This is a genomic window from Solibacillus silvestris, from assembly GCF_051967575.1.
In the GTDB taxonomy this organism is placed as follows: Bacteria; Bacillota; Bacilli; order Bacillales_A; family Planococcaceae; genus Solibacillus; species Solibacillus silvestris_B.
In genome coordinates this window covers 1-57,671 of the sequence record NZ_JBQCJW010000020.1, presented here as the reverse complement: position 1 = coordinate 57,671, position 57,671 = coordinate 1, and the positions used below count along the sequence as shown (strand labels likewise).

The 57,671-nt window shown below is 40.9% G+C and carries 44 protein-coding genes, 1 pseudogene and 2 riboswitches (1 of these 47 running past the window's edge); of the genes and pseudogenes, 7 read left to right on the top strand and 38 right to left on the bottom strand.

Going from position 1 to position 57,671, the window contains the following annotated elements:
* From ACTHOQ_RS12790 to ACTHOQ_RS12725, 14 genes are all read right to left on the bottom strand, one after another.
* Positions 1-3,013 carry the 5' portion of a DUF8202 domain-containing protein gene (locus tag ACTHOQ_RS12790; protein WP_440496534.1) on the bottom strand. It extends 1,097 nt beyond the left edge of the window, so only the first 3,013 of its 4,110 coding nucleotides appear in the window; it begins with the start codon at positions 3,011-3,013; the stop codon falls past the left edge of the window.
* A 386-nt stretch (positions 3,014-3,399) separates the two neighbouring features.
* Positions 3,400-4,734, bottom strand: coding sequence for an NCS2 family permease (locus tag ACTHOQ_RS12785; protein ID WP_440496533.1), 1,335 nt, complete (start codon positions 4,732-4,734; stop codon positions 3,400-3,402).
* Between the two features lie 138 nt (positions 4,735-4,872).
* A riboswitch (purine riboswitch) is annotated at positions 4,873-4,974 on the bottom strand.
* Between the two features lie 212 nt (positions 4,975-5,186).
* Entirely contained in the window at positions 5,187-6,026 is an 840-nt protein-coding gene (locus ACTHOQ_RS12780) for a DUF2382 domain-containing protein (protein WP_440496532.1), read from the bottom strand.
* Between the two features lie 347 nt (positions 6,027-6,373).
* The gene (locus ACTHOQ_RS12775) at positions 6,374-8,233 is read right to left on the bottom strand and encodes an ATP-binding response regulator (protein ID WP_440496531.1); all 1,860 of its coding nucleotides are present in this window, start codon (positions 8,231-8,233) and stop codon (positions 6,374-6,376) included.
* Complete coding sequence (locus tag ACTHOQ_RS12770) at positions 8,220-9,506, bottom strand: 7TM diverse intracellular signaling domain-containing protein (RefSeq protein ID WP_440496530.1); 1,287 nt, start codon at positions 9,504-9,506, stop codon at positions 8,220-8,222. The genes ACTHOQ_RS12775 and ACTHOQ_RS12770 overlap by 14 nt, the downstream gene beginning before the upstream one ends.
* A 315-nt stretch (positions 9,507-9,821) precedes the next feature.
* On the bottom strand, positions 9,822-11,372 hold the full coding sequence (gene guaA, locus ACTHOQ_RS12765; protein WP_440496529.1) for a glutamine-hydrolyzing GMP synthase: 1,551 nt from the start codon (positions 11,370-11,372) through the stop codon (positions 9,822-9,824).
* Positions 11,373-11,873: 501 nt separating this feature from the next.
* Entirely contained in the window at positions 11,874-13,184 is a 1,311-nt protein-coding gene (gene guaA, locus ACTHOQ_RS12760; protein WP_440496538.1) for a glutamine-hydrolyzing GMP synthase, read from the bottom strand.
* A 143-nt stretch (positions 13,185-13,327) separates the two neighbouring features.
* Positions 13,328-14,344 (bottom strand): S-layer homology domain-containing protein, encoded by a 1,017-nt coding sequence (locus ACTHOQ_RS12755; protein ID WP_440496528.1) that lies wholly within the window; start codon positions 14,342-14,344, stop codon positions 13,328-13,330.
* Between the two features lie 329 nt (positions 14,345-14,673).
* On the bottom strand, positions 14,674-16,824 hold the full coding sequence (locus ACTHOQ_RS12750) for a transglutaminase TgpA family protein (protein ID WP_440496527.1): 2,151 nt from the start codon (positions 16,822-16,824) through the stop codon (positions 14,674-14,676).
* The gene (locus tag ACTHOQ_RS12745; protein WP_440496526.1) at positions 16,821-18,005 is read right to left on the bottom strand and encodes a DUF58 domain-containing protein; all 1,185 of its coding nucleotides are present in this window, start codon (positions 18,003-18,005) and stop codon (positions 16,821-16,823) included. The genes ACTHOQ_RS12750 and ACTHOQ_RS12745 overlap by 4 nt, the downstream gene beginning before the upstream one ends.
* Entirely contained in the window at positions 18,002-18,946 is a 945-nt protein-coding gene (locus ACTHOQ_RS12740) for an AAA family ATPase (protein WP_440496525.1), read from the bottom strand. Before ACTHOQ_RS12740 ends, ACTHOQ_RS12745 begins: the two co-directional genes overlap by 4 nt.
* A gap of 133 nt (positions 18,947-19,079) precedes the next feature.
* Positions 19,080-19,418: a hypothetical protein gene (locus ACTHOQ_RS12735; RefSeq protein WP_440496524.1), complete on the bottom strand. Its 339-nt coding sequence runs from the start codon at positions 19,416-19,418 to the stop codon at positions 19,080-19,082.
* Positions 19,419-20,053: 635 nt separating this feature from the next.
* The gene (gene nadE / locus ACTHOQ_RS12730) at positions 20,054-20,881 is read right to left on the bottom strand and encodes an NAD(+) synthase (RefSeq protein WP_440496523.1); all 828 of its coding nucleotides are present in this window, start codon (positions 20,879-20,881) and stop codon (positions 20,054-20,056) included.
* 12 nt (positions 20,882-20,893) lie between these two features.
* A complete protein-coding gene (locus ACTHOQ_RS12725; protein ID WP_440496522.1) occupies positions 20,894-22,363 on the bottom strand; it encodes a nicotinate phosphoribosyltransferase in 1,470 nt (489 codons plus the stop codon).
* A 320-nt stretch (positions 22,364-22,683) separates the two neighbouring features.
* On the opposite strand from ACTHOQ_RS12725, the gene ACTHOQ_RS12720 reads away from it, so the two are divergent.
* The 3 genes from ACTHOQ_RS12720 to ACTHOQ_RS12710 all read left to right on the top strand — a co-directional run bounded on the left by ACTHOQ_RS12720 (position 22,684) and on the right by ACTHOQ_RS12710 (position 25,214).
* Complete coding sequence (locus ACTHOQ_RS12720) at positions 22,684-23,409, top strand: ABC transporter ATP-binding protein (RefSeq protein WP_440496521.1); 726 nt, start codon at positions 22,684-22,686, stop codon at positions 23,407-23,409.
* On the top strand, positions 23,406-24,164 hold the full coding sequence (locus tag ACTHOQ_RS12715; protein ID WP_440496520.1) for an ABC transporter permease: 759 nt from the start codon (positions 23,406-23,408) through the stop codon (positions 24,162-24,164). The genes ACTHOQ_RS12720 and ACTHOQ_RS12715 overlap by 4 nt, the downstream gene beginning before the upstream one ends.
* 78 nt (positions 24,165-24,242) lie before the next feature.
* Positions 24,243-25,214: a proline dehydrogenase family protein gene (locus ACTHOQ_RS12710; RefSeq protein WP_440496519.1), complete on the top strand. Its 972-nt coding sequence runs from the start codon at positions 24,243-24,245 to the stop codon at positions 25,212-25,214.
* Positions 25,215-25,254: 40 nt separating this feature from the next.
* Here ACTHOQ_RS12710 and ACTHOQ_RS12705 read toward each other — a convergent pair whose 3' ends face one another.
* The 11 genes from ACTHOQ_RS12705 to ACTHOQ_RS12655 all read right to left on the bottom strand — a co-directional run bounded on the left by ACTHOQ_RS12705 (position 25,255) and on the right by ACTHOQ_RS12655 (position 40,293).
* Complete coding sequence (locus ACTHOQ_RS12705; RefSeq protein WP_440496518.1) at positions 25,255-25,860, bottom strand: response regulator; 606 nt, start codon at positions 25,858-25,860, stop codon at positions 25,255-25,257.
* Positions 25,857-26,993: a sensor histidine kinase gene (locus ACTHOQ_RS12700; RefSeq protein WP_440496517.1), complete on the bottom strand. Its 1,137-nt coding sequence runs from the start codon at positions 26,991-26,993 to the stop codon at positions 25,857-25,859. Before ACTHOQ_RS12700 ends, ACTHOQ_RS12705 begins: the two co-directional genes overlap by 4 nt.
* Positions 26,994-27,081: 88 nt before the next feature.
* Positions 27,082-28,113: a Delta(5) desaturase DesA gene (gene desA, locus ACTHOQ_RS12695; RefSeq protein ID WP_440496516.1), complete on the bottom strand. Its 1,032-nt coding sequence runs from the start codon at positions 28,111-28,113 to the stop codon at positions 27,082-27,084.
* Between the two features lie 130 nt (positions 28,114-28,243).
* Entirely contained in the window at positions 28,244-28,756 is a 513-nt protein-coding gene (locus ACTHOQ_RS12690) for a GNAT family N-acetyltransferase (RefSeq protein WP_440496515.1), read from the bottom strand.
* 134 nt (positions 28,757-28,890) lie between these two features.
* Positions 28,891-32,322 (bottom strand): methionine synthase, encoded by a 3,432-nt coding sequence (metH, locus tag ACTHOQ_RS12685; protein WP_440496514.1) that lies wholly within the window; start codon positions 32,320-32,322, stop codon positions 28,891-28,893.
* Positions 32,315-34,159: a bifunctional homocysteine S-methyltransferase/methylenetetrahydrofolate reductase gene (locus ACTHOQ_RS12680; protein ID WP_440496513.1), complete on the bottom strand. Its 1,845-nt coding sequence runs from the start codon at positions 34,157-34,159 to the stop codon at positions 32,315-32,317. Before ACTHOQ_RS12680 ends, metH begins: the two co-directional genes overlap by 8 nt.
* Before the next feature lie 103 nt (positions 34,160-34,262).
* Positions 34,263-34,360: riboswitch (SAM riboswitch) on the bottom strand.
* Positions 34,361-34,507: 147 nt separating this feature from the next.
* The gene (gene hemG, locus ACTHOQ_RS12675; RefSeq protein WP_440496512.1) at positions 34,508-35,893 is read right to left on the bottom strand and encodes a protoporphyrinogen oxidase; all 1,386 of its coding nucleotides are present in this window, start codon (positions 35,891-35,893) and stop codon (positions 34,508-34,510) included.
* A 362-nt stretch (positions 35,894-36,255) separates the two neighbouring features.
* Positions 36,256-37,551: a protoglobin domain-containing protein gene (locus ACTHOQ_RS12670; RefSeq protein ID WP_440496511.1), complete on the bottom strand. Its 1,296-nt coding sequence runs from the start codon at positions 37,549-37,551 to the stop codon at positions 36,256-36,258.
* Positions 37,552-37,935: 384 nt separating this feature from the next.
* A complete protein-coding gene (locus ACTHOQ_RS12665; protein ID WP_440496510.1) occupies positions 37,936-38,427 on the bottom strand; it encodes a chemotaxis protein in 492 nt (163 codons plus the stop codon).
* Positions 38,428-38,557: 130 nt separating this feature from the next.
* A complete protein-coding gene (locus tag ACTHOQ_RS12660) occupies positions 38,558-39,400 on the bottom strand; it encodes a tetratricopeptide repeat protein (protein ID WP_440496509.1) in 843 nt (280 codons plus the stop codon).
* A gap of 5 nt (positions 39,401-39,405) precedes the next feature.
* A complete protein-coding gene (locus tag ACTHOQ_RS12655) occupies positions 39,406-40,293 on the bottom strand; it encodes a LysR family transcriptional regulator (protein WP_440496508.1) in 888 nt (295 codons plus the stop codon).
* 196 nt (positions 40,294-40,489) lie between these two features.
* Here ACTHOQ_RS12655 and ACTHOQ_RS12650 point away from each other — a divergent pair, with 196 nt between their 5' ends.
* On the top strand, positions 40,490-41,236 hold the full coding sequence (locus ACTHOQ_RS12650) for an alpha/beta hydrolase (protein WP_440496507.1): 747 nt from the start codon (positions 40,490-40,492) through the stop codon (positions 41,234-41,236).
* A 299-nt stretch (positions 41,237-41,535) separates the two neighbouring features.
* Here the strand turns inward: ACTHOQ_RS12650 and ACTHOQ_RS12645 are convergent, their stop codons facing one another.
* The gene (locus ACTHOQ_RS12645) at positions 41,536-42,909 is read right to left on the bottom strand and encodes an S-layer homology domain-containing protein (protein ID WP_440496506.1); all 1,374 of its coding nucleotides are present in this window, start codon (positions 42,907-42,909) and stop codon (positions 41,536-41,538) included.
* Positions 42,910-43,126: 217 nt separating this feature from the next.
* Here ACTHOQ_RS12645 and ACTHOQ_RS12640 point away from each other — a divergent pair.
* Positions 43,127-43,399 (top strand): annotated as a pseudogene (locus tag ACTHOQ_RS12640) (glycosyltransferase family 2 protein); the annotation flags it as partial.
* A gap of 256 nt (positions 43,400-43,655) precedes the next feature.
* Here the strand turns inward: ACTHOQ_RS12640 and groL are convergent.
* Positions 43,656-45,287: a chaperonin GroEL gene (gene groL / locus ACTHOQ_RS12635; protein WP_440496505.1), complete on the bottom strand. Its 1,632-nt coding sequence runs from the start codon at positions 45,285-45,287 to the stop codon at positions 43,656-43,658.
* Between the two features lie 117 nt (positions 45,288-45,404).
* Positions 45,405-45,689 carry a co-chaperone GroES gene (gene groES / locus ACTHOQ_RS12630; protein ID WP_440496504.1) on the bottom strand — a complete coding sequence of 95 codons (285 nt, stop codon included), beginning with the start codon at positions 45,687-45,689 and terminating at the stop codon, positions 45,405-45,407.
* Between the two features lie 281 nt (positions 45,690-45,970).
* Between groES and ACTHOQ_RS12625 the strand changes: the two genes are divergently transcribed.
* A complete protein-coding gene (locus tag ACTHOQ_RS12625) occupies positions 45,971-46,699 on the top strand; it encodes a CPBP family intramembrane glutamic endopeptidase (protein WP_440496503.1) in 729 nt (242 codons plus the stop codon).
* A gap of 164 nt (positions 46,700-46,863) precedes the next feature.
* Here the strand turns inward: ACTHOQ_RS12625 and tatC are convergent, their stop codons facing one another.
* Genes tatC through ACTHOQ_RS12610 form a run of 3 tightly spaced genes read right to left on the bottom strand, consistent with a single transcriptional unit; the run spans position 46,864 to position 48,649 of the window.
* Complete coding sequence (gene tatC, locus ACTHOQ_RS12620; protein WP_440496502.1) at positions 46,864-47,688, bottom strand: twin-arginine translocase subunit TatC; 825 nt, start codon at positions 47,686-47,688, stop codon at positions 46,864-46,866.
* A gap of 17 nt (positions 47,689-47,705) precedes the next feature.
* Entirely contained in the window at positions 47,706-47,963 is a 258-nt protein-coding gene (gene tatA / locus ACTHOQ_RS12615; RefSeq protein ID WP_440496501.1) for a twin-arginine translocase TatA/TatE family subunit, read from the bottom strand.
* 53 nt (positions 47,964-48,016) lie between these two features.
* Positions 48,017-48,649 carry a redox-sensing transcriptional repressor Rex gene (locus ACTHOQ_RS12610; protein ID WP_440496500.1) on the bottom strand — a complete coding sequence of 211 codons (633 nt, stop codon included), beginning with the start codon at positions 48,647-48,649 and terminating at the stop codon, positions 48,017-48,019.
* Positions 48,650-49,016: 367 nt separating this feature from the next.
* Here ACTHOQ_RS12610 and ACTHOQ_RS12605 point away from each other — a divergent pair, with 367 nt between their 5' ends.
* Complete coding sequence (locus tag ACTHOQ_RS12605; RefSeq protein ID WP_440496499.1) at positions 49,017-50,957, top strand: ABC-F family ATP-binding cassette domain-containing protein; 1,941 nt, start codon at positions 49,017-49,019, stop codon at positions 50,955-50,957.
* 737 nt (positions 50,958-51,694) lie between these two features.
* Here ACTHOQ_RS12605 and tsaD read toward each other — a convergent pair.
* The 7 genes from tsaD to ACTHOQ_RS12570 form a co-directional block, all read right to left on the bottom strand.
* Positions 51,695-52,708 carry a tRNA (adenosine(37)-N6)-threonylcarbamoyltransferase complex transferase subunit TsaD gene (tsaD, locus tag ACTHOQ_RS12600; protein WP_440496498.1) on the bottom strand — a complete coding sequence of 338 codons (1,014 nt, stop codon included), beginning with the start codon at positions 52,706-52,708 and terminating at the stop codon, positions 51,695-51,697.
* Positions 52,708-53,151 (bottom strand): ribosomal protein S18-alanine N-acetyltransferase, encoded by a 444-nt coding sequence (gene rimI / locus ACTHOQ_RS12595; RefSeq protein ID WP_440496497.1) that lies wholly within the window; start codon positions 53,149-53,151, stop codon positions 52,708-52,710. Before rimI ends, tsaD begins: the two co-directional genes overlap by 1 nt.
* Positions 53,151-53,855 carry a tRNA (adenosine(37)-N6)-threonylcarbamoyltransferase complex dimerization subunit type 1 TsaB gene (gene tsaB / locus ACTHOQ_RS12590; RefSeq protein WP_440496496.1) on the bottom strand — a complete coding sequence of 235 codons (705 nt, stop codon included), beginning with the start codon at positions 53,853-53,855 and terminating at the stop codon, positions 53,151-53,153. Before tsaB ends, rimI begins: the two co-directional genes overlap by 1 nt.
* Entirely contained in the window at positions 53,852-54,304 is a 453-nt protein-coding gene (gene tsaE / locus ACTHOQ_RS12585) for a tRNA (adenosine(37)-N6)-threonylcarbamoyltransferase complex ATPase subunit type 1 TsaE (protein WP_440496495.1), read from the bottom strand. Before tsaE ends, tsaB begins: the two co-directional genes overlap by 4 nt.
* Before the next feature lie 154 nt (positions 54,305-54,458).
* Entirely contained in the window at positions 54,459-54,797 is a 339-nt protein-coding gene (locus ACTHOQ_RS12580; protein WP_440496494.1) for a hypothetical protein, read from the bottom strand.
* Positions 54,798-55,032: 235 nt separating this feature from the next.
* Positions 55,033-56,124 carry an NADH-dependent flavin oxidoreductase gene (locus ACTHOQ_RS12575; RefSeq protein ID WP_440496493.1) on the bottom strand — a complete coding sequence of 364 codons (1,092 nt, stop codon included), beginning with the start codon at positions 56,122-56,124 and terminating at the stop codon, positions 55,033-55,035.
* Positions 56,125-56,291: 167 nt separating this feature from the next.
* Complete coding sequence (locus ACTHOQ_RS12570; RefSeq protein ID WP_440496492.1) at positions 56,292-56,414, bottom strand: hypothetical protein; 123 nt, start codon at positions 56,412-56,414, stop codon at positions 56,292-56,294.
* Between the last annotated feature and the right edge of the window lie 1,257 nt (positions 56,415-57,671).

Below are 57,671 nucleotides of genomic sequence, written 5' to 3'. Positions count from 1 at the left end.
TCGGCACCTCCACATTTACTTGATCAACAATATCCTGTGCATCTGGAATAACAATTCGCGCAATCGTGTTGCCGATTTGCTTCGCTTTTTCTACAGCTTCAAATGCTTGCTCCGCAGTTAAATTGACAAAGTCCGTCACTTCACCGTTTGAATGCGATGTACGTTCAATTTCCACTGTCGTCTTTTCCAGAGGATTTTCGCCATCCACTTCCAAATCAACACGGATAATCGTTTTGTTGTTTTGCGGCTGCTCTGGTGCTGGTGCAGGCGTTGGTGTTGGAGCCGGTGCAGGTGTCCATGTACCGCCATCCGTATAGGCATCGCGGTATACAGTGATTGTATAGCGTTTCACAAATCCGTTTGCATCCGTCACTGTAACTTCAATTGCATTTGCCCCAACCTGCAATGGGATTTGCCCTAACGTACCAGGCTGTCCATTCACTGTTGTCGACACTGTGGCACCAGATTCTACAGGCAGCGCGCCAAATCCGATGACAGCTGTCGAGTTACCTACATACATAGTGTAATCCGTCACATCTGTTTGGAAGTTCGGGCTTAATGAACCGGTTGAAGGTATTAAGCTAATTAACCCTCTGCCTGGCAATACTACCAGTACAAGCGCATTTTGTGCCGCTGTCAATTCCGTCAAAGCTTGGTCCACTTCGGCTTGTGTCGCGTTTGGATTCGCTAGTACGTTTTGCGCTTGCTGTAATGCCGTATTATAGTTCAACCACGTATATGGTGTGTAATTGCCGGCGTTTAAATTCAAGTGCTCGTCCGCTTTATTTTGCAATGCTGTTTTGTTCACTGCTTGTGCTGTAGCAATTGTGAATGTATGTGTTTTAGTAGCAGTATTTGTGCCGTCTGTTGCAGTGGCAGTAATTGTGTACTCGCCATCCGGCAAATTCGCCGGTGGTGTAAATGACCATGTGCCATCTGTATTTACTGTAACCGAAGCAGAATCGGCCGTTGCGACTATATTACCGTTAGCATCTTTTAATTCAATTGAAACTGTCGATGGTGTCGTTGTTGAAGTTTCAACCGTTCCACTGATCGTCGGTCTCGAAAAGTTTGTCACTTCATCTGGCTTTGTAATAGTAAATGCATTTTCATAGGAAACTGGTGTTACAGTATCTACCTTCAACGATTTACTCACGGTTTCAGAGCTTTTCCCATCTTTTGTAGCTATAATTTCTATATCGTAGTCACCATCAGGAAGATCTGCATCCGGTGTAATGCTCCATTTCCCCTCACTATCTGCTGTTACTTGTAATGTAATATCACTAGAAATTTTCACAGTAACCGTTGCATGGGGAGTTGCTGTTCCTGAAAATTCCGGTCTAGCTGTCGTTACTGTATCGCCAGCTGGTTTTTCCACATTTAAAGCCAGCTGTTTATTGTCGATTGTTTTGTTGAAGTTTTCAACAGCTACCCCATTTGTTCCCTTCAAGTTCCCCTGATTAGCATCATAATCGACTGTAATTTCTTTATTAGATACATCTGTACTAGGAGGCAATGTGATAATGAGCTTTGTTTGATCGTTCGGGTCAACTGTAATTGCGTTTGCATCCAATGTGATTTCCTGACCATCGACTTTTACTGTGAAGCCGTCTCCGTCCGTTAAATCAACCGCTTTATTGAATGTTAAAGTAATTTGATTGCCTTCTGCAGCTGCTTGTTCAAGCTTGGCGTTCTGTATTTCCGGAACTGGTGCAGCAATCGTAAAATAAGCTCCATCAGCAAGCTGACCGCTATTCAGTGTGACTTTACCATCTATTAAGTCATAGAAAGAATCACTTTCATTAAATTGATCATCAGAACTTACAACTAAATACATTGGATATCCTGTTGCATTCTCTACTTTATCTACTGCTAATGTGATGTCCGTATCTTGCCAACTTGTTTTTTGAACTTTATAAACACGTTCAATACGCTTTAATTTTTCTTGATTTTTTTGAATTGGAGTGCTGAAATTAACCTCACCGCCGTTATCGCTAAATACGAAGAAGGATTTGTTATTTGCTATAACGTTTCGATTTTCAGCATTTGCTGCTTTAATTTCACTACCTAATGCAATTGTGATGTTAGCATTGAGGATTTGAGCTTTCGATTGCTTTTGGTTCAGCGCTCCATCTTCATCGCGCCCAATACCTGTAATTCGGTTACCGTATCCTCCATTCAACTCTTCGCTCCACATTTTTGTTGAACCGTCACTAGCAACATAATCCGTATCCAATGTCAGGCCATATTTCAATGCCAAGTAACTATTGACTTTCATTCTCTCATCATCATCTAACTTACGATTAAATAGGATTACCTCAGCAATCATTCCATTAAAACGGCTAGAATGACCTGCACCGATATAATATCGACTTCCAGATGTGCTAGTCTCAAAATTTGGTGTGTTCTCTATTGTTTCATGCAACTTCTTTCCATTCAACGAAAGTCTCCAATCGTTTTGCGCACTCCAAATATTTAACATTGCCCCATCTTTTAGATCATAATTTCCAACATCAATCTCTATGTTCCTATCTCTACCGAAATATGTTGTAATACTGTTATTTCTGCCGTAAATAGCTGTTGAGCCTTTTCCACCTAGTTCCCAAGGAAAACCACTATAGTTTTTACTCGCTTGTACAGAAAACACTTCACGCGCTAAATCATTTTTATTAAAATCAGCGAGCTCACGGGTATACATTACCTTTTCTGTTTGAATTCCACCGTTAAAATTCATCCCATTTGCATTATAAGAAATATCATTTTCTTTTTCCCAAGGTTTATTATCAGCTAAATCCGTTAGCGCAGTCACGTTATTTCCATCTATTTCCGCACTCCGCTCCACATCTACCCAAGAAATCAAGCCATTGCTTACTCCACCTGGTGCAAGTGTATTCGCTGCTGCTTTTACTTCTCTGGCCGGTGCTGCTGAAAGGCTGCTGGCAACGAGCATAAAGGAAAGCGCTGTCGGAAGTGCCTTTTGCCACCAGCTTTTTCGTTCTTTGTATGTTTCCATTTTTATCACTCCTAACTTTTCTATATTCAGTTATATTTAACGACCCTCCCCTTCATTTTCTCCCCCAGTCTCTTCCGACATTACTATAATTAGGCTAAACAAAATCTGAACAAAACCGATTTCCCGCTTCCCGCTCCGGAACTTTCATCGATTAATTTCATTTCGCAAAACATTTTGGATATATAAAAACTCCCGATAAAGTAAACAGAATTATCAACTGTCTGCCTTATCGGGAGCGAATTATAGTTTTATTAATGTGTTGCTGTTGCCAAATACAGCAAGAAGATGACACCGAACTCTCCCCCTTTAATATTCAGTCCGATTCAAAATTATATTTTCCTGCAAAATAAAAAAACCAGCCAACAATAGTTGACTGGTGAATGATTTTACATTGAACCGACAGTACCTAAATAAATCAGGAAGATCACTGCGAAAATATACATAATCGGGTTAACTTCTTTTGCTTTACCTTTTAACACCATTGTTAATGGATAGAATACGAAACCTACTGCAAGACCTGTTGCGATTGATGATGTTAACGGCATCATCAACATCGTGAAGAATGCTGGTACAGCTACTTCGAATTTATTCCACTCGATTTGTCCAAGCGAAGATACCATTAAAATACCTACCACGATTAATGCCGGTGCAGTAACTGCATTTGTTACAACACTTAATACTGGTGATAAGAATAGCGCCAATAAGAAACAGATACCTGTAATGATTGAAGCGAAACCTGTGCGTGCGCCTGCTCCAACCCCTGCCGAAGATTCTACATAAGATGTTACTGTTGATGTACCAAAAATCGAACCTGAAATAGAAGCGATTGAATCTGAGATTAACGCTTTACCTGCACGAGGTAATTTATTGTCTTTAACAAATCCTGCTTGGTTGGCAACAGCCATTAAAGTACCTGCGTTATCAAAGAAGTCTACGAATAAGAATGATAGAATAACCGATACCATTGTTAGTGAATAGAACTCAGGATCAGTGAATGCTGAGAATAATTTACCGAAAGTCGGTTCAACACTTGGTGGTGCCGAAACAATTTGGGATGGTAAATCAACTAACCCAATGAGCATACCTACAATTGCAGTAATTGCCATCGCAATAAATACGCCGGCTTTCATTCCACGAACTAAGAAAATTACTGTAAGGAGAATACCAAAAATCGCTAACAATACTTCAGCATCGTGTAAGTTACCTAAACCGACAACTGTCGCCTCACTCGCAATGATAATACCAGCATTTTTTAAACCGATAAACGAAACGAATAACCCGATACCAGCACCAACGGCAATTTTAAGTTCCATTGGGATGGCGTTGATTAATTTTTCACGTAATCCTGTAACCGTTAATAGTAAGAAGAATACACCTGATACAAATACTGCAGCCAAAGCGTGTTGCCAAGGGCTTCCGTTTGTTAAAACAACCGTGTAAGCAAAGAATGCGTTTAAGCCAAGACCTGGCGCTAAAGCTAAAGGATATCTTGCAACAATTCCCATGATGAAACACCCAATTGCTGCTGAAACAGCTGTTGCCACAAATACTGCACCATAATCCATGCGTAATGCATCTGGTAAACCTTCAATATCAGATAGCGTTAAAATGCTCGGGTTTACAACTAAAATGTAAGCCATCGCCAAGAATGTTGTAAAACCACCTAAAATTTCGCGGCGGTAATTTGTTCCCAATTTATCAAACTCGAAATACTTTTTCATCGTGAAATTTTCCTCCGTGTTGTCGTCTTCCAACTTGTTGAGTGCATCGATCCTTAAAAAGCGAAAAGACACGCAAAGCTTTACGCTGCATGTCTACGATTTAAGGCAAATAAGAACGATTACCCGTTGTAATGGAATCGAAGCTTATTTATAAATCGTAGTCGAATCATTTACGGTGATTCGGTAGAAACTCACGGGCCATATTCCCGGCATTATACGACGACATATTTAATTTACGATAGTAATATATCATTTCAAATTTTAAATTACAAGTCTATTTCCGAACATTTATTGTTATTTATATACTAAAGTTCGTAAAAATGTTCATAAATAATTCATCTTCATGTTTTCCGAGTTAAAATTTTCCTTTTATATCGTTTAGTCCCGCACATCAAAAAGAGAAAGCCTATACTAATATAGACTCCCCCTAATATTTCATAAAATCCTCATTATTAACGGTCCGTGCGATTCAATGGATCATCTAAATTGCGTAAATTGTTTGTTGTATCATGAATGTCCGCCTCTTCACGACGAACAGTGTCAGAAACCGTTTCCGTATCTGTCACTTTTCGTTTGCCGACAATGATTTCCTCCGTAACTACGTCCTTCTTTGTTACTTCCACTTGCTCCTCTGTCACAGGGATATGGATTTTGCCCTCTTCTTCATAGGCATGGGCCATACCATTGCTTACGGAACCGTTCAAATCACGTGTTACTTCCTCATTGACTGGGCGTCTTTCAACGTAAACTTCTTCACGCTCTACAGGTACTTCCACTGTTTGCTGTTCTTCCACTATATGTTTTCCGACTTGCACTTCACCTGTCTGCACACGTTTTTTATCAACATGCAGACGCTCTTCATGGAGCGCTAAACGCTCCTCGTCCGTTTTTTCATAATCACGGTCATAATTATTATTTACACCATAAATCTTTGCACCTTCATCAAAATAAGTTCCATAGTTTTTATCAACATACAGTAAATATTTACCCGCCTGTAAATCGTCGTAGTAACGGATCCGCTCTTCATCCGTTAAACCCATTTGCGTAAAATATTGATCTCGCACTAAATCCTCGCCCATCATAAACGCTTTAAATCGATCCCACCAAGACCCCTCTTTCGTATCATTTTCGTAAGATGTAGAGCCTCGGTACATGGAAAGCTGTTCATTGCGGTTTGAGACGATGTACATATCCTCCTCGCCATAACCTTGTGCACGTAGGCGATCCATTTCTGCCTGTAATTCCATTTCGTTATCATAAATACCATATAATTTGTTATCACGTGTTTCCATATTTCATTCCTCCAGTTTAATTAGTTAATTTTGGTCATACCAACTTTTCGCATGAGATTGGATATACTAGTAAATACCTGTTTCGTTTTAACGATAAACTGAAGAGAATTAAATTTAATAATTTGTAATGAAATTGAAAGAAAAAGAGGGTTTAATCTCATTATTTTAATACTAAGGAGTATGGGAATTTTGAGAGTGATGTCATATGCAGCAATCTCTCGAATGATTTCGGTATAAAAGAAAATAAAAACTCCCTTCCACCAAAGCACGTCGCTTATAATAAAAGGGAGTTGAATAGGTTTGCCGCTAAGTATGAAAGCGATTTCCCTGTCCGTAACTACCGGAAATCATTGTAAAGGGATATTGTTTGGCACAGTGAAGGTGATTGTTGTCCCGACATTGAGCGTGCTATTAATATGCAGACCTTTCCCGTAAGATTGCTTCAAACGCTGCTCGGTATTGATAAGCCCGATTCCCTTTTTTCGATCAGGCTGGATTGTGAATATTCGCTTAATCTGCTCCTCATCCATCCCTACACCATCATCGATAACAGAAATTTCCGTATAGTCGCCATTACTTTGGATCCGTATCATTATCGTCCCTCCGCTAATACGCTTTAATACTCCATGGTTGACTGCGTTTTCCACTAATGTTTGGATCGATAAAGGCGGAATCATGACATTTTCGGTTTTACCTATTTCCCATTCCACACGCAGCTTGTTTCCGAACCGCTCATTCTCAATGTATAAATAAGATTCAATTAATTCAAGTTCCGATTCCAGAGGGACGAGCTTGTCCACGTTTTTCATGTAAAAACTGCTTTGCAAATAAAGAGCGAATTTGTCAAGAAGCTTAGCCATTCTAGAAATATCTATTTCGCTTAATGAAACAATGGCATTCAGCGTATTTAATAAAAAATGCGGCCGAATCTGCGCTTGCAGCCATGCAGCTTCCATCCTTAACCGTTCATTGATTGATACTTGCAGATCAGTCAGGGCATGCACCCGTGCGTTTAATTCAACAGCATCAACCGGTTTTATAACATAATCGTTTGCCCCGGCCAAAAATCCAGTGTAAATATCTTCAGTATGGCCCCGAGCTGTTAAGAGCAAAATCGGAAGTTCGGATATGGAGAACTTTTCCCGTATCGAACGAGTCAATTCATACCCGGACATTTTGGGCATCATCACATCCGAAATGACCAGATCCCATTCATTCCCTTCAAGTTTCTCCAATGCTTCTTTCCCGCTCGTGACAACTTCCACCTCATATTTGTCCTCCGAAAGAATATTCGTCAGCACCCTTAAATTCACCGGATCATCATCCACTGCCAAAACTCTTGGCCTGTATGATGCAAACCTAGTAGTTTTAGCGGATGATTCTATCATTAGATTCATAGCACCCAGCATTTTTTTTAAAGGAGGTTCGCTTCCATTCATTAGCGGGGTCTTTATTGGTGCTGTTCTTTTTTCGGATGATTCTTCGGCTAGCGGAAGCGTAAATATAAATACCGACCCTTCGCCTAAAACAGAGTCCGCCCGCAATGTTCCGCCATGCAGTTCAACTAATTGCCGGCAAATGCTAAGCCCGAGACCGAGACCTCCGCCAATCGCGGTAATACTGGAATCTCCTTGTTTATATGGCTCGAAAATAGTCTGAAGTGTTTTTTCATCCATCCCCATTCCCGTATCCGCAATTTGAATATGCCCCATCCCATCCTTTATATAAGAAGCAACAGTAATGGTGCCTTCATCCGTATATTTCACTGCATTATGAAGAAGATTAAACAAAATTTGAATCAGCCGGCTTTTATCCGCAGCTACATGCGGGAAATCATCTGGAATATCAACTTCCATTTGGACGTCTTTATTTTCAATGAGAACTTTCAGCATGTCGATAACACCGATGGAAACAGCTTTGACATCTATATCCTCCAGTTGAAGGTGAATCCGGTGTTCCTTCAGACGCGTTATATCCAATAAATCCTCCAATGTCCGTGACATATGATGCCCAATTGTCAGCTGAAGGGTCAAATCGTCTTCGGTTTTTTCATCCAACTGCCTTTTCCTATTCCGTAAAATGGACTGTGTAATATTTATGATGCCGTGCAATGGATTCCGAAGCTCATGGGATGTATTGGCAAGAAATTCATCCTTTCGCTTAATCTCCTTTTGAAGCTGAATCGCAAGTTCCTCAATTCGAAGCATTCAAGGCTAGTAATTGCCTGTTTTGCTGCTCCGTCTTCTGGGTCCGCTCCGCAAAATCCTTGCTCATGAGGATGACATTAATCAGGACATAAACACCTACAGCCGGCAACATTAACGGCCATGACTGATACCAGTTTTTCCCGATTGCAAAATCATTGAAAAATGCCAGGAATATAATGCCCATCCCGATCAAATTGACTTTTGCATTTCTATTTTGATTATGTATGCTCTTGTAAATCACATAAATTAAATAGAAAAATGTAGGGACAGCTAAATAAAACACTTTGAAGAATAGTGTTTGAAAAAATACTGGCTGTGTAAATAACGTAGTGACAATGAGCGCCATATGAACAGCCGCCAGCACGTACATCACTTTTTTGGAAAACTCCTCTTTATGCCAATGCCATAATAAAATAACGTAGAACATTGAGCTTGCCTCAGTCAGTATATACTCCAACCTCGTACCCCAAAGCCAGGACATGTCTGAAAATATAAGCGTATAGTAAAATGGATCCGCAAATAATGCCCGCGCGGAAATGAGCATAGAAAACATGCCGAATATAAAAAATGCCTGCTCTTGTCTTCGATACAAAGAAAAGAGAACCATAAACAGACCGATTATAAAAATGCAGCCATTGATAAAGAGCGTTGCTATAATATTCATATTGAATTTTCGGGATACAGTCGATGCTTCGCCGAAATAAATCGAGTTTTCAAGCCCCCCGCGTATATGGTTAAAGCTTGACACTTGAATTGTGAGCAGAACCTCATCCGATTGCGCAAAAAAATAGCCTATGCTCGGCGACATTTCAGCAGCATGCGAAGTTGAATCTTGCCCTACCGCACCATTTTTGGAAATCACATTCTGATCTACATAAAGGGTGTACGCACTGTATTGATAAGGTATGTAAATGGCCAATGCCTGCCCTATGTATTCTTTAGGAATTTTAATTATTGTGCTATATGTGCCAAATGAATTGATATTTCCTGTATGGCTTTGAAAGGAATCCGGAAGCGCGGCTGCTTGCCCATCTCCGCTGCTCCATCGTGATTTTACCTGTGCGGGTGTTAAAAATTCCTCTTTGAAAAAGTGCCATTGCCCATCCAAATTCACATAGAAATCTTTCGACTGCAGCTGATCACTAAAATCAAATATATCCGATACCAGATCCTCATTGGATTGTTCCGCCGAGACATTCCAATCAGTTATCCACCACATTATACATAACATTGCAATACACGCTAATACATATCGTTTCTGCTTATCTATCAAAGCCCTCTTCCCCACTTCACCTATATGCATATTAATTAAACTTATTTTAACATATTTGAATTAATCGCATTTCAGCAATAAAGAAGCAGTAAGATGGCACCCTGCATTCTTCGATATTTAGGACGGTTATTTACTTTCCCGGATTCGGCAGTACTGGATTTCTATAAAAAAGGAGATATTGCTTTTACACAATATCCCTCTTTTTCTCCCCTCACTTTGGAAAAGATTCTATTTATTTTAATTGCTTTATCTTTATTTCAGGTTGTACTGAAATACAGTCAAATGAATATTTTTATTTCAAAAGCTATGAGGATCCTATTCCCACTCAATCGTTGCTGGTGGCTTACTCGTAATATCATACAGCACACGGTTAACGTGCTTCACTTCATTCACGATACGTACAGAAATCTTCTCCAATACATCGTAAGGAATACGTGCCCAGTCAGATGTCATGCCATCGATTGATGTTACGCCGCGGATGCCGATTGCATAGTCGTATGTGCGGCCATCACCCATTACGCCTACTGAACGGATGTCCGGTAATACGCAGAAGTATTGCCAAATGTCGCGGTCAAGGCCAGCGTTTTTGATTTCTTCCCGCAGGATATAGTCTGCTTCACGGACGATTTCCAATTTTTCTTCTGTTACTTCGCCAAGCACGCGGATGCCAAGACCCGGTCCCGGGAATGGTTGGCGCCATACGACCGCTTCCGGAAGACCTAGCTCTAAACCTAACGCACGCACTTCATCTTTGAATAATGTATTTAATGGCTCGATCAACTGGAACTTCATATCCTCCGGCAATCCGCCTACATTATGGTGAGATTTGATTGTTTGGGCTGTCGCTGTGCCTGATTCGATAATATCCGTATAGAGCGTGCCTTGTGCTAGGAAGTCCATATCTTTTAGTTTTGCAGACTCTTCGTCAAATACATAAATGAACTCATTACCGATGATTTTACGCTTTTGCTCCGGATCGGAAACGCCTGCCAATTTATTCATGAAACGTTCACGTGCATCTATTTTAATCACTTTCATGTCGAAGTCTTCTGTGAAAGTCTTCATCACTTGCTCTACTTCGCCTTTACGGTTCAAGTTGTGGTCTACGAACATGCATGTTAGCTGATCGCCGATCGCTTTATGAATCAATGCGGCTACAACTGAAGAGTCTACCCCGCCCGACAATGCGCAAAGCACTTGTTTGTCGCCCACTTGCTCGCGGATTTTGGCGATTTCAATATCGATGAAGTTTGCCATTGACCAGTCGCCTTTCGCTTCACAAACATTGAATACGAAATTTTTCAGTAAATCATTCCCGTATACAGAGTGGCGCACTTCAGGGTGGAATTGCACTGCATATAGTTTGCGCTCCGTATTTGCGATTGCTGCGATTGGACATGCAGGGCTCGTTGCGATTACTTCAAAGCCTTCCGGTGCTGCTGTCACATGGTCTCCATGGCTCATCCAAACGATTTGCTCCTTTGGCAAGTCCCCGAACAATTTGCTTTCTGTTACAACATTGATCTCCGCCTTACCGTATTCACGATTTTCCGCGCTTTCCACTTTGCCGCCTTGTGTATGTGCGATTAACTGCATGCCGTAGCAAATCCCCAAAATCGGTAAGCCTAAGTCAAAAATAGCTGGATCTACTTTGAATGCCTGCTCATCATAAACAGAGTTTGGACCACCTGAAAATACGATGCCTACCGCATTCATTTCTTTAATTTCCTGCGCTGTAATCGTATGTGCATGTAATTCCGAAAATACACCGAACTCACGGATACGACGCGTAATTAATTGATTGAACTGACTTCCGAAATCTAGAACGACAATCTTTTCTTGCTCTTTTAATAAAGGAGTTGCCACAACTTTCACCTCTTCTAATATATTTAATGCAGTTTACAATCACAAAAAAGGGGGGTCTGAAAAGCTATTTTGAGACACCCCCTTACGCCAAAGCATGGTCGCATCTTAATACGACCGCCGCAGAAGCAAATATTTAACATAGAAGTTGAGGCTGTCCAGAAAGTAATTCCTTTCTGGGCAGCCCCCTCCAATTATAGTAAGTAGGCTTTTTTTAGATTGCCCAAAACCACTGTTATAAATAAGTTTTAAAGTAACTTAGCTGAAAAATCTAGGCCTTATTACTAAACTCACATGAAGGCACACTGCATTTTATTTTTTAAATTTTACTCTTTACAAAAAGCAAAATCAACAGCTAGCAATATTGATTAAATATTCTTATTTTTCAATGAAATATTGCCGCCAAAAAAAGCGTGCCCGAAAAGACAATTCCTGGACACGCCTTGTATTGCAGTGCTCTTTCATTTGAATACAGCCGCTCACAAATATAAATCTATTAAAGGATTATTCCCACTCAATCGTGCCGCCCGGTTTTGGAGAGAGGTCATAGCACACACGATTGACATGCTTCACTTCATTAATGATGCGGTCCGTAATTTTCAGCAGAATCGGCCAATCAATTGGTTCGATTGATGCTGTCATTGCGTCTACAGTATTGACCGCACGAATAATTACCGGATATTCGTACGTACGCTCATTGTTGCGAACACCGACAGATTTGAAGTTAGGTACTACTGTGAAATATTGCCATACCTTTTTATCCAATCCTGCAAGAGCAAACTCTTCTCGTAAAATGGCATCTGATTCACGTACTGCTTCAAGACGCTCAGGCTCAATTTCCCCTAGCACACGCACGCCTAGACCTGGACCCGGGAATGGCTGACGATATACCATATCATGAGGCAGCCCTAGCTCAACACCACATGCACGCACTTCGTCTTTGAATAGCTGGAATAATGGCTCCACTAGCTTAAATTGCAAATCCTCCGGCAGTCCGCCAACATTGTGATGCGATTTTACAACTTTATGTGTTTTAGTGCCTGATTCCACGATATCCGGATAAATTGTCCCTTGTGCAAGGAAATCAATTCCCTCTAGTTTACGTGCCTCTTCTTCAAACACGCGTATGAATTCATTGCCGATGATTTTGCGTTTTTCTTCTGGTTCACTTATACCTTTCAGCTTGCCTAAAAAGCGCTCGCTTGCATCTACGTAAACAAGGTTTTCTTCAAGATCCTTTTCGAACATTGCAATAACGCCTTCAGATTCGTTTTTGCGCATTAAGCCATGGTTTACGTGTACACAAACTAATTGCTTGCCGATTGCTTTAATAAGCAATGCCGCAACAACAGAGGAATCCACACCACCCGAAAGAGCTAGAAGCACCTTTTTATCTCCTACCTGCTGGCGGATTAATGCAACTTGATCCTCAATGAAATTTTTCATATTCCAATTTGCTTCAGCTTTGCATGCATCAAAAACAAATTCTTTTAAAAGGCCTTTCGCTTCTTCCTCGTTCGGCCATCCATCCAATGTTTTAGACGCTTTAGTGGACGGATGCCCTACGCTAATAACGGGAATATTCAAATTATAAATTTCGTCCAATACGTCGATTGCTTCTCCATCAACAATATTATTCTCGCCGCCGTTTAAAATGATTCCTTTAACTGTTTTCAAATCCTGGATATTACGGGCAGTAATATCATGAGGATGGATTTCACTATACACGCCTAAATCACGAATCCAACGGGCAATCGTTGTATTTTCACTGCTGCCTAAATCCAATACTAAAATATTATCCTGTTTCAACCTGATACAACCTCCTCTTAATCCTATTCATTCTACTATTTTTCTTCTGCTTTACCAAATGTTTTTTAAGCAGTATCATGCGGCAAGATGATAAACAAATATTTCCCGCTTTTTACAGTCTTTTTATTATTGCCGGATTCTATGTTCAATTAAACACCACCAGGCTCCTTTTGATATAAGCGACCATCCTCAAAGTCATAGTACATTCTAAACTCGTTTAAATCATCTATTATACCTGTATAAACCTCCCCTGTTTCAACAAGCCTATTGATTAATGCCACAAATTCCTTCTCTGTTAAATTAAATCTCTCCGAATATAATTTTATATAATAGGAAAATTGATAGTCTACAACAAACATATTCCTCCAGCCCTTAAGGACAGTAATGCTTTTTGTTTTCAAATTGTCCTTAAATAGCGCTTCTTGTTGCTTTTTTAACGCTTTTGCATTTGTTACACCTTTTGGCAGAGGCACATTTTTCGGTTCTTCATATTTATAAATCGCTAAATTATACATTTGACGGTGCGCTTCACTCATATTTTCTTGTGCCCTTACTAAAATAGATGCGAACTGTGCTCTTGTAATAGGTTCATTTGGCCGGAATGTATTATCCGGAAAACTGTTCATAATTTTATGCGCATGTAAAGCGTTGATCATTTTCTTTTGTTCAAGAAATTCTTTTTCGTCTGCAAATTTATGTTGTTTCATATCCCCATAATAATCATAATAGCCATACGCTTGACTTATTATTAATGCCAGTTCAGCTCGTGTTATAGGATTATTTGGCTTAAAATAGCTCTTTCCATCCGCTTTATTATAAAACGCAGACATTAAAGATGATTTATATAATTTTTTAATCGCATTATATGCGCTATCATTTTTGGGGACATCTGCTAATTTGTTTACATCTATATATGGATGAATAATTAATTGCGGAAATTCCTTATTTATAATGGAAGCTACTTGCTTTCTCGAGATAGTCCTTTCGGGAAGAAAAGCACCATCCGCATATCCGCTCATCACACCTTTGTCGACTAATTTCATAATACTTTCATAATGCGGATTCTTTGTTGATAAATCTGAAAACTCTTTGGTTTTCGCATAAGCTTGTTGTGTAAAAATATTGATTGATAATATAGCAATAACGAATAATAAAATTTTCTTCATCATACGCTCCTTTTTATATATTCTAGACTTTCACTAGCTCTTTTAATAATTCTTCCTCGCTCAAACTGCTAAAAATAAGCAACCACTTATCAATAAGCTATAATGTTCACTTATATACATATTCAAACGAACAACAATATAAAGAAAAAGTGTACAGGATTCCCAAAATTAAAAAGGGAAACCAATATCATTTCCCTTCATAAAAAACTTTGAAATTATTAATCAGGACTAGCGCAATTCTTCCCTTATCCATCCTACCGTTATTTAGCATAATCCGGATAATTAATACTTCTTTTAGAAATGCTGTCCCTTTAAATAAATCGCTTTTATCAACTGCTAGTACGGTTGATTAAATACTCCCATATTTCCTTCATCTCCGCCGTGTTCAAATGTTCGCTTTGCTTCGCATAAATAAGCTGCTCATAAAAGGCGGTCAATTCACTCATCTTCGTCGTGCTTAGCTGCTCATCGACACGCTTTGCGAATTGCTTTAATGTCTCATCCTGGCTGCGCTTTAAATGAATGCGCTCCAATTGTTTTAACAAAACGAAATAAGCTTCCTCAAATGTGCCGGCATTATTTAATTTTGAACGGTTCATTTGCACAGCGAGTTTTGGCTGCCATTTCCCGCGCTTTTTCCATGCCAGGATAGAGCCAATTACAATTAGCGCCAATAATCCATAAAGCAACCATTTGAATTTGGACCAGTCGATTGTACTTGAAGCATTTTTTGCCTTTTGCTGTGTGTCTTGCTCTTCCAGCTCCGGTTTTGGCGTTTCTTGTTTTTCCAGTTCAGGCAATTGCTCTTCTTCCGGTGTCTCCAAATCAACGTCATAATTAATATTCATCGGATTGCTAAAGCCAATCGTCGGCTCAAACGGCATCCAGCCAATCCCATCTATATAAGCCTCTACCCATGAATGGGCATCATTATTCGTTACTTGGTACGTATATATGCCATCTTCCGCATAAACACGTTCCCCGCTCGCAAAGCCTTTTACCCACCGCGCCTGAATGCCGACCGAACGAAGCAGTACGACCATGGAAGTCGAGAAGTTATCGCAATATCCGAGCTTTGTTTCAAATAAAAATTGGTCTACATAATCTTGATTGGCGGCAGGCACTTGCACATTTGTCGTCTCGTATTGAAAGCCGTTGCGCGCAAAGTAATCTTCCACTGCGCGTGCTTTATCATATACACTTTCATACCAGTCCGTAATTTCATGCGCCAAATCGGTAACACGCTGCGGCAGATCGTCTGGCAATTGCAAATAGCGCGGATCATTTTCCGTCGATGATAATGACTCCTTTAACGCTGTATAGCTATATTCCGGCTGCTGGAATGTCATCTCGTACGAAGCAGGCGCCATTACATCATTATTTGCAACAGCGGCAATTTTTTCATTGCCCCGATTAAATCTCAGCACACTTTGCGGATCATAAAGCAAGTAGGAAGTCGTGCCATATGCTTGCAGCAAAAAGCGATGTTCTTCCTCGACTGCCTGTACTTGCACAGATTGCGGCTCCTCTTTTCCAGGGCCTATAGAGAGAGGCAGCACATCGGACATTTCGAGCGTCTGCTGCAAAGACTCATCTCCTGTATGAATCCAGCCTTTTGATGTATAAAAATCTTTCGTCTCCACACGCCAATATTGACGGATCGGCGTTTTTATTTCGTAAACAATCGTATCGTCCCCGGCGAATGGCCCACCGAGATTTTCATCGTTATTCCCATAGCCAACCGTTGCAACGGATTGTGTAGAAGAACCGCCTATACCAGCGATTCCTTTCATATAAGGAACAGGATCCGGCCATTGTGGTTCCGCTTTTGGCAAAAATGCCGCGACAACACCAGCAATCGTCACAAAAATAATAATCGGAGCCGCAAAAACTAAATAGCTTGACCAATCTTTTTGCGTGTTGGTCGCTTGCATTAACCGTTTTATAAACAGGAGCGATGTAAGAACAAGCCCTAAAACCATTACATTAATAATGGCTAACGTACCGTCGTAATCGGTAAATGTATCAAGCGTGCCGACGAAAAACACCGTCAGCAAAAGGAAATAATAAATTGTATAGCGCACACTTACCCAATGCTGGATTAAATAAATAAGCATCCAGAGCAAGATGAAAAATAGACTTGTGCGAAGCGGATCGCTTACATATATCCACTCGCCTGCAAAAAGCGTACTTATATTATATTTTAATTCATTCGATAAAAACTGCATCGTCGTTAATGTTCCATCGCTGTATACATTGACGATAAACCAAGTGATATAAATAATTTTGATCAACCATGTGACGACAAGGGGCAATGAAAAAACACCCAGCGTCAGGCATAGCGCCATAAACACCATAAACTGGATAAAGTAGCCTGTGTCCGTCAATTCCATAATCGGCACAAGCCATTCCCGCAAAATTAGAAATATCATTATATAGTAAATAGCGAGCTCTATTTTTTCGGATGAGCTGCGTTTCATGCGTGCTTCACCTCCGCATACATTTGCTGCAGCCCGTCTACGCTTACGTAATGGACTTCATTTTGGCTGACTAGCTGCATCGGCTTTTTCTGTTCACTGACGACAAAGCAAATGATTTTGCGCGCATTTTTTGTGCCTGCATTCAGCAACTGTTGAAGCTCAGGCATAAGCTCGCCTGTTATTATGACCACAACGGAGCGGCTCATTATCTTTTGTTCCTCAAAGAGTAAACGCTCGATCCCAAACTGCGCATCCGGCTGTACAGTGACTAAATGCTGGAGCACCTTTTCAAATTGGTTGTCCGTTTTGATGATCGGCGCAAAATACCGATCAATACCGGCACTTAAAAATGAAATATCGCCGCGTTCTTTCACAATTTTAGCTATGTAGGAAGCGGTATAATCAACAACTTGCTCGAAGTTTCTTTGTACGGCGCGATCGATTAAGAGGAATGTATTTTGCGTTTTCCGATCCTCGAATTCCTTCGTGCGCAGCTCCCCGTTTTTCGCGAATGACTTCCAATGGATCCAGGAAAAACGGTCTCCCGGCACATAATCACGGACACCCGTTGCCATCGTTGTGTCTTTTATCAATGAATAGCGCGACTGGCTTGCACCTTGGTCGTATTGCATTCCAATAGGCAATACCGCAGCATCGGATATTTTCGGATACACTAAAAAAAGCTGCGGATGATTGACTTTTATTTGGCGAATCGTCCATCCGAAAAAGTCGGTGCATGTAAACTGCAACCCTTTAAAATGATGTTCTCCGCGCTTCAGTGCCTTCAATTCATATGTCCACACAAACTCACGCTTCCAGCCGACCAGAAATAATTTCGTCACATTGCCATTTGGATTTTCATAATGCCCATCATCCATCGGCAATTCCTCCACCATCATAAAAACAATCGGAAGCCAGCTCGTATTCCGGAATGTTACCGTCACTTGCACATTGCTCCCTCGCTCAATACGCTCCTTCGATAAAATGCGCGAAATCTCTTTAAAGCGAATCGGAACAACAGCAAGCAAAATTGAATAAAGCAAAAACGGCAAAATCGTAAAAAAGACAAACCAGCTAACGAATCCCCCCTGAAACATTGCATAGCAGTACGTAATAATGAGCAATGAGATGACTGTGATTAGACGCCCGCCATGCCGGAAAAACTGCTTGATCCCTTTCATTCCGGAACATACCTTTTCACAGGGACATGAACATAGCGCAGTACACTATCGATTACTTGCTCTTCCGAAATCCCTTCATAGCGCGTTTCCGGTTTTAAAATCATGCGGTGGCCGAACACGTATTTTGCTAAATATTGAACATCGTCCGGGATAACATAGCTTCTTCCTTTCATAAACGCATAGCTTTGCGCAGCACGCATTAGCGCGATGGAAGCACGCGGACTTACACCTAAATACACATTGGCATGGTGACGCGTATTTTGTGCAAGCGAGACGATATACTCCTTAATGTTATTTTCTACATGCACTTCTCTTACTTGCTTTTGTAAATCGATTAGCTGCTCAATCGTCAATACAGCGGAAATATCATCTATAGGCACCGTTTTTTCGGCACGGCGCAGCACTTCTATTTCCTCTTCCTTCGTCGGGTACCCCATTTTAATTTTAAGCAAAAAGCGGTCTAATTGCGCTTCAGGCAATGGGTATGTCCCTTCATATTCAATCGGATTTTGTGTCGCCATAACGAAAAAAGGCTTTGGCAGCTGAAGTGTTTCACCATCTACCGTAATCGAACCCTCTTCCATACTTTCCAATAATGCTGCCTGTGTTTTCGGCGAAGTACGGTTAATTTCATCAGCTAGTACGACATTGCCCACAATCGGACCTGGACGGAACTCGAATTGCAATGTTTTCGGGTTGTACACCGAAACACCAATTACATCGGAAGGCAATAAATCCGGCGTAAATTGAATTCGTTTAAAGCTCGCTCCCAAAGATTTGGAAAGTGCGCGTACCATCATCGTTTTGCCGACACCCGGAACATCTTCCAGTAAAACATGTCCGCCTGCCAGCAATGATACGATGCTTAACTCTGCAATCTCCCTTTTTCCTATCATCACTTTTTCGATATTTCTGATTATTTTCTCGATCTGCTCGTTCATGAATAGTCCCCCTAGCTGAAAATGTAGCATAATTGACACGTAGTTTAAGCATAACGAAAACAAAATGCCAGCACAACTAGTTTACTTTAGAAATGAAAAAATCACCTGCCTCATAATGTATAAGCAAGGTGATTTAAATGGATGTTTTATATGTACTTATGCGCCGATTTGAATTATTCAAGCTGCTTACTCGTGTCGAATACTGGAATAGGCGGTTTAAAGTCAGCGCCGAATCCGCGTCATACTGCATTCCTTTTATAATGTAGCGCGCCTTGTTTTGCACAAGTTTTTTCGGACGCTGCTGTTGCTTATTTTTTTGGTTTTTCCGTTGGTGCAGCTGTTCTCGCGGATCACGGAAATGATCGTGCATACCGCTATTGATCGCATCGGCAAAATGCGTATCAGACAAAATAGTGCGTGTCGAATTTCGGTAGATGCTGCTCGGAGTTGCCGCGACTCTCGAAGTCCTCACCTGTAAGCGCCCCTTTCTTCTTTTATTTTTATATCGACCCATTTGGAAATTGTTCTATAAACAAAAATATGTACGTCTCATCACTTTCACACCAGAAAAAGCTGTGCATGTAGAACAAAATTTATATTTGCCGACAGAGATTCCGGCTTTGAATTAAGTAATGAGGAAATAAACGGAGATTTTCCGGTTATTCAAAGAAAAATCCTCCATTTTCATGATTTTCAGGTTAATAAGCGGAATTTCTCCAGCTATTTAGGCTATTTTTGATTGTATTTTTTAAATAAGGGGAATTTTTCCGCCTATTTATTGGAGCGGGAATTTAAACAGATCTTTCAACTCCACCTTCATCTCAAATTAGAGGAATCAGCCTCTTTTTGACGTCTTATTGCTGCGCTTAAAATACGCCTAAATTTCGTCAGGAATTTTCAGTGCCATCCTTTAGCACGGAGGAATCTAATGGTGCGTGGAGTTGGCACGGTTTGCCTGGAGGGGGACAACAAATTCCTGCAAAGCTATCTCCAATGCCAAAAGCTATAATTTCCCGGTGGAAGAAATAATGTTTTTAGAAATAAAAATGCATCCTTGACTTAACAAGGAAAAAAGCTGTGCCGCATTATTTGCGACACAGCCCATTGTTATTTCCAAAAATCGTCAAAGACTGTAATCGGCATATGACGTTTATGCATAGAGCGTAAATAATGCCCTTCAAGCGTTTTGCGCGCTTGCTCCGGAATTTCTTTACCTTCCAGATAATCGTCAATTTGCTCATATGTTACACTGAGCGCCACCTCGTCCGGCAATGCAGGGCGGTTTTCCTCTAAATCTGCCGTTGGTACTTTTTCATATAAATGCACCGGGCAATCCAAATATTTTAATATTTCACGGCCCTGACGTTTATTCAGGCGGAAAATCGGCATCAAATCCGCGCCGCCATCACCAAATTTCGTATAAAAGCCTGTCACCGCTTCTGCAGCATGGTCTGTGCCGAGTACAACGCCATCATTCGATGCTGCGATTGAAAACTGCACTTTCATACGTTCCCGTGCTTTTTCGTTTCCTTTTGCAAAGTCGCTTAAAGTCACACCCGCATTCAATAAGGCATTCACACTTGCGTCGACCGCATCTTTAATATTGACCGTATAAATTTTAGTCGGCTGAATGTAATCGAGTGCATCCTGGCAATCCTGCTCATCTATTTGCCGCCCATACGGCAGCCTTACAGCCCAAAACGAATAGGTCGGGGCACCTGCTTCCTCATTCAGCTCATCAACCGCCATTTGCGCAAGCTTTCCCGTCAACGTAGAATCTTGCCCCCCACTAATCCCAAGCACAAATCCTTTTATGAAAGCATGCTTTTTTGCATAATTCTTTAAAAAGTCGATGGATTTACGTATTTCCTGCTCTACATCAATTGTTGGCATTACTTTTAGTTCTGCAATAATTTGTTGTTGTAACGATGACAATGTACACACCCCTTATCGTTGTTCGAGTTCCGTTACCATGTCACGCACTTCCTGAATGTTGCGCATTTTATTGTCCCAGCATTTTTGGCTTAAATCGACTGGATATTCCTCAGGATTCAATGAACGCTTATATTCATCCCATAATAGCTTCAAATTATCATGGGCATATTGGCGAATTTCAGTTAATGTCGGGTTTTCGTAAACAATTTCACCTTCGCGGATAATTTGCTCGTGCAGCTCTTTCGCCTCAAAGTTTGTTACGAATTTCGAAATAAATGTATGCACAGGATGGAACATTTTAATACGCGATTCTGCTGCCGGGTTTTCGTCAGCCATCGCAATATAATCTCCTTCCGACTTGCCGTTTTTCTTATTGATGATACGGAAAACCTTTTTTAAGCCCGGTGTTGTGACTTTTTCGGCATTTGCGGAAATTTTGATCGTATCTTCCATTTCCCCATGCCCATTTTCAATCGAAACCATTTTATAAACTGCGCCTAAAGCCGGCTGGTCATAAGCCGTAATAAGCTTCGTGCCGATACCCCACATATCAACGCGTGCGCCTTGTGCCTTCAAGTTCAATATTGTGTATTCATCCAAATCATTCGAAACGATAATTTTTGCATCCGGGAACCCTGCTTCATCAAGCATGCGCCGCGCTTCCTTTGATAAAAACGCAATATCTCCGCTATCTAAACGGATACCGATGAAGTTGATTTTATCGCCTAGTTCTTTCGCCACTTGTATTGCTGTCGGTACGCCCGATTTCAATGTGTTGTACGTATCGACTAAAAATACACAGTCTTTATGGCGTTTCGCATACGAATGGAAAGCATCATAATCATTTTTGTAAGCTTGCACTAAAGCATGGGCATGTGTGCCGGACACAGGAATATTGAACATCTTTCCTGCACGCACATTGGAAGTAGCTTCGAAACCGCCAATAACGGCTGCGCGCGCTCCCCAAACCGCAGCATCCATCTCTTGTGCGCGGCGTGTGCCGAATTCCATCGCGATTTCATTATGCACGACTTGCTTGATCCGGCTTGCCTTTGTTGCGATGAGTGTTTGGTAATTTACAATATTCAGGAGTGCTGTTTCGATGAGCTGCGCTTCGACTAGCGGTGCCTCAATTCGAACGATGGGCTCATTTGCGAATACAAGCTCTCCCTCGACCATGGAATACATTGATCCTGTAAAGCGAATTGTTTTTAAATAAGAGAGAAAATCCTCTCTATAGTTGAGTTCATCGCGTAAATAAGCGATATCCGTTTCACTGAAATGAAAGTTTTTCAAATAATTTAGCATGCGTTCCAATCCCGCGAATACCGCATAGCCATTGCCGAATGGCAACTGTCTAAAATAGAGTTCAAATACGGCTTTACGGTTATGAATTCCGTCTGCCCAATAGCTTTCCGCCATATTGATTTGATATAAATCTGTATGCAAAGCTAAACTATCATCTACATACTTTTCCTTCATCGTGAGTTCCCTTCTTCCAAAACATAATTAGTCATAGTATACACTATCTTGAATTAATTCGAAGTATGAAGAGTCCTTTTGCATATAATATATTTTTGCATAAGTAGTCGATTTCGATGGTACTATCTTTATAGTTTTCCCCAATACAACAAATAAAAAACTTCGCGAAACATGCTTTCAAGTCATTCTTCCAAAATAAAAGCAGCCGGAATAGAGCGTTTGCCCGGGACGTTATTTTGTGGCTCGCTATTTGTTATTTTGCTTTCTTTCTTCTTTCCGATTATCCTAATATATAGGAATTGATATTGAAGGAGCAGCTTATGACAGAAAAAGCCATTCACTTTAACAACGTATCCTTTGAAGTGAATCAGATAAAAATTATTCACCCTTTAACCGCCACTTTATATAAAGGTAAAATCACGACATTAATCGGACCTTCCGGCGCAGGAAAAACGACTTTGCTGAAACTTTGCAATGGGCTTATTTCCGGGACGACAGGGAATATTCAAGTTGACGGGCAGCGAATCGATACATTTGAGCCAACAGCTTTGCGGCGCAAGGTCGGTATCGCGCTTCAATCCGCACCGATTTTAAAAGCTTCCGTATATGAAAATTTGGCTCTACCCCGCAAATTGCAAAATCAGTCATTAACAAAAGAAGAGGCTTGCCGATTTTTAAACGATGTCGGGCTAACGGAAGACTTTCTTATGCGTGGGGCAAATGATCTATCAGGAGGACAGAAGCAAAAGCTTTCAATCGCGCGGACACTTGTCAACAAATCGGAAATATTGCTCCTCGATGAAATCACAGCTGCACTTGATCCGAAATCCGTTCGCGAAATCGAACAATTAATCGTTGACTTGAACGAACGTTTCGGCACGACGATTGTATGGATCACCCATGATATTGAGCAAGCGCGGAAGCTCGGCCACTATACATGGCTTTTGAAAAACGGGGAGCTCATTGAAGCGTCCGAAACAGAAAAACTTTTTACGTCGACAAATGAAGTCGTACAGCAATTTTTGGCAAGAGGTGATGACAAATGACGTACACCTCTTTATCGTTAACATTAATCTTCGTATTCATCCCGCTCATTTTATCGAAAACTTTAAAGCTCGGTCTTGAGCGCGACACAATTATTGCCACTGTACGTTCTGTTGTACAGCTACTTGCCGTAGGGTATTTGCTTCATTTTATTTTTGAATCGGACAGCCTGCTTTATATGGTGCTCATGATTTCACTGATTATTTTGGCAGCGACGTTAAATGCACGCAAAAATGGGAAGGGCATTCCGGGAATCACTTGGAAGCTGATCATCACATTCATCGCTGTCGAAGCAGTCATTATGGGGGTTTTACTCGGCCTTCAAATTATGCCAGCAACACCGAATTATATTATTCCAATTAGCGGAATGATGATTGGCAATTCGATGGTTTTATCGATTTTATTTTTAAATCGCTTTAAGGCGGAAGTCGAGGCAAACGAACATTTAATCGAACTCATATTGTCGCTTGGCGGCACCCCGAAACAAGCGATTCACCAGCAATTGATGAACGCAATCAAAGCGAGCATGATTCCGACTATCGAATCGCAGAAAACGATCGGGCTTGTGCAGCTCCCTGGTATTATGAGCGGTCAAATTATCGGTGGCTCGAGCCCTATTGAAGCCGTACAGTTTCAGATTTTGATTATTTTTGCGCTTTTGACATGTGCGACGCTTTCTTCAATTATTTTAGGCTTTTTAGTATATCCGACATTATTCAATGAACGCATGCAAAAAATCAAATCAGGAACAAAATAAGAAGGTTATACGTAATGTATGCAAATGGCGCTATGGTATAATTTTTACGAAAATGACGAATTTTAAGGAGATGTTTTTATGGCATTACGTGATTTTTTCATTTCATTATCCGAAAACCAAATGCTTAGCGATGCCGCACAGCAATACGGTTTGAAGCTTGGTGCACAAAGCGTTGTTGCAGGGACAAGCATAGAAGAGGTTATTGAAAGCATCCGGAAACTAAACGAGCAAGGCATATCTTGCACGGTCGATAATTTAGGGGAATTTGTTTTCGAAGAAGCGGAAGCCCTGAAAGCAAAAGAAGAAATCTTGGCGATAATTGAAGCAATTCATACTGAGGAATTGGATGCACATATTTCATTAAAGCCATCACAGCTCGGATTGGATATTGATATAGACTTTTGCTATGACAATTTGCGCGAAATCGTGGAACGCGCATATGAGTACGGCATTTTCGTCAATTTCGATATGGAAAATCATAATCGACTGCAGCCTTCGTTTGATATGCTGGAAGAGCTTGCAAAAACATTCGACAATGTCGGCACTGTAATTCAAGCTTACTTCTACCGGGCTAAGGACGATATCGAGCAATTCAAGGATTTCCGCCTCCGTATTGTAAAAGGCGCATATAAAGAGCCGGAAGAAGTTGCCTATCAGGACAAACTGGATATTGATATTAACTTTATCGAGCTGATCGAATACCATTTGGCGCATGGGCATTTCACTTCGATTGCAACACATGACCATAATATTATTAAGCATGTAAAATATTTCGTTGAGCAATATGATATCCCAAAAGAGAAATTCGAGTTTCAGATGCTTTACGGGTTCCGAAAAGAATTGCAGCTGGAGCTCGCGCGTGAAGGCTACCAAGTATGTGTTTATGTGCCGTATGGCAAGGATTGGTACGGCTATTTCATGCGTCGCCTGGCAGAACGTCCTCAAAATATAAATCTTGTGACAAAGCAAGTGTTCAATAAAAAGACAAATACCGTATTGGCAGTTGCTGCCGGCGCATTTATCCTCGGAAGATTAACGAAGAAGAAATAAAGAAACGCTTCGCCTACTCTATGAAAGTAAGCGAAGCGTTTTATTTATTCCAGCCTTTTTCTTTAAACCGTGCGATCGCTTCTATCCGATTGCCGACACCGAGTTTATCTAAAATTGTGGAAATATAGTTTCTTACAGTGCCGGCCGATAAATAAAGCTCTGCGGCAATTTCCTTCGTTGTCTTCCCTTCCGCTACAAGCTCGAGCACTTGACTTTCACGTTCTGTCAACGGGTTTTCGCTATCATCCTCATACACAAAATCAACAAGCTCCGGCGCATAAATGCGGCGACCGTCCATGATGATGCGAATCGAATTGACAAGCTCCTCAATCGGGCTATCCTTCAGCAAATAACCACGCACACCCGCCTTTCGCGCACGCTCGAAATAGCCTGGACGCGCGAAGGTCGTTAATATAATGATTTTGCAATCGGTGCCCCTCAATGCTTCAGCGGCATCCAAACCCGTTTTTATCGGCATTTCAATATCCATAATGCAGATGTCAGGCTTCAGGTCATTTACCATATCAATGGCCTCCTCGCCGTTTTTGGCAAGACCGACTACTTCCATATCGTCCTCCATGCTAAGCAGCGACTTCATGGCGCCAAGCAGCATGCCTTGGTCTTCCGCAATTACAATTCGAATCATTTTACGTTCTCTCCTTTTTGATGTGTGATCGCTAACGGGATTTTTAAAACAACCGTTGTGCCTTCACTACTCTCTATTTCAAGTGAACCATTTATAAATTCAATGCGCTCATGCATCCCTTTTAAACCATTGCCGCCTTCCAATGCATATGAACGTTCAAAACCAACACCATTATCCTGGATCGTCATTTTAAATTCGTCGTCGCTTTGGTAAAAATTAATACGGCAAATTGTAGCTTTACTATGCTTGACGATATTTGTTACAGCTTCTTTTAAGCACATGCTAATGACATTTTCAGCTAAAATAGGCATGTTAAGCTCACTTTTATCGCCGTTTAGCCGAAGCTTAATTTGAGCAGCTTTAAGAATTTGCTCAACCCGGTACAGCTCCTCTTCAATTCTTACAGCCCGCATATCTGCCACAAGTTCACGCACTTCTTTTAATGCGACACTAGCCGTCTGCCGTATATCCTTTATTTCCAAAATGGCTTGCTGCGGATTTTTTTCGACCAGTCTTGCGGCTAAATCGCTTTTCAATCCAATCATCGAAAGCTTTTGCCCGAGTGTATCATGTAAATCGCGTGCAATACGCTGACGTTCTTCAAATACCGTTAATTCCGAAATACGTTCACGCGCTGTTTCCAGTTCTCCTTCCAGATTTTCGCGCCGTGTTTTTGAATACAGCGTAAACGGCAGTAAAACAACCCCCAGCACATTAATGATAATGAACGGTGTTTGTGATAGAAATAAATCCAGGAAAATAAAGTATCCTCCAACGATAGATAGCACCGTAAAACCGATATGTAAACCGTACATAATATAAAATCCTACTGCTTGCCTAATATTCCCGATGAAAAATGCCGTAAACAATGACAAATACACATATCCAAATACAAGTGTCATTATAATATTGAGCACCATTTGGAAACTGATCCACATATACTTTAATCCAGGCTTTGCGCGGAATGAAAAATAGTGGCATAAAAAATAGCTTAATATTAAAATAACGCCTAAAATAATTTGCCATAAGGTGAACGATTGAATAATGAAGAAAAATGGCATAATGCAAAAGATTATCCATATATATATACTCAACATTGGACTTTTCGGAATGATACTATACCATGTTTGCATAATAGCCTCGATTCTCTTTTTTTCTTTATTCTATAATAAAACAGGTACCTCAAGCTATGATTTGAGGTACCTAATTTATTAGATGAAATTAGTTTGTGATTGTTTTGCCGCGCATGATTTCGCGCTCTGCCGCTTCTTTAAACGTAATAAAGCGGTAATTATCCGGATCGTACAGCTTGTAGCGGATCGATTCCAAGCTTGTTTTCAATGTAATCGTTGTCGCCTGCTGCAGCGGCTTAATCGATTCATGTGCATCTTCAAGCTTATAATTCGGAACACGCGGGGCTAAATGATGTACATGGTGGAAACCAATATTCCCTGTGATCCATTGTAAAATCTTCGGTAATTTATAATATGAACTGCCCTCTACTGCAGCCTTCACGTAATCCCACTCCGAATCCACCTCAAAGTATGAATCCTCATAAGTGTGCTGGATGTAGAATAGCCAAATTCCTAAAGCGCCTGCGATAAATAATGTTAAGCCGTGTACTAGTAAAAACGTTGACCACCCGAAAATTACGATAAGGGTTGTACAAATAACTAATAAAACGATGTTCGTGAAATACGTATTTAAACGCTCTTTTCGCTTAGCATCTTTTCGATTAAAGCGATTTAGTATAAGCACCATAAATAATGGTCCTAGTCCAAACATGACGATTGGGTTGCGGTATAGACGGTAACCTAAACGGCTAAGCTTTGACTTTTCGAGGTATTCATCGACTGTCAACATATCGATATCGCCAATGCCACGCTTATCCAAGTTCGAGCTTGTCGCGTGGTGAATCGTATGCTCACGCTTCCATTTTTCATATGGGAATGATGTTAAAACGCCTGTAATATTCCCGATGATGGCATTTGCCTTTTTGCTCTTGAAAAATGAACCGTGTGTACAATCGTGGAAAATAATGAATGCACGAATAACAAATCCTGAAGCAAGTACACTACATAGCGCTGTATACCATGGCGAGTATTGCAGCAATATATAGCCTGCTCCCCAAATTAATAATAGCGGCAACAATGTATTCAGTAATTGTTGAACACTAAGTCGTGTTTCCGATTTTGCAAACGGTGCAACGTCTTTTCGCAGTTGCTTCGTTTTTTCTGCATGTGTGTTTGCCATGTGTCAATCCCTCTTTCCTATAAAAATTATTAACTATATCGTATAAAAACAGGGATAATGACAACAGGCGCAAACATCATTTTTTTTTTATGACAAGTGTCATATGACCAGGTAATAATTTGACAATTTATTAATTTTCTTGCGGGCTTTCAGGTCCATCAAGATCAAGCTGGTAAAATACTAAATCCAGCCAGTGTCCAAACTTGTAGCCTGCATTGCGGATTGTCCCGCTATAATTAAAGCCTAGCTTTTCATGAATTTTAATGCTCGCCATATTTTCTTTGTCTATGCAACCAACCATTGTTTTCACATCGCTTGCTTTCGCTTCCTCAATGAGCGCATTCATCAACTTGCTCGCAATCCCTTTTTTATAGTGATCTTTATGAACATATACTGAATGCTCCACCGTATACCGATATGCCGGATATGCACGAAAACTGCCGTATGTCGCATAGCCCGCTACTTCCCCCTTGATATCAAATACAAACAGCGGCTCGCCTTTTTCCTGTTTTTGTTCAAACCATTCCATACGCTCTTCCAATGATTGCTCATTGTACATATAAATTGCCGTTGAGTGTAATATATTATCGTTGAAAATTTCCAAAATCATTGGAATATCTTGTTTTTTTGCTTGTCGAATCATCTTTGCCCTCCTGAAGACCGCAAAAGCCGCTCTACCCGTATTTTGGTAAAACGGCTGTTCACAATTACTTTTGCTTTAGTATTATTGCACCTTGGTTTTAAGATATGCTAGCTTAAAAATCGGCACTAATATGTTTATACATTGAAGTAGCGTGCGTCTGGATGCGCAAATACAATAGCAGATACACTTGCTTCAGGCTCCATCATAAAACCTTCTGTTAACTGGACACCTATTTGTTCCGGCTTCAGCAGATGGAAAAGCTTTTCTTGATCTTCCAAATTCGGGCATGCCGGGTAGCCAAAGCTAAAACGCTGCCCTTGATATTTTGCGGCAAACCGGTCACGCATCGTAAAGTCCGTCGCATCGGGGAATCCCCACTGATCACGGATTTCTTGGTGAATACGCTCGGCAAAACCTTCTGCCAGCTCAAGGGCAGTCGCTTGCAATGCGTGGCTTTCCAGAAACTTCCCTTGTTCTTTCAGCTCGCCCGCTTTTTTGCTTACACCTTTTCCTGCCGTTACGACCATTAAGGCGATATAATCCATTTCCCCGCTTCCGACCGGTTTCAAATAATCTGATAAACATAGGAATGGAGCAACTTGCTGACGCGGGAATGTAAAGCGTTGTATTTCCGTTTTCGCATCTTCCGGACTATATACGACTACATCATCCCCATCTGATTGCGCAGGGAAAAATTGATACATACCGGATGCCGACAATACATCGCTATTTAAATAGCCTTTCACTAAATCATTCAACAAAGTCGCACGTTCATCTTGAGCTGCAAGCAATTGATCCAAATTCCCCTTTAATCCTAAATGATGTCCGATTAATGTGCGCATATTCACATATGGCTGCAAATGGGCGACCGAATAATCTCGTTTAATATGTGGCACTAAATCCTTCGGCATAAATACTTGTGCATCATTCACTGTACGAACCGGCTTTTCGGCTACTGCTACTGCTGGGCGGGATGCTCGCTTTGCATCAGATTCCAGACGTTTTTCCCGCGAATCGCGCAACTCCTCCAATAGGGCATCACGTTCATTCGGATTCATTAATCGATTCGCCTGTTCCAAGCCTTGCATCGCATCTTTGGAATAAATGACGGGTCCTTCATATTGATCGGCAATTTTCGTTTCTGTAAAGCGTCGCGATAACGCCGCGCCACCAACTAAAATGGGGACATCAATGCCTGCTTCCTTGAAATCCTGTGCCGTAATGACCATCTGCTGTGCTGACTTTACGAGCAGACCCGATAAACCTATGAAATCCGGCTTTTCTTTGCGTATTGTTTCAATCAGCTGGGCCGGTGTTACTTTAATACCTAAATCTACAACACGATAGCCGTTATTACTTAAAATAATATCGACCAGATTTTTTCCGATGTCATGCACGTCGCCTTTTACAGTCGCCAGCACCATCGTCCCTTTGCTTGCACTCGTATCGCCCTTTTCCATAAACTGCTCTAAATGGGCAACGGCAGCCTTCATCACTCCAGCGCTTTGCAATACTTCGGCAACGATTAGCTGGTTATCGTTAAAGAGACGACCGACTTCCGCCATCCCTGCCATTAAAGGACCGTTAATAATGTCAAGCGGCGAATCAAATGTTTGCAGTGCATCATCCAAATCTTTAATTAACCCTTCCTTCGTGCCTTCCAATATGTAATATGCAAGACGCGCTTCAACTGTCGCGGGCAATTCCTTTACAATTGCTTCTTTCTTTTTATCACGGTAAAAATCGGTAAATACAGCCAATGTTTCATCATTCGTATTAAATATGAGATCATTCGCCAGTTTGATTTCCTCTTCCGGAATTGATGCATAGCGCTCCAGTTTTTCTGTATTGACGATCGCATAATCCAATCCGGCCTGTGTACAGTGATATAAATACACAGCATTCAGTACTTCACGGCCAACCGGCGGCAAACCGAATGAAACATTGCTTACACCGAGCACTGTTAAACAGCCCGGCAAGTTTTCTTTAATGAGGCGGATTCCTTCAATCGTTTCCTCGGCTGCTCCGATATATTGTTCATCTCCTGTGCCTACAGGGAACATTAACGGATCAAAAATAATATCCTCTGGCGACATGCCCCATTTTTCCGTCAATAACTTATAGGAACGCTTTGCAACTTCCAGCTTTTTCTCGCGTGTGACAGCCATCCCCGTTTCATCAATCGTACCGACAACAAGTGCAGCACCGTATTTCTTCACAAGCGGCATAACCGCATCAAAGCGCTCTTCTCCATCTTCCAAGTTGATCGAGTTAATAATCGCCTTTCCTTGCGAAAACTTAAGCGCCGCTTCCATTACTTTTTCATCGGTTGAATCGATTACAAGCGGCACTTTCACTTTTTTCACAACTTCCTTCATGAAGCTTTTCATATCTTCAGCTTCATCACGGTCAGGGTTTGCTAAACAAATATCGATAACATGTGCACCGTTTTTCACTTGCGCGCGCGCTATTTCAGCCGCTTCCTCAAACTTTCCGTCTATAATCAAATTTTTAAATTTTCTAGAGCCGATTACGTTCGTGCGCTCCCCGATGAATAGCGGGCGCATTGACTCATCGTATTGGAGCGGCTCAATACCCGAAACGACATGGCCATGAGTAACTTCTTTTGGCTTGCGGGGCGCATAGCCATCCACAGCCTCGCGGATCGCCTGAATATGTGCAGGTGTCGTGCCACAACAGCCACCAACGATATTTAACCAGCCTTTTTCTGCAAACCCTTGCAATTTTTTCGATAAAGAATCGGGTGTCTCGTGATAGCATCCTTCCTCATCTGGAAGACCCGCATTTGGATAACAGCTAATATAGCCATTCGAAAGCTCTGACAAAGAACGAATATGATCCGTCATAAATTCCGGGCCTGTCGCACAGTTCAGCCCTACAGATAATGGCTTAATATGCTCAATAGAAATGTAGAACGCCTCTATCGACTGTCCTGCCAATGTTGTTCCCATCGGCTCGATCGTTCCTGAGATCATCACCGGAATCTCTTTGCCAAGTTCCTCGAAAGCACGGTTAATCGCTATCGTTCCTGCCTTTACATTAAGCATATCCTGTGACGTTTCAAGCAATAGCAGATCGGAACCTGCCTCAATTAGCGCTTTAGCCTGTATATAAAAGTTCTCCTCAAGCTCCTCGAATGTAATCCCGCCTGTAACGGATAATGTTTTTGTCGTAGGCCCGATTGCGCCTGCAACAAAGCGCGGCCAGTCTGGAGTTGAAAATTCGCGTGTAGCCTCCAATGCAATTTCTACAGCTTTCGTATTAATCTCGATCGCTTTATCCCCTAAATCATACTCATTTAATACGAGTGGCGTCCCACCAAAAGTATTCGTGCAAATAATATCTGCCCCTGCCTCTAAATAGGCGCGGTGTATTTTCCCTAATACATCCGGTCTTGTCAGCACTAAGTTTTCATTACAGCCGTCCAACTCTTCGCCGCCGAAATCTTCGTATGTTAAGTTTTCAGCTTGAAGCATCGTCCCCATGGCGCCATCGATGATACATATTCTTTTTTGCAATTGCTCATGAATCGGGTGGTTATACATTTGACTGAACTCCTTTATTTTCCACATCATATTGTTTTACATATTCCATTAATTCAAGCGTCATATCATAGCGTAAAAACGGAGTAATTAAATAAATTCCATTAAAATATTGGCACGCCGTATCGAGCAGCTCTTTTGCAATGGCAATTCCTTCTGCCGTTGCCGCTTCTTTATCTTCGCCGCATGCTGCCATTCGCGCCAACACCTCGTCCGACAGTTTAATGCCTGGTACTTCGTGGTGCAGAAATTCCGCGCTGCGCGATGATGTAAGCGGCATAATCCCAATATAGATCGGTGTGTCCAAATGCTTTGTCGCATTATAAATTTCTATAATTTTTTCTTTTGTGTAAACCGGCTGTGAAATGAAATAATCTGCACCATGCTCGATTTTTTTCTCTAAACGGGCGACTGCTCGATCCAGCACACGCACATTCGGGTTAAATGCGGCAGCCACTGAGAAGTTCGCCTGTTTGCGCAATGACTTCCCTGTGAAAGATCCCCCTTTATTCAATTGCTTAATAAGTGAAATAAGCTCCATCGATGAAACATCATACACACTAGTCGCCCCAGGGAAATCACCCACTTTTGTCGGATCCCCTGTCACAACCAGAATATCATGCAGTTCCAGTGCATCAAGCCCCATTAAATGCGATTGAAGCCCAATTAAATTCCGGTCACGGCACGTTAAATGCGGCAACGAACGAATCCCGTGCTCCTTTAAAATAGCAGCCATCGCAATATTGCTTATACGCGGCGAAGCAAGTGAGTTGTCAGCCATCATAATGACATCGGCTCCCGCTTTTGCCAGTTGTTTTGCCCCTTCAACAAATCCATCAATTTCTAAATGACGCGGTGTATCAAGTTCCACAATGACAGAGCGCTCACGTTTTGCTTTTTCGTGGAGCGGTTCTTGCTTACGTGGCTCCGGAACACGGACAAATTGTGTATGCCCGTGTTTCTCTTCCTTTGTTTCAATTGGCTTTACTTTCGCCAAACGCTGCTTTACCGCTGCAATATGCTTAGGTGTCGTTCCACAGCAACCACCAATTAAGCGGACACCTTGATTGACAAGTTCAACGGCTGCACGTGCAAAATAATCCGTTTCCGATTCATATACTACCCGGCCGTCTTCTATATCTAAAAGCGAAGCATTGGGGTATGCCGATAAAAAGGCCTTTTTCGGCAGATTCACCCCTTCAAATGCCTGAATTGTATGATATGGTCCCAATCGGCAATTGCTCCCGACAATATCTGCGCCTAATCTTTCAAGATCATGAAGCGCTTCATTGAATGTCATTAAATTTTGGAGCACGCCCGGCTCCTGCATCGTCACTTGTGCAATAATCGGCAAATCCGTCATCGCACGCAATAGATAGACACAATGCGAAAGCTCTTCAAAATCATAATACGTCTCCAATAAAAATCCGTCTGGTTCACCGGCAAGCAACACCTCTGCCTGCTCTTGAAATGCGGCTAATATTTCGTCCAATGTCGCATCGCTTTTGCGGATGCCGCGAATACCGCCAACCGTCGCCAAAACATATTGCCCTCCTGGAGCAGCCGCACGTTTTGCGATCTTCAATGCGGCCTCATTGAATTCCTTTACACGGTTTTCATAGCCATAGCGCGCAAGCTTGATCGCATTTGCACCATATGTATTTGTCTGGATAATATCTGCACCAGCAGCAATATATTCACCATGGATTTTTCCGATAATTTCCGGGCGTGCAATATTCATCTCCTCATGACAATAATCCAGCCCGTATGAATAAAGTAATGTTCCGATGGCGCCGTCTGCCGTTAAAACACGCGTTTTTAAATCTTCTCGTAATCCCATTGCTTTCACTCCATTATTTACAGTATTTTCAGTCAACTAACAATACGAAAAAGCCCTCTTTCAAATAATAAAAGAAGGCTTAACAATTCAACATTTGCGTTCCTTCTCATCTTCTGGCATTCGCCACTGGATTTAGCACCTGACTTTTCGTTGGTTGCTGAAGTTTCATCGGGCCAGTCCCTCAACTTCTCTCGATAAGAATATTTTATGATTTTTAAAATAAAGCAATTATGCCTCAACATAATCGCAGCTGAATACGGAACATATAAAAGAACCGAATTAGGTTAAATGCATCATATCGTTATCTGAATGTTACGTCAATACCCTTTAACCGAATAAAGTATTTCTTTACATAATTCGCTCAATAATCTGTTCCGCCGTTTTTTTTCCGTTTTGAATGCATGCGCCAATCCCTACACCAAAATAAGAGCACCCTGCTAATAAGAGGTTCGGATAGTGTGTTTGCAACTGTCGAACGACATTCGATAATGCTTCGTTGTGCGCTAAATCATAGCGCGGCATTTGGTCAAGCCATTTCGTCACATTTACGACTGCCGGCTCGGCTTCAATGCCTAAACTTAAACGAATATCTTCCAATGCGACTTTTGTCAATGCTTCATCGGACATCGCCGCAAGCTCTTCGTAGCGCGGATTAATATTTTTATAAAATAAACGGACGAGTAAGTTTCCTTCCGCTGACGTATGCTTCCATTTACGGCTCGTCCATGTCGAAGCATTGCAAACTAAATCGCTATTATGCGAGACGATAAATCCTGTGCCATCTGCCGGCAATACACTATCCGGCACATCAAATCCGACATACATGGTTAAAGCTGATGCCGTTGTGAATTTTTCGAGCTGTTCATCGAGCGATTCGTCCTGCAGCACATTTCGCACCGTATCGTTCGGAACAGCCAGCACAACTATATCCGCCAAAATCGTTTCTTCCTCCAATATGACCTCATACTGCTCGCCGACTTTACGCACTTGCTTTGTCGCCGTCTTTTTAATGAATTCGACTTCCGGCAGCTGCTCTTCCAAGCGATCAATCAATGTGGATAAACCATTCCGGAATGAGATGAATTTCTTGTTCGCCGCTTTTTCGAATTGCTCGCGATTTGCCTCAAAGCCTTTTATAATCGAGCCGTAATTGTTTTTGTAATCCACTAAATAAGGCAAGGTTGATGCTAAGCTTAATTGATACAAATCCCCTGAGTAAACACCCGCCAACACCGGGGCGATTTGCTTGCGCACAATTTCCTCACCTAAAAAGTATTCTAAAAACATGCCGATTGAACTTTCTTTCGTAAAGGATGTATTCGGAATTTCCGAATCCTGAAGCGCTCTTTCCTTTCCTTCTTCCGATAGCAGTGTGCTCGACATAAGTGATTCTATGCTCATCGGAATACCGAATGTAGACCCTGCCGGAATTGCATGCAGCTCATTATTTGTATGAATATAGGATATTCCTGTTTCGTTATATACGAGCTGTGACTCAAAATTCAGTTCCTTTACAAGCTCCAGCACCCCCGGATGACGCGCTACTATCGAATCCGCGCCCGTTTCCATAATAAAGCTTCCTTCACGCGCCGAATGTATTTTGCCGCCCAAATATTGGTTTTTTTCGATTAATACTAGCCGTGCTTCGATATTTTTTTCATGCATTTGATTTTTTAAATAATGCATTGTGCAAAGTCCGGTAATGCCGCCGCCTATAACTACTACTGTTTTCATTTTATCTCTCCCATTTCGTTCGCTCTTCTTCTATTAGTATAATCTTTTCCACGCAAAATTTGGTCAGGCGGATATTACAATTTTCAAAACCAATGCCCGATTCTTATAATTACTATGTATACTTGGAGAGTTTGTTGGGTGTGAAAAGTAGAGCGGCTATTACAATTTTTCACGCCCGCATCATTTTACTTTCACAAGTATATTGACGATTAAGGATGCACAATGATAAAACATATTTTGCGCAAAATAACGTAAAATGATGTCTGTTATTATGTGGGTTACGTTGAACAGCTTATATGTACTTGCCCATCAAAAAGCTGTGCGGAAAGGACGGGCTTTCGGCACAGCATTGCTTATTCATATTATTCTTCTAGATTTTGGGATATTTGTGCCAGTGTATCTGCGGATAACGTTACTTCATCAAATGCACGGCCAAGATCCGAAATTATATCCCCGATTTGCTCTAATTCCAGCTCCACCAAATTGTTTTGTTTTTGTGTTTCGGTCATTGATTCGACAATCGCGGTGAACTGAACTTCCGTGTTTTCCATACTCTCTTCACCAACACGCACAGCTGATTTTATTTCTTGTAATGACTCAAGAAGCTTCGTCGTGCGAATATTTGTATTCTGCAATAGTTCTTCCACATTCACTGCCGAATCCTTTGTTTGTTCTGACAGCTTTCGCACTTCTCCCGCCACAACACCAAAGCCTTTGCCCGCTTCTCCGGCACGCGCCGCCTCTATTGCAGCATTTAGCGCTAATAAATTTGTTTGGTTCGCTATATTTGTAACGATTCCCATTGTCGATTCCATCTCTTTTGAAATTTCCGCAAGCTTATCAATCTCTGATGAAATCATTGCCACGGAATTATGAATGGCGTTCATGCTCTCTGATTGCTGCTGAATTTGCATTTTCCCTTGATGCGCTTGTTCAGCTGCAGCCGAAGACATACCATTGGCCTTTTTCGAATAAGAAATTATGACATCGGATTGAGCGGTCAACTGCTGGAATGACGCATTTGTCTGTTCGGAAATTGCCGCTAAGTTGGAAGATGACGCGATGATTGAATTCCCTATATTACGCTTGTCCTCTTTCATCTTTTCTTTCATGGATTCTACAACTGCTTCATATTCCTCCAAAACGATTTGCTGCTCAAAGTTCAGCATTTTCGATATTGCCGCAATTGTATGGAAGCGCTGCTCGTCACCTTCGATATGCATTTGAACGAGACGAATAAAATCGATTAATAAGCTTTGGAATGCGCCAATATACCATTTCGTCTTTAATCCTATATGAACATGCACACGCGCGATTTTTTTGCGCTTCTCAAAATATGCTTCATCAATAACCCCGCCGAACATTTCGCAAATATGCGCTTTTAAAGTTACTTTTAAACGGTCCACTGAGCTATGTTTATTAATTATTTCAACTAAGCTTGCTTCCATCCCCAAATTTTTATAAAAGGTATCGATAATATTTTCGATGCTTTCATCAACATAAGGCTTTAAACCTTTCAAGTATTTCAAATCTTCTGTTGTTAAGTTCAGCATTTGAAGCTGTTTTCTAATTTCTGCGTCCGCTACATACGCAAGCTTAACATTTTCATGCGATAATGGATTTTCTTGTTCCTTTAATTCCTTCTTCTTAAAAAACATTTGCAACCTCACTTTTAGGATTTACTTTTTTGTTTTATCTTTATATGATGCGACTGTGTAATTGTGTATGCTGCTCTAAGTCTGTTGTTATATCATTTTATAGTTGGAACAAAGTTTACAGTTTCATAACATTTCCATTATAGAGACGCTCTATGATGAAAGATATACAGTTCTCTTATTTCTATGCTTTTGCACTATATTATATGCCACTCTAGTAGTTAATAATAAATAGTTACATCGTCCTTTGATCAATATTCCGGTGGGAAAATATATCAAAAGCTTCACATTTATAATACTTACCATTATCCCTAATAGATTTTACAAATTTTAATATACAAAAGCAATCCTTCTCCAACATTTTAAAGACAGGATTGCTTCCGTTTACTATTCAAAAGAAAGTTGCTTTGTTAATGCGATTATTTCAGCTTCCAATGTTGCCGAGCGCTTATCAAAATAACGGATTCGTTCGGAGCTGCGGTTTTCAATATTTTTTTGGGGATCCAGCATATTGATCGCATCACTGGCAAACAGTTTTAATGTGCGGATGCCTGATTCGATTTTCCGAACTTCCTTCCCATTTATAAGTGCAGTATTATCTGTTGTTTTTCCCTTTTTCATTTGAATAATATTTGTATTGATGAGCTCATCGATTTTATTATAACGGCTCGTTTGTTTGTCGGTCATTATTTGAATTTTTTGATTGTATTTGATGACATCTTTGGAATCCAGCCCTGTTTGGCCAAACCCTTTTAAATATTCAACGATTGTACATAGCGTCGTTAAATTCTCTCGTTGCTCCAATAGCATTTGCTGGAGTTTTTGAATACTTTCCTCACTATGATGAGAAGAGAATTGTGGTACTGCATACATAAACATGATACTTCCCCTCCTTGTTGCTTTCCCCTTATAGTATATTTCCTATTATTATGTGAAAATAAACCTCAAAATGTCATCTAAATGTGGCTAATTTTCGTCAGACTTATTGAGCTTTACAGGCATTCTTATTTCACTCGGATTCATTTTCCAGCTTTGTTAGTTTTTCTTGCCACTTCATAGCCGCCGCTCTATCAATTCGCTCATAATAGGTCACTGCTTTTTTTGTCGCCTCTATATCTCCCAGTAAGCTTGCCTGTTTATAGTAGTAAATCGCTTTCTCGATATGCTGATCAACCCCGCAACCATATTCATAGCAATATCCTAAATTAAAAATCGCATCGACATGGAATTGCTCGCTCGCTTTTAAAAACCATTTTACAGCCTCTGCTCCATCTTGACGCTGCCCAAGTTCTCCCGAAAAAAAGATCATTCCAAGACGATACATTGCTTCGACGTCCTGCTGTTTGGCGCTGCAATGATAGTAAGCAAAGGCCAGTGCCTCATTGCAATCTGTTCCTATTCCTTGCTCATGCATCAGTCCGAGCGTAAACATCGCTTCCGCAACACCGAGTTGTGCAGCCTTTTCAAACCAATACAGTGCTTTTGCCTCGTCAACCTCCGTTGCCTCCCCGTTCAAATACATATCCGCCAAATTATTCATCGCCTCACAGTGCCCTAATAGAGCAGCCTTTTCGTATAATGTGAATGCCTGATGCTCATTGCCTCTCCCGTCAAGCGCTTCAAAATAGCAGTTTGCCAGCTCATACATTGCATCTGCATTTTGGCTTGCGACAGCATTTTCGAGCAAATTGTACATGCATGCGAAATCTTCATACTGCTTATATAATAAGGCGATATTTACAATCGATTGCTCCAGTCCATTAGTCGCTGATTCAAATTGCTCGAGCCATTTTTCCTGGGCATTTATTTCATGCTTTTTCAGCCATTTTATAAATTGCGTGCGATGTTCCATTCTTTTCACTCTTCTCTTTGCTGGAAATAATCCAATAAATACTGCCTAAATTCAGCTACTGCTGGCGGCAAATAACGGTTTTTCGCCCATGATACCCCGACTGAGCGATAGCATGGCGGATCGACCTTTAAACGTTTCACTTTATAATGGTCAAGCCCTTTAATATTCGGGATGAGTGAAATGCCCATTCCTGCTCCAACAAACCCTGCCACTGTATGCATCTCCTCCGCGGCAAATGTTGTTTTAAGCTGAATCCCTTCTTCCAAAAACAGCTCGTCGACTAATTGGCGGAGTGAATTCCCTTTTTTGATCGCAATAAACGGTTCATTTTTTACTTCTTCCAATTTTACGGCATCTTTCTTTGCCAATGGATGCGTTGTCGGGACAATGACGAAAAGCTCCTCGACAAACAGCTCCTCTGTTTCGATTTCAATCACTTTTGACTCGATTTTTTGTGATAGGCACAAATCGATGGCCCCTTCTTCAAGCCGCTTCAATAAACTCAACGAAGTCGCTTGTGTTAAGGAAAATTGCATATTCGGAAATGCCTCGCTTGTCGAAGCAATCAGTTCCGGCACGACTTCCATGCCGAGCGTGTGAATAAAGCCAAAGGACACTTCCCCTGAACCTGGCTTAACAATATCCTCAAATTCTTCTTTAATATGCTCGTACTCATCCAAAATCACATTCACGCTTTGTAAAAAAAGCTCGCCAAAACGGTTTAAATAAATCGAGCGTCCTTCACGGCTAAACAACGGTACACCGAGATGCTGCTCAATGTTTGCAATCGATTTGCTTAACGCTGGCTGGGAAATCGCTAAAACTTCCGCCGCACGTGTCATATGTTGCATTGTAGCAACGGTTTTGAAATATTGAAGCTGTTCAATCTCCATTTTCCATACCTCACATCATTCATAACTTTTTCGAATTGAAACAATAAAAATAATAAATTGTACTTATATATTTATACTCTTTATAATAGTCGATAACAGCAAGATTTCATAACAAAAATATTTTAAAATTTCAAGAGTTTTTTATAACATTTTATAAAATTGACATATTTTATTTTACAAAGGGGTCTAATAGACAATGAAACTCATCGCGCCGAAACCTTTTACAATTGAATCCGGAAAACGTGCTGTTCTATTACTGCATGGCTTTACCGGCAACACAAATGATGTAAAACGTTTAGGAAAATATTTAGCTGATCGTAACTATACTGTGCATGCACCTTTATATAAAGGCCATGGCGGTGGTCCGGATTTATTAATTCAATCCCAGCCAACTGAATGGTGGGATAGTGTAATGGAAGGCTATGATGCATTACGCAATCGCGGCTATGAAGAAATTGCGGTAGCAGGCGTATCACTAGGCGGAATCTTCTCGTTAAAGCTTGGGGAAGAGCGTCCAACAAAGGCGATTGTTACAATGTCTGCCCCTGCCATGTCAAAATCTGCAGATAGCTTACAAAATCGCATTGTTGATTATGCGATTAACTATAAAAAATTAGCCGGCACATATGATGAAGCGGTTGATAGTCGCACTAAAATTGCGGAGCTTGTGAAAATGCCGTCATTGAACTATTTGCAAAGCATGATTAACGAGACAAGCGAAAAATTAAATGTCATCAAGACGCCTGTCCATATTTTGCGCGGTTTAGAAGATGATGAATATTATTGTGAAAGTGCCGATCTAATATATAGTTCAGTAAATTCCCGAATTAAATCAGTTAAGACTTTCATTAATTCCGGACATATATTAACATTAGGTAAAGAACGTGAATTGGTGTTTGAAGAAATTTATCGTTTCTTTGAAGGTTTAAAGTGGAAAGAGTAAATAATAAAATTGCTGAAATGCATGTGCTATTCCTTGAAACATTGAAAAGTCTGATGGTAAAATAAACGCATCGCCACTTCTGCCCGGAGGAAGCAAAATAGCCGCAGAGCCGGCATTTTAGCCTAGATATAATATTGTGTCCCCTTGCAAAAATCCCCGTTTTTGCAATGATATATTAGAAAGTCGCTTCTTGCTCTTTTGAGTAGAGGTGTACCCTTTCTTCCGACGAGGTAGCATTTGTTTTCTCGTCAACGAAAAGCGAGCGCTAAATGGATCCCCGTCCATTTAGCGCTCGTTTTTTATTCTTCTGACATGGCAAGTACTAAAATTTTTGCCAATTGGGCGCGTGTCACATTTCCTTTTGGCGAGAAAGTTGTAGCACTCGTTCCTTGTACAACACCTATATCATATAAAAATGTAATCGCCACTTGTGTTTCTTCAGCATAGTTTGCTATATCTTTAAACATAGCAAACTGCGCAGGCTCATACTCTTCGCCAACCAAACCGTTTGAAAGGCGCATTAAAATCAATGCGAGCTGTGCGCGGGTAATATTGCCTTGCGGGTTGAAATAGCCATCATTTTCACGGACTAAACCAGCTTCATAGGCGGCAGCAATTTCGTTTTGTGTTTGCTGCGCATAATGGCCAATATCCTTGAATGGGGCAGGTTTTGTTGCCGTTAACTCAAATGCGCGCGAAATAACGGATAATACTTGGACACGCGTCATATTCGTATTCGGCTTGAATGTCCCATCTTCATAGCCATTCATGAAGCCATATGCATACGCAATATCAATATATTCCTTGCCCCAATGATTTTTTATATCATGAAATGGCGCTTCTTCAACGTCCTCATCTACAATTGTCTCTTCCAATTCCTTAATAATGACATCCAAGTAATCGTTCATCATCGTAATAGCTACCATTTCATAGCCAGCTTCACTTAAATGGACATTTGCGGGATTTGGCAAATATGCCTTTGTATCACTTGCGATTAATTTTGCTACATCAGAAAAAATGCCGTCATTCTTTTCAACGACAGTTTTAATCGAATTATTGATTGTAGTCACTAGCGTATTTAATTGTGTTTGTATAGCTTGGTCTTGAACATGAGGAAATGGATTGTATAGCCCCATGACGATAATGTCCACATATGGATTAATCGCATAAATGCTTTCGAAGATTTCCCCATAATTTACAGCTACATTTTGAATGCCTTTTAAAACGCCTGCTGCATCAAATGTGAATTCCCCTGATTCTGTACGATTTACATTTTTCAATACATCGTTTGCACCGATACTTAATGTAATGATATCCGCTTTTTGAATCGCTTCATGAATCGTCACTGTATTTTGTGATAAGCCTTTTAAATCATAAATTGGCTTTGTGACATTTGCTTCAATATCATTTAATACATCAACCGTTGTATAGCCAGGATAAGAAAACCCTTTATTAAACGTGATTGCGGCCTGCTCTTCCATGTAGTTTTTGGCAATAAAATCTGCATAGCCAAGACCGATTTCACCTTTTTCATTCATGCCTGCCGCCAGAGAATCTCCAAGTGCCAAATAATTCAATAATTCGCTATCTTCCTCGGCATTGGCGATTGTCGATATAGGTAAAACTAATTGTAAAACTAGCAGTATTGCGGCAAAAACCGAAAACTTTTTCATCCACTTTCCCCCTTTTTATGTAACTTATTCACATTATAAATTATCGCAGTTTAAATAACAAAAATTATTTAAACGCGATGTACTATACTATTCCCCCGCGATTCAGATCAAACTGCCACCTTATAAACATGCTTGGACAGATGCTTGAAACAAGAAGGTCCGGCCTAAAGAAGCATTTCCTACATATATTATAAAATGAATGATTGGAGGAGAGTACATGATTACAATTAGCCTTTGCATGATTGTCAAAGATGAAGAGGCTGTCATTGCCCGCTGTTTAGATTCAGTCAAAGAATTAGTCGATGAGATTAATATTGTGGATACGGGATCTACAGACAGCACGAAAGAAATCCTGCAACAATACACTAACCGGATTTTCGATTTTGAATGGATTGACCACTTTGCGGCCGCACGCAATTATTCTTTCCAGCAGGCGACGAAGGACTACATTCTTTGGCTCGATGCGGATGATATTTTTGCCGCTGGGGATATTATTGATTTGTACTATGAATCGAACGGTTTAACAATCGGACTTAACTTAGGAGGCTCAAACTCTGCTGGAATGGTTTGGTCTTGTCATCGGATTTCCTAGCCATCAATATATACAAAAATGCAGAAATGTTGAAAGCATAACATTTCTGCATTTTTTGTCATTTAAAAAACCGCCTCTCAAAAAAACTTGAGAAGCGGCAATTACTTATATAAGCTATTGAATCTAATAGCCGAAAAACATTGCTACGAAGAAATTACATCATTCCTGGCATACCCATGCCGCCCATATCCGGCATTGCTGGTCCGCCAGCTTCCGGAATATCCGCAACTACTGCTTCAGTCGTCAAGAATAGTGAAGCAACAGAAGCCGCGTTTTGCAATGCTGAACGTGTAACTTTTGCTGGGTCCACTACACCTGCTTCAATCATGTTCACCCATTCACCTGTTGCTGCGTTGAAACCGATACCAATTTCTTCACGTTTTAAACGATCAACAATGATTGAGCCTTCTAGACCAGCGTTTTCGGAAATTTGACGTACAGGCTCTTCTAATGCGCGTAAAATAATGCGTACACCTGTTGCTACATCACCCTCTACATTCTCAAGCACTTTTTCCACTGCCGCATAAACATTAAGAAGTGCTGTACCACCACCTGATACGATACCTTCTTCCACTGCTGCGCGTGTAGAGTTTAAAGCATCTTCAATACGTAATTTACGCTCTTTTAATTCTGTTTCTGTTGCAGCACCAACTTTAATTACTGCAACACCGCCAGCTAATTTCGCCAAGCGTTCTTGTAATTTTTCTTTATCGAATTCAGAAGTTGTTTCAGCAAGCTGTGCACGGATTTGGCCTACACGACCAGCTACCGCCTCTATGTTACCAGCACCTTCAACAATTGTTGTGTTGTCTTTTGATACGATAACTTTTGCCGCACGACCTAAAGATGATAAGTCTGCTGTTTTTAAGTCCAACCCCAGATCTTGTGTAATTACTTGTGCACCTGTAAGAATCGCGATATCCTCCAACATCGCTTTACGACGGTCACCGAAACCTGGTGCTTTTACAGCTACCGCGTTGAATGTTCCGCGTAATTTATTCACTACAAGTGTTGCAAGCGCTTCACCTTCTACATCTTCAGCGATAATTAAAATTGGACGGCCTTGTTGAACAACCTGCTCTAATACTGGCAGGATTTCTTGAATATTAGAGATTTTTTTATCCGTAATTAAAATGAACGGATTATCAAGTACCGCTTCCATTTTATCTGTATCTGTTACCATATAGTGAGATGCATAACCGCGGTCAAATTGCATACCTTCCACTACATCCAATTCTGTTGTGAAGCCTTTAGATTCTTCGATTGTAATAACACCATCGTTGCCTACGCGCTCCATGGCATCTGCAATATATTGGCCAATTTCATCATCCGCTGAAGAAATTGCCGCTACTTGTGCGATCGATTCTTTGTTTTCCACTGGGCGGGAAATTGCTTGAAGCTCTGTTAATGCAGCAGCAACCGCTTTATCCATCCCTTTGCGAATACCTACTGGGTTAGCACCAGCTGTTACGTTTTTAAGACCTTCACGAATCATGGCTTGCGCAAGTACTGTAGCTGTTGTTGTACCATCACCAGCAATTTCATTCGTTTTAGAAGCTACTTCCGCTACTAGCTTTGCCCCCATGTTTTCATATGGGTTTTCCAATTCGATTTCTTTAGCGATCGATACACCATCATTTGTAATTAATGGTGAACCGAATTTTTTCTCCAATACAACATTGCGCCCTTTAGGTCCTAATGTAACCTTTACAGCATTCGCTAATTTATCTACACCTGATGCCATTAATGAACGAGCTTCTTCTGAAAACTTAATATCTTTTGCCATAATTCATTTTCCTCCTAAAATTTGCGATCTATTTTTTTGATTTATTGTTTATGAAGATGTGCAGCTAGCAATATTCATTATGTAAGGGCCAGCTGCAAAACATGTTTGAATTTGGAATTATCCGATAATTGCAAGTACATCGCTCTCACGTAAAATTAAATATTCTACGCCGTCATACTTCACTTCAGTACCAGAGAATTTTGAGAAGATGATTTCGTCGCCTACTTTTACGTCAAGCTCAAGACGAGTGCCGTTGTCAAGAACACGACCTGTACCTACTGCCACTACTTTGCCAGTTTGCGGCTTTTCTTTTGCTGAGTCTGGCAATACGATGCCGAATGCCGTTTTTTCCTCTACCTCAACAAGTTCGATAATGATGCGATCTCCTAATGGTCTTAACAATTGAAACAACCTCCTAAAAAAATTTCTTTTTTTAGCACTCTCGTTTGATGAGTGCTAACACATTTATTAGTTTAATGAATTCCATATTTTTTTGCAAGTATGTGCATTAAAAAATTTTGTTTTATCGGCAAATTCCTCTACAATAAAGAAGGGACATATGAAAATGGCTAAAACATAATCGCCGACAAAAAAATCTATAAATAGAAGATACAGCATTTCACACGATTTCGTGGAGAAGTTTTTTCTGCTTGCTATTAATGGAGAAAGAAGGTTTTCAATTCGTGACATCTATTTCATCATCTAAGTTTCAAACACAAAAAACAGCCTTTTACGTGTTATTAACTTATATCATTTGCCAATTATCAGCATTATTACTTATATTCATTCCTGGCTTAAAAGATTCCCTATTACAGCTTTTTTCTGGAGTCTCCGAGCAGGACCAGCTCATCAAATTATCTGCCTGGTGGTCGACAATCTCATTTGGCGTCGCGTTTGCTGTGAGTTTCATTTTAATTTCGCGCAATAAGCAATTTTGGGATGTTTTTAAAGGGGAAAAGGCGTCCGTTGGTGCATCGATCGGCTGGGGTGTAATCGGATTTTTCCTCGTATTTTTAGGTCAGACAATCGGGGCTTACATTGAACTGGCTTTAGGGATTGAGGTCGGCTCGGAAAATACGGAAGCGATTATGGATATTACGAAAATCGCGCCTGTAATGATTATAGCGACAGTATTTTTAGGTCCGATTTTAGAGGAGCTTGTATTCCGCCGTGTCATTTTCGGCTCTATTATCCAAAACTATAATTTCTGGATTGCGAGCATTATTAGCGCTATTGTTTTTGCTGCGATTCATATGGATTTTACACATATTTTACTATATACGATTTGCGGGATGATTTTCGCGTTTTTATATCATAAAACAAAGCGACTTATTACTCCTATTATCGCGCATATTTTACTAAACGGGTTCGTTACATTTGTTCAAATGAATGCCGATAAGTTTCAAGTGTGATTTTTCTGAGTTTGTGTTAAAAGTGGAGGAAGCTTTTAACACAAACTTTTTAAATTGCAGGAAAGTACTGCTTTTGGCATTGGCCCGGATAAATCTTCCTGTATCCATTATAAAAGGAGTATCCCGAAATTGAATTACCGGATACCCCCTTGACGTGATACAAATTAACTATTATTCATTTGTTCCATTTGGCGGCGCTGCTGTTCAAGCAATTCTTCCACTTGCAGCTCCCGCTCGCGTTCTTCCTCTGCCAATACGCGCTCTTTTTCGGCCGCTTCATATTTACGATACCCAAGCCTTGAAATGACAATACTTATCTCATACAAAATAAATAAGGGAATCGCAATAATGATGTTCGACACCACATCAGGCGGCGCCAACAATACCGAAATAACGATTAATACAAAATATGCGTATTTACGAAATTTTACCATGAGCTTCGGATTAATAATGCCGAGCCTCGAAATAAATAGCGTCACGACAGGCAATTGGAACAACAACCCAAAAGGAACGATTAGCTTGATTAAAAATGAAAAGAATTCATTGATTCCGATCGTCGGCTTAATATTCAAGTCTGCCGACAGGTCATTCATAAAGCGCATAATAAACGGAAACAGAACATAATAGGCAAACGTAATCCCCACAATGCCCAACACAAATGCATATGGGATATATTTCAATGTCGCCTTACGTTCCATTTCATGCAGACCTGGCGTGATGAATGCCCAAAGCTGGTAAAGCAAAATCGGAGACACAATGACAGCCGCTATAATGAAAGTCACTTGTAAATATACTGTTAAAGGATCTCCAGGACTAAATGCGTTCATCGTAAAACTAGCAGCTAAATCACTGCGTTGAATATATCGAATAAGCGGTTTCGCCGTATAAAAGCCTACGAAAAGAGCCATTACAAAGAAAATCGCCACGAAAAACAGGCGTTTCCTGAGCTCCTCCATATGTTCAACTACGGTTAATTCTCTTGGATTCATAGTAAGACATCCTTAATTTACTTAATGTCGTTTTTTTCGTTATCTTTATGTTCGATAACATTTTTCTTCGCATTCATGTCATCTTCGTCATCTGTCAAGCCCTTCGTAGCACTGCGGAACTCGCGTAAAGTTGTCCCCATTGCACGACCTAATGATGGCAATTTTTTTGGACCAAATATTAGCAGGGCGATCAGTCCGATGATAATTAGGCTTAAAGGTGTAACCGCACTTAAATGCACAACCACTATAGCCACCTCCTCTATTATTATGTACATTTTACAGTAATTAACTTGAATTTGCTATTTATAGTAATGTGAACAATTTGTTACTAATCTGAATTTCTGACTAAATAGATAAGCGCCTGCAATTCGACCGATAAATCAATATTCATCACTTTAAGCGTTTCAGGCACAGATAAGCGGACAGGGGTGAAGTTTAATATTCCTTTTGCATTCATTTGAACAAGCCGGTCTGTCATCATTTGAGCAGAGCGGGATGGAACAGTAAGTATGGCCAACTCTGCGCCAAACTCTTCATACATCTCCTCTAAACGATCCGGATGGAAAACCGGGATATCACTGATCGTCGTCCCTTCATACGGTGCTTTCGAGTCAAATGCGACGACAATGCGCGTGTTATGATTTTTTTGAAAATTGTATTTCAGTAAACCATTCCCTAAGTTCCCGACCCCGATCAGCGCGACATTCATCGCCTCATCCTGATCCAATGTTTGTCGGAAAAATTCGAGTAAATATTGCACTTCATAGCCATATCCCTTTTTGCCGAGAGCGCCAAAATAAGAGAAGTCACGTCGAATCGTAGCCGAATCTATTTTCATCGCATCACTTAATTCCTGTGATGAAATACGTTTTTTACCTTCATTTGCAAAATTTTTCAAAAATCGGTAATACAGAGGAAGTCTTTTCGTTGTTGCTTGTGGAATTTTTGTTTCTGGTTTCACACATTCTCCTCCTACATACTTTTGGAAATCGTTATCAATTATGCCTCGCCAACTCTTGTCCAGATTTTTTCCGAGTCGGACTCACCGGACACAGGTCATTCAGCCGTTGCCGCACGATATGAAGCTTTCAAGCTGACTTCCTCTTTCATTAAGAAATCATAAAAAAACCGGTGACATCCGCCTGGCTTTGGGCCAATACGATGCAGATCACTCATGCATCTTCACACGACGCGGTGCTCTTAGCCTCAGTTCTCTGTTGAGCAGAAGCAAGTTAATCTTACTAAACAAGCAGCCACAAGTAAAGTATCCATCGTTGCGTACAATGTTCCCATCCTTTAAACTAAATAGGAGAAACTGAGGTGTAAAAATGATTGTCTTACAAGTAAATCAATTATATAAATCCTTTATTACCGATGAAATTTTAAGTGGTGTAAAGCTGGAAGTCCAGCACCGGGACCGTGTTGCTTTAGTAGGGCGCAACGGGGCAGGCAAGTCTACACTGCTGAAAATAATCGCTGGGCAGATGGGCTATGATTCGGGTGAAATAATTATCCCGAAAGATATTCGTGTCGGCTATTTGGAGCAGCATGCCGGCATTGATTCCGAGCTTTCCATTTGGGACGAAATGATGACAATTTTCAAAAGCTTACGCAGCCAGGAGCAAAAGCTGCGTCATTTGGAGCTGCAGATGGCCGAGCCGCAAATATATGAAAACAGTGAGCAATATGCGCGCATCATGTCGGAATATGACCAATTGCAGCATGATTTCAAAGATGCAGGCGGTTATCAATATGAAGCCGATACACGCTCTGTACTGCACGGCATGCAGTTTTTCCCGGAAGACTATACGAAGCCGATCCGTTCGCTTTCCGGGGGGCAGCGTACACGTCTTGCCCTTGCAAAGCTCCTCTTGTCAAAGCCTGACCTGCTTATATTGGACGAGCCGACAAACCATTTGGATATTGAAACATTGTCTTGGCTGGAAAACTATTTAAAAGGCTATGAAGGCGCAATTTTAATCGTTTCGCATGACCGTTACTTTTTAGATCAAGTCGTCTCGATTGTTTATGAAGTTTCCCGTACAAAAGTATCAAAATATGTCGGAAACTACAGTGCCTATTTAGATGAAAAGGCAAAAAACTATGAGCGGGATTTGAAAATGTACGAGCGTCAAATGGATGAAAAGGCAAAGCTCGAGACATTCATCCAAAAAAACCTGGCACGTGCTTCAACGACAAAAATGGCACAATCCCGCCGGAAAGTGCTGGAAAAGACAAATTGGATGGATTCTCCGGATGGCGACGAAAAAAGCGCGAATTTCGGTTTCACAATCGATCGCCAAAGCGGCAATGATGTGCTATCGATCGATGACTTGGCGATCGGCTTTTCCGACAAAGAAATTTCGGGAAATATCGGGCTGCGTGTATTCAGAGAGGACCGGATTGCATTGGTCGGTCCAAACGGGGTCGGGAAATCCACATTATTAAAAACAATCGTGAAAGATATCGAGGCCCTTGCCGGTAATATTCGTTATGGCACAAATGTCCAAATTGGCTACTATGATCAGGAACAGGCAAAATTGCATTCGAATAAATCCGTAATAAGCGAGCTCTGGGATGAATGGCCATTGATGAACGAAAAAGATATCCGTAATATTTTAGGACGCTTCCTCTTTAGCGGTGACGATGTTTCAAAAACTGTCAGCTCTCTATCCGGCGGCGAAAAGGCCCGTCTTGCACTTGCTAAGCTAATGATGCAAAAATCGAATTTCCTCGTGCTTGATGAACCGACAAACCATCTGGACTTGGACAGCAAGGAAATTTTGGAAAACGCGTTAATCGATTATCCGGGAACGCTTTTATTCGTTTCGCATGACCGTTATTTCATTAATCGGATCGCCACGAAAGTAATCGAGCTTTCAGGCACAGGCTCTTTCGAATATTTGGGGGACTATGACTATTATATAGAGAAGAAGCAGGAGCTTGAAGAGTTGGCCGCGATGAAAGCCGCCGCAAAGGAAAAAGCTGTGACGGATACTGCCCCCCAGGCAAAATCCACTTCTTTGATTGATAAGGACGCGAAGAAAAGAGAACGCCAAATTCGCCGTACAATCGAGGATATCGAGGCAAATATGAGCACGTTAAATGATAAAATTGCGATATTTGAAGAGCAGCTTTGCGATCCCGCCATATTCTCTGATCATGAAAAAACAATGGCAATTCAATCTGAGCTAAATGAGACAAAAGAGCAGCATGAAACGCTTGAGATGGAATGGCTTGAATTGAATGAAGAACTAGAACATCTATAAAAATAAAGAGTGCCCGGTATATCGTTCCGGGCACTCTTTTCATATTAAGCGATGAAGATATTCATTTTGGCGATTGTAAGAGCATACTTTGTAGCAAACGCTTAATAATTTTATTTTCCTTTAACTTTTCAGGCGACTCTATCTATTTCATTATTATCGTATAATACTAAAGCTTAATAAACTCCATTTATAAATCAATCATATATATAGGTCAATACGCCAAATTTCTACAAAAATCTCCACAGTTTTATTCACAAAACAAATCTAGTCATATCAACATATCAACATAGTTTTCCACATTATCCACAAAAAATATCAAAGTTATACACAAGACGATACGAAAAATCGACCACTATATATAGATAAGTCACATGTTTTCCACAAGTTATTCACATTTTGTGCATAAGTACGCATGTTCGCACATCTTTTTGTGGGTATTTAACTTTATCTGTGGATAATTTTTCAGAAAAGTTCTACATTAAATAAAAAATTGTTATAAACAAGATTTAATCATCATAAATTACTAATTTCGACTTTTACATATTATTGTAATAAAGTGAGACCTCCACTAATAGGAATTTGGTATGGTCAAATGCCGTTATAATTAAAAGAATCCACTATTTTTAACCGGCCTTCAATTCGTAATCTTAATTCCGCATAATTGAGCTCTATTTTTTCCACCAAAAAAGCATGAGGAAAGGAATTGTTGCTCTTCCTTTCCTCATGCTTTTCGAATTTTACTTCCAGCTTGTCAATTCCATTCCTGGACGTCCATTCATAGCTAAATTCCCGCGAACCCCGGCTATATACATTTCATAAGCCGCGGCGCCAATCATCGCGGCATTATCTGTGCATAATTTTAATGGTGGGACATAAAAGGGAATGCCTTCCTCTTTAAAAGCATTCTCCAATGCTGTTCGCAGGCCTTTATTAGCGGATACCCCGCCTGCCGCAATCACTTGCTTCACATTAAATTCACGTGCAGCACGAACTGTTTTCGCTGTAAGCACTTCGACAACACTATCTTGGAATCCTTTTGCCACTTGCGCCGGGATAATTTCCTCTCCGCGCTGGTCCATATTATGCTTATAGTTAATAACGGCCGATTTCAATCCGCTGAAGCTAAAATCATACGAATCCGCCTCTAGCCATACACGGGGAAAAGGCACTGCTTCTGTCGCTTCATGTGCAAGCCGGTCAATATGAGGTCCACCCGGGTAAGGCATATTCAATACGCGCGCCACTTTGTCATATGCTTCGCCCGCTGCATCATCACGCGTTTCGCCAATGACTTCAAAAGAGCCGTGTTCACGCATAAGTACTAGCTCTGTATGCCCTCCTGATACTACAAGGGCAAGAAGCGGAAACTCCATAGGCTGGACGAGATTATTTGCATAAATATGTCCTGCAATATGATGTGTGCCGATTAACGGTAAATTATGCACAAATGCAAACGCCTTTGCTGCATTAATGCCGATTAACAATGCCCCTACTAACCCGGGCCCTTCTGTCACCGCCACAGCCGTTAAATCTTTTGGTTCGATATTTGCCTGTTTTAAAGCTTCCTCCAACACGATCGTCATCTGTTCCACATGATGGCGTGAAGCGATTTCAGGTACGACTCCCCCGAAACGCTTATGACTTTCTATTTGCGACGAAACTACATTCGAAATGATTTCCGTGCCGTTTTTGATTATTGCAACGGCTGTTTCATCACAGCTTGTTTCAATTGCCAATATATAATTATCCATTATAAGTTCACCCACATTACTAACGCATCTTCCTGATTGTCCGTGTAGTAGCCTTTTCGGATGCCACCATCTTGGAACCCAAGCTTGCGATATAAATTTTGCGCGACTGTATTTGTTACGCGTACTTCCAAACTCATGACGTCCATATTGGCTTCCTTAGCGATACGCATCGCCTCACGCATTAAGCCTTCTCCGATACCTTGACCACGAACAGCTTCAATTACAGCTACATTCGTAATTTGAGCGGCATCAATGACGAGCCAGATTCCGCAAAAGCCGATAATTCCGCCTGTCTCGTCTTCCGCTACTAAATAATGCGAAAACTGATTTTCCGTCATTTCATAATAGAACGAATCCAATGTCCATGGTGTAGGGAATGTAGCTAGCTCAATTGCATGAACCGTCTTTACATCGGCAATTGTCATTTTACGATACCTTACCATTATTGCTGCTCCTTTTTCTGTTCCTTGATCCAGTTCGCTTCTGCCTCAGCGATGCGGCGGTACTGCGGTATGAATCGGTGTACGTCATCTACATCCGGCAAAGGGGAATTTTGCGCCAGCGCGATTAACTCGGAAGCACGGGGCAAATCCATCGTAAACGGAGCACGGATCGCTAAATCGCCTAATGCTTCTTTAATTTTACCGAAGTATATACCAGCATCTGTACCGACAAATATTATAGGACGTTCCAGTTGCTGCAGCTTTTGCAATAGTCCATCTATATGATCGTGATAATCTTCAATGACAGTATTCAAAGTGCCGCCTTCATACACTCCCGCATATACATTTTGGCGCCGTGCATCGATCAATGAGCAGATCGCATAATCAGCAACACGGGCATTTGCGGCAAGCACCTTCAAGCTTGATATCCCGACTAAAGGCTTTTGCAGCGACCAGGCCAGCGTCTTTGCGAGTGTGACACCGATGCGAACGCCTGTATAAGATCCCGGTCCTTCAGAAACAGCAATGGCCTCGATATTTCCCGGTATCAATCCGGCTTTTTTAATTGCTTCTTCAATCGCTGGCATCGCTCCGACTGAATGCGTCAACTTTATATTTTGTACAACTTCCGCAACTACTTTTTGATCGTTTACAATCGCGACAGAAAGCGGTGCATTTGCCGTGTCTATTCCTAACCAAATCATTTCAGTAACTCCTCACAAAGGCGAACATACTTCTCGCCTACTGGTTTAAAAACAAATTTCCGCGCTGATTCATTTATGCGCGTAATTTCAATTGCCAACCGTTCTTCCGGTAAATCCTCATTGATTAAATGCGCCCATTCAACAACCGTGACTGCATCGCCGTAGAAGATTTCTTCCCAGCCGAAATCTTCGTCACTATCTTCTAAACGATACACATCTAAATGATTTAATGGAATACGCCCTTCATATTGCTTCATAATTGTAAATGTCGGGCTATTCACCGTACGTTTCACACCAAGCCCTTTCGCAAAGCTTTGTGTAAATGTTGTTTTCCCGGCGCCCAAATCACCTTCAAGCGTAATCGTATACTGTGGCTCCACCAAATCCGCAAGCTTCCTTGCAAGTGCTTCTGTTTCTTCAAGAGTATTTATTTGTATTTCGAATATCATATGATTGTTTCCTTCCGCAAAAAGTCCATTATCTCTAGTTTACTTGAACTGAAGCAATTGTTCAAAATGTATTGCTCCCAACGCGATTAATCAACGAAGAAAAACGGTATTCAATTTAAAAAGCCTTATAAGCTCTATGCCCATAAGACCAATTTTACCGTTTAGAATTGCCTTTGCGCTCTACAACTTCCATTTGAACTAACTCGTCTTCCTTAAATTTAAGACGATAGCCCTTCGTCAGTAAAAGCTCATCATTCCATTCATAAATGTCCTTGTCAACCGCTTTGCCTGCCCCTCCGCTAATACGCACGACATCTATATAGGACATGCCTTCTTTTAATTCCTTATATTCCCCTTCGTTCATGTATTTTTGCCAACTATACGTATTGCTTTCCTCAATCTCCAAAATTTCATCTTTACAAGCGGATACACTCATCACTAGAAAGAAAACAAGACAAATAGATAGGAAGGCTAAAAATCCCTTTTTATTCATCAGTATCCCCCCTCAATATAAGTAGGAAACTTTTCCCGCAACGAGGACGTTCAAAACATTTTACAAGGGAAAAAAAGAGTATATAAAAATCAAAAAATTTTAATATACTCTTTGTTCGTGGAATAATTGCTATGTAACAACATTTCTGCATGGAATAAAGGCGAGTTCTCTCTTCTTAGTGGAAAAGGAGTGATCCGAAATGATTTTCGAACACTCCTCTGTTTATAATGCCGATTTATATACCTGGAACCCAGCCTGATCTTGATTGTAATTTTTTCAATAATGGATTTGGGAGCACAGTATCAATCTTTTCATCAAATACTGTTGAAACAGGCTCTCCGCTTTGCACTTTCTCCACCCAATGCGGCTCAATAAGCAATGCACGACCGAGCGCGATTAAATCCGCACCTAATCGCAAAGCATGTTCCGCTTCTTCAAGTGTATAAATTGAACCTACCCCTATTAAAGGTTTACGACCATTTAATAAGTCTTGTATAACTGAAATACGGTTATGCTGACCTTTTTCATAGCGATGTGTCTCTGAACGGAAATCCCCAAGTGAAATATGTAAATACGTTAGCTCTGTTTTAGCTAATTCATTTACAAGCACGATTGTATCATCCATCGTAATTCCGTCTTCCTCTGGTTCTTCAGGACTGAATCGGTATCCGACGATAAATGCTTCATTTGCATACAGATTTTTGACCTTTAATACTTCTTCCACAATTTCTAACGGAAAGCGCATTCTCTTTTCAATCGTCCCGCCATACTCATCCGTTCTTTTATTCGTGAAGCCTGAAAAGAATTGCTGAATCAAATACGTATTGGCCCCATGGATCTCAACACCATCAAAGCCTGCTTGAATGGCTCGTCGGGTCGCTTCAGCATATGCTTTAACAATTTGTTTTATTTCATCAAGCGTTAGTGGACGTGATTCATTATTTTCTATTGTGACAGCTTCACTCGCACTCACTACATCGCCATCTGGCACTAAATGCTGAAGAGATTGGCGTCCTCCATGATGGATTTGCAAAATCGCCTTAGCCCCGCCTTGTTGAATAGCGTATGCGATTTTTTTTAAACTCGGGATATATTTATCTTCATGTGCTGCTATTTGTCCAGGGAATGCTTTCCCATTTGCAGCAACATATGCGCAAGCTGTGATGATCATTCCCGCGCCTGAAGCACGTTTTTCATAATAGGCAATTTCTTCGTCCGATACAGTGTCATCCTCATTTGCCGAATAAGTGGTCATCGGTGCCATAACAAGCCGATTGCGAAGTTCAATATTTCCATTTAAATTATATTTTTCGAAAAGTACATTCATCTTTGTTTATTCCTCCTTTTGCTATGACATGACTGTAACGAAACCTCCATTCATTTTCAAGCAGAAGAATCGCCTCGTTTATAAGCTTTACTTGGGATTGGGATATGATTAGGCGGAGGGGGAAGAAGAGAAATAGTACGTTTATGGGAAATAGAGGGTCTAAATTATTAGTTCACAATGATGCCTATTGCCGGAGTTGGGGTTGACATTATGCGTTGGTCGCGTTCTTTATCATCCGATGAACGGTCAGAAATGGCAGTTGGCATATGTACAGTTACTTGATTAACCACAAACGGGAACTTCCCTAAATTTAATCCATTAATATTCACGATGTATTGATAATACATGATGCCTGTACTTCGCGATTGATAATAATTGGTTTTCAGAGGATCGATTAATAATCCGGGGCGCTGGAAGTTAACAATGCTCGGATTCGGAAATTCAGGTATATATAATGGAGCAAAAGTGAACAGTCCTATCCATTCCTGAATAATTTATTGTGCAACTAAATATGCGATGGGGTATTTTGTAAAATTTGAGGATTAAAAGTGCAGGTACGGATTATGTCATACTAAGTGAGGATTAAGAGAACGCGATTGACGATTATCCTGTGCATAGCGAGGATTATATTTTACCGAGCCAGTTGACTAATCTTTTTTATGTGAAAATGAGCATTAAATGAATGAAAGCATCCCCTTTCCTTCCACGCCCACGCCCCGATACAAAAACTGAGCACAGCATAAACAGCATTTAAAGAAATTTTACATAAGATTTTGCACTCGACCGTGTTGTTCTCATTTTCGCTTTTGTAACGGGTGCATTTAAAATCCCGCTCTGATTGGTGCAAATGCAATAATTCCTGCTAATGATGCGGTAATAATTTTTTTCATAATTCCTCGTCTCCTTTAAGTAAATGTTCTATATCTATAGTTTATCGCCACCCTTCAATTCTGTAAAATTAGCTACCACGACTTGAATCGGTATCAAGACTTTTAGTAATTTTATATATACTTTGTCCTAATAAACTACAACCCGTCTGCCTTTTTAAACAAGAATAAAAGCACTAAACCGCCCGTTCAACTCCGACAGACATTGGAGGACCCGAAGCAAAAGTAAACGTTTCACCACTTTTGCAGCGGGCGCTGAAGATCTGTCTTTTTAATTTTGGGCTTTCATTTCAATTAACAGTTTTTTACAGGTACAACTAACAGTCTCGTTTCTTCAGTTAATATGTCTGTCTATTTTATTCGCCAGCTGAAAATCCCCGAGGAAATCTAAGTCTATTTTCAGCGAAGTGGCTAGATGGCAAAAAAAGAGGCAGATTCCCGCAACTGGGATGAAGAGGGATCCGCTATTAACGGGGGGCGGTCCGTTTAAGTGCCTCTTTAAGAAATAGACGGAAAAATTCCCCTTATTTAAAAAATACAATAAAAAATGCTCTCAATAGACGGAGAAATTCCGCCTATTGATCTAAAAAACATGAAAATGGAGTATTTTTCTTTGGATAACCGGAAAAATTCCTCTTATTTACTCCAAAAAGAGCCACA

Coding starts and splice junctions, on each gene's coding strand:
- ACTHOQ_RS12785 (WP_440496533.1), bottom strand. CDS start 4,734: ATGAAAAAGTATTTCGAGTTTGATAAATTGGGAACAAATTACCGCCGC.
- ACTHOQ_RS12780 (WP_440496532.1), bottom strand. CDS start 6,026: ATGGAAACACGTGATAACAAATTATATGGTATTTATGATAACGAAATG.
- ACTHOQ_RS12775 (WP_440496531.1), bottom strand. CDS start 8,233: ATGCTTCGAATTGAGGAACTTGCGATTCAGCTTCAAAAGGAGATTAAG.
- ACTHOQ_RS12755 (WP_440496528.1), bottom strand. CDS start 14,344: ATGAAGAAAATTTTATTATTCGTTATTGCTATATTATCAATCAATATT.
- ACTHOQ_RS12750 (WP_440496527.1), bottom strand. CDS start 16,824: ATGAAACGCAGCTCATCCGAAAAAATAGAGCTCGCTATTTACTATATA.
- ACTHOQ_RS12745 (WP_440496526.1), bottom strand. CDS start 18,005: ATGAAAGGGATCAAGCAGTTTTTCCGGCATGGCGGGCGTCTAATCACA.
- ACTHOQ_RS12740 (WP_440496525.1), bottom strand. CDS start 18,946: ATGAACGAGCAGATCGAGAAAATAATCAGAAATATCGAAAAAGTGATG.
- ACTHOQ_RS12725 (WP_440496522.1), bottom strand. CDS start 22,363: ATGAAGGAAAAGTATGTAGATGATAGTTTAGCTTTGCATACAGATTTA.
- ACTHOQ_RS12720 (WP_440496521.1), top strand. CDS start 22,684: ATGACAGAAAAAGCCATTCACTTTAACAACGTATCCTTTGAAGTGAAT.
- ACTHOQ_RS12715 (WP_440496520.1), top strand. CDS start 23,406: ATGACGTACACCTCTTTATCGTTAACATTAATCTTCGTATTCATCCCG.
- ACTHOQ_RS12710 (WP_440496519.1), top strand. CDS start 24,243: ATGGCATTACGTGATTTTTTCATTTCATTATCCGAAAACCAAATGCTT.
- ACTHOQ_RS12705 (WP_440496518.1), bottom strand. CDS start 25,860: ATGATTCGAATTGTAATTGCGGAAGACCAAGGCATGCTGCTTGGCGCC.
- ACTHOQ_RS12700 (WP_440496517.1), bottom strand. CDS start 26,993: ATGCAAACATGGTATAGTATCATTCCGAAAAGTCCAATGTTGAGTATA.
- desA (WP_440496516.1), bottom strand. CDS start 28,113: ATGGCAAACACACATGCAGAAAAAACGAAGCAACTGCGAAAAGACGTT.
- ACTHOQ_RS12690 (WP_440496515.1), bottom strand. CDS start 28,756: ATGATTCGACAAGCAAAAAAACAAGATATTCCAATGATTTTGGAAATT.
- metH (WP_440496514.1), bottom strand. CDS start 32,322: ATGTATAACCACCCGATTCATGAGCAATTGCAAAAAAGAATATGTATC.
- ACTHOQ_RS12680 (WP_440496513.1), bottom strand. CDS start 34,159: ATGGGATTACGAGAAGATTTAAAAACGCGTGTTTTAACGGCAGACGGC.
- hemG (WP_440496512.1), bottom strand. CDS start 35,893: ATGAAAACAGTAGTAGTTATAGGCGGCGGCATTACCGGACTTTGCACA.
- ACTHOQ_RS12670 (WP_440496511.1), bottom strand. CDS start 37,551: ATGTTTTTTAAGAAGAAGGAATTAAAGGAACAAGAAAATCCATTATCG.
- ACTHOQ_RS12665 (WP_440496510.1), bottom strand. CDS start 38,427: ATGTTTATGTATGCAGTACCACAATTCTCTTCTCATCATAGTGAGGAA.
- ACTHOQ_RS12660 (WP_440496509.1), bottom strand. CDS start 39,400: ATGGAACATCGCACGCAATTTATAAAATGGCTGAAAAAGCATGAAATA.
- ACTHOQ_RS12655 (WP_440496508.1), bottom strand. CDS start 40,293: ATGGAGATTGAACAGCTTCAATATTTCAAAACCGTTGCTACAATGCAA.
- ACTHOQ_RS12650 (WP_440496507.1), top strand. CDS start 40,490: ATGAAACTCATCGCGCCGAAACCTTTTACAATTGAATCCGGAAAACGT.
- ACTHOQ_RS12645 (WP_440496506.1), bottom strand. CDS start 42,909: ATGAAAAAGTTTTCGGTTTTTGCCGCAATACTGCTAGTTTTACAATTA.
- groL (WP_440496505.1), bottom strand. CDS start 45,287: ATGGCAAAAGATATTAAGTTTTCAGAAGAAGCTCGTTCATTAATGGCA.
- tatC (WP_440496502.1), bottom strand. CDS start 47,688: ATGAATCCAAGAGAATTAACCGTAGTTGAACATATGGAGGAGCTCAGG.
- tatA (WP_440496501.1), bottom strand. CDS start 47,963: ATGTACATAATAATAGAGGAGGTGGCTATAGTGGTTGTGCATTTAAGT.
- ACTHOQ_RS12605 (WP_440496499.1), top strand. CDS start 49,017: ATGATTGTCTTACAAGTAAATCAATTATATAAATCCTTTATTACCGAT.
- tsaD (WP_440496498.1), bottom strand. CDS start 52,708: ATGGATAATTATATATTGGCAATTGAAACAAGCTGTGATGAAACAGCC.
- rimI (WP_440496497.1), bottom strand. CDS start 53,151: ATGGTAAGGTATCGTAAAATGACAATTGCCGATGTAAAGACGGTTCAT.
- tsaB (WP_440496496.1), bottom strand. CDS start 53,855: ATGATTTGGTTAGGAATAGACACGGCAAATGCACCGCTTTCTGTCGCG.
- tsaE (WP_440496495.1), bottom strand. CDS start 54,304: ATGATATTCGAAATACAAATAAATACTCTTGAAGAAACAGAAGCACTT.
- ACTHOQ_RS12580 (WP_440496494.1), bottom strand. CDS start 54,797: ATGAATAAAAAGGGATTTTTAGCCTTCCTATCTATTTGTCTTGTTTTC.
- ACTHOQ_RS12575 (WP_440496493.1), bottom strand. CDS start 56,124: ATGAATGTACTTTTCGAAAAATATAATTTAAATGGAAATATTGAACTT.